The 57,045-nt window shown below is 59.3% G+C and carries 55 protein-coding genes (2 of these 55 running past the window's edge); 27 read left to right on the top strand and 28 right to left on the bottom strand.

Annotation, left to right across the window (positions count from 1 at the left end; translation table 11 throughout):
• Together FHT97_RS23335 and FHT97_RS23330 are read left to right on the top strand one after the other, a co-directional pair.
• Positions 1-608, top strand: partial view of an ActS/PrrB/RegB family redox-sensitive histidine kinase gene (locus FHT97_RS23335; protein ID WP_114714263.1) — the final stretch only. 703 nt of this gene lie to the left of the window's left edge; 608 of the gene's 1,311 nt are visible here — the last part of the coding sequence; its start codon lies off the left edge, out of view; its stop codon occupies positions 606-608.
• Positions 609-677: 69 nt separating this feature from the next.
• Positions 678-1,253, top strand: a complete 576-nt coding sequence (locus tag FHT97_RS23330) for an ActR/PrrA/RegA family redox response regulator transcription factor (RefSeq protein ID WP_183864428.1) — start codon at positions 678-680, stop codon at positions 1,251-1,253.
• Positions 1,254-1,255: 2 nt separating this feature from the next.
• On the opposite strand, the gene FHT97_RS23325 is transcribed toward FHT97_RS23330, so the two are convergent.
• Positions 1,256-1,750: an MmcB family DNA repair protein gene (locus FHT97_RS23325; protein WP_183864427.1), complete on the bottom strand. Its 495-nt coding sequence runs from the start codon at positions 1,748-1,750 to the stop codon at positions 1,256-1,258.
• A gap of 181 nt (positions 1,751-1,931) precedes the next feature.
• Here FHT97_RS23325 and FHT97_RS23320 point away from each other — a divergent pair, with 181 nt between their 5' ends.
• Positions 1,932-2,618, top strand: coding sequence for a L,D-transpeptidase (locus tag FHT97_RS23320; protein ID WP_016556901.1), 687 nt, complete (start codon positions 1,932-1,934; stop codon positions 2,616-2,618).
• A gap of 75 nt (positions 2,619-2,693) precedes the next feature.
• Here the strand turns inward: FHT97_RS23320 and FHT97_RS23315 are convergent, their stop codons facing one another.
• The 5 genes from FHT97_RS23315 to hslV form a co-directional block, all read right to left on the bottom strand.
• Entirely contained in the window at positions 2,694-4,865 is a 2,172-nt protein-coding gene (locus tag FHT97_RS23315; protein WP_183864426.1) for a malate synthase G, read from the bottom strand.
• 92 nt (positions 4,866-4,957) lie between these two features.
• Positions 4,958-6,370 (bottom strand): cytochrome P450, encoded by a 1,413-nt coding sequence (locus FHT97_RS23310; protein ID WP_183864425.1) that lies wholly within the window; start codon positions 6,368-6,370, stop codon positions 4,958-4,960.
• 51 nt (positions 6,371-6,421) lie between these two features.
• Positions 6,422-7,369 (bottom strand): DUF1402 family protein, encoded by a 948-nt coding sequence (locus FHT97_RS23305; protein WP_183864424.1) that lies wholly within the window; start codon positions 7,367-7,369, stop codon positions 6,422-6,424.
• Positions 7,370-7,557: 188 nt separating this feature from the next.
• A complete protein-coding gene (gene hslU, locus FHT97_RS23300) occupies positions 7,558-8,865 on the bottom strand; it encodes an ATP-dependent protease ATPase subunit HslU (protein ID WP_183754817.1) in 1,308 nt (435 codons plus the stop codon).
• A gap of 39 nt (positions 8,866-8,904) precedes the next feature.
• Positions 8,905-9,432 (bottom strand): ATP-dependent protease subunit HslV, encoded by a 528-nt coding sequence (gene hslV, locus FHT97_RS23295; protein ID WP_183754819.1) that lies wholly within the window; start codon positions 9,430-9,432, stop codon positions 8,905-8,907.
• 179 nt (positions 9,433-9,611) lie between these two features.
• Between hslV and hisB the strand changes: the two genes are divergently transcribed.
• Genes hisB through coaA form a run of 7 tightly spaced genes read left to right on the top strand, consistent with a single transcriptional unit; the run spans position 9,612 to position 14,265 of the window.
• Positions 9,612-10,220: an imidazoleglycerol-phosphate dehydratase HisB gene (gene hisB / locus FHT97_RS23290; RefSeq protein ID WP_183754821.1), complete on the top strand. Its 609-nt coding sequence runs from the start codon at positions 9,612-9,614 to the stop codon at positions 10,218-10,220.
• 22 nt (positions 10,221-10,242) lie between these two features.
• A complete protein-coding gene (locus tag FHT97_RS23285; protein WP_183864423.1) occupies positions 10,243-10,728 on the top strand; it encodes a DUF2628 domain-containing protein in 486 nt (161 codons plus the stop codon).
• Entirely contained in the window at positions 10,729-11,379 is a 651-nt protein-coding gene (gene hisH, locus FHT97_RS23280; protein ID WP_183864422.1) for an imidazole glycerol phosphate synthase subunit HisH, read from the top strand.
• A gap of 26 nt (positions 11,380-11,405) precedes the next feature.
• Entirely contained in the window at positions 11,406-12,155 is a 750-nt protein-coding gene (gene hisA / locus FHT97_RS23275) for a 1-(5-phosphoribosyl)-5-[(5-phosphoribosylamino)methylideneamino]imidazole-4-carboxamide isomerase (protein ID WP_183864421.1), read from the top strand.
• A complete protein-coding gene (hisF, locus tag FHT97_RS23270) occupies positions 12,152-12,934 on the top strand; it encodes an imidazole glycerol phosphate synthase subunit HisF (RefSeq protein WP_183864420.1) in 783 nt (260 codons plus the stop codon). Before hisA ends, hisF begins: the two co-directional genes overlap by 4 nt.
• 15 nt (positions 12,935-12,949) lie before the next feature.
• On the top strand, positions 12,950-13,273 hold the full coding sequence (locus FHT97_RS23265; protein ID WP_183864419.1) for a phosphoribosyl-ATP diphosphatase: 324 nt from the start codon (positions 12,950-12,952) through the stop codon (positions 13,271-13,273).
• The gene (gene coaA / locus FHT97_RS23260) at positions 13,270-14,265 is read left to right on the top strand and encodes a type I pantothenate kinase (protein ID WP_016556888.1); all 996 of its coding nucleotides are present in this window, start codon (positions 13,270-13,272) and stop codon (positions 14,263-14,265) included. Before FHT97_RS23265 ends, coaA begins: the two co-directional genes overlap by 4 nt.
• Here the strand turns inward: coaA and FHT97_RS23255 are convergent.
• The 3 genes from FHT97_RS23255 to FHT97_RS23245 all read right to left on the bottom strand — a co-directional run bounded on the left by FHT97_RS23255 (position 14,262) and on the right by FHT97_RS23245 (position 17,016).
• Positions 14,262-14,873, bottom strand: coding sequence for an alpha-ketoglutarate-dependent dioxygenase AlkB (locus FHT97_RS23255; RefSeq protein WP_183864418.1), 612 nt, complete (start codon positions 14,871-14,873; stop codon positions 14,262-14,264). The genes coaA and FHT97_RS23255 overlap by 4 nt on opposite strands.
• A gap of 1 nt (position 14,874) precedes the next feature.
• A complete protein-coding gene (arfB, locus tag FHT97_RS23250) occupies positions 14,875-15,309 on the bottom strand; it encodes an alternative ribosome rescue aminoacyl-tRNA hydrolase ArfB (RefSeq protein ID WP_183754835.1) in 435 nt (144 codons plus the stop codon).
• 96 nt (positions 15,310-15,405) lie between these two features.
• Positions 15,406-17,016: a phosphoenolpyruvate carboxykinase gene (locus FHT97_RS23245; protein ID WP_183864417.1), complete on the bottom strand. Its 1,611-nt coding sequence runs from the start codon at positions 17,014-17,016 to the stop codon at positions 15,406-15,408.
• 341 nt (positions 17,017-17,357) lie between these two features.
• Here FHT97_RS23245 and FHT97_RS23240 point away from each other — a divergent pair, with 341 nt between their 5' ends.
• From FHT97_RS23240 to trxA, 12 genes are all read left to right on the top strand, one after another.
• The gene (locus FHT97_RS23240; RefSeq protein ID WP_189637167.1) at positions 17,358-18,089 is read left to right on the top strand and encodes a response regulator transcription factor; all 732 of its coding nucleotides are present in this window, start codon (positions 17,358-17,360) and stop codon (positions 18,087-18,089) included.
• A 105-nt stretch (positions 18,090-18,194) separates the two neighbouring features.
• On the top strand, positions 18,195-19,958 hold the full coding sequence (locus tag FHT97_RS23235) for a sensor histidine kinase (protein ID WP_246712743.1): 1,764 nt from the start codon (positions 18,195-18,197) through the stop codon (positions 19,956-19,958).
• A complete protein-coding gene (locus tag FHT97_RS23230; protein ID WP_183864415.1) occupies positions 19,958-20,407 on the top strand; it encodes a serine/threonine protein kinase in 450 nt (149 codons plus the stop codon). The genes FHT97_RS23235 and FHT97_RS23230 overlap by 1 nt, the downstream gene beginning before the upstream one ends.
• 154 nt (positions 20,408-20,561) lie before the next feature.
• Positions 20,562-20,963, top strand: coding sequence for a PTS sugar transporter subunit IIA (locus FHT97_RS23225; RefSeq protein WP_007528763.1), 402 nt, complete (start codon positions 20,562-20,564; stop codon positions 20,961-20,963).
• A 16-nt stretch (positions 20,964-20,979) separates the two neighbouring features.
• Positions 20,980-21,255: an HPr family phosphocarrier protein gene (locus FHT97_RS23220; RefSeq protein ID WP_016556881.1), complete on the top strand. Its 276-nt coding sequence runs from the start codon at positions 20,980-20,982 to the stop codon at positions 21,253-21,255.
• 169 nt (positions 21,256-21,424) lie between these two features.
• A complete protein-coding gene (gene ahcY / locus FHT97_RS23215) occupies positions 21,425-22,825 on the top strand; it encodes an adenosylhomocysteinase (protein ID WP_183864414.1) in 1,401 nt (466 codons plus the stop codon).
• 203 nt (positions 22,826-23,028) lie between these two features.
• Positions 23,029-25,587 carry a PAS domain-containing sensor histidine kinase gene (locus FHT97_RS23210; RefSeq protein WP_183864413.1) on the top strand — a complete coding sequence of 853 codons (2,559 nt, stop codon included), beginning with the start codon at positions 23,029-23,031 and terminating at the stop codon, positions 25,585-25,587.
• On the top strand, positions 25,584-27,095 hold the full coding sequence (gene tsaE / locus FHT97_RS23205) for a tRNA (adenosine(37)-N6)-threonylcarbamoyltransferase complex ATPase subunit type 1 TsaE (protein WP_183864412.1): 1,512 nt from the start codon (positions 25,584-25,586) through the stop codon (positions 27,093-27,095). The genes FHT97_RS23210 and tsaE overlap by 4 nt, the downstream gene beginning before the upstream one ends.
• A 13-nt stretch (positions 27,096-27,108) precedes the next feature.
• Positions 27,109-27,840, top strand: a complete 732-nt coding sequence (locus FHT97_RS23200) for a nucleotidyltransferase family protein (protein ID WP_183754851.1) — start codon at positions 27,109-27,111, stop codon at positions 27,838-27,840.
• 3 nt (positions 27,841-27,843) lie between these two features.
• Positions 27,844-31,032, top strand: coding sequence for a double-strand break repair protein AddB (addB, locus tag FHT97_RS23195; RefSeq protein ID WP_183864411.1), 3,189 nt, complete (start codon positions 27,844-27,846; stop codon positions 31,030-31,032).
• Positions 31,025-34,576, top strand: coding sequence for a double-strand break repair helicase AddA (addA, locus tag FHT97_RS23190; RefSeq protein WP_183864410.1), 3,552 nt, complete (start codon positions 31,025-31,027; stop codon positions 34,574-34,576). The genes addB and addA overlap by 8 nt, the downstream gene beginning before the upstream one ends.
• Before the next feature lie 72 nt (positions 34,577-34,648).
• On the top strand, positions 34,649-34,969 hold the full coding sequence (gene trxA, locus FHT97_RS23185) for a thioredoxin (protein WP_007528746.1): 321 nt from the start codon (positions 34,649-34,651) through the stop codon (positions 34,967-34,969).
• Positions 34,970-35,020: 51 nt separating this feature from the next.
• Here the strand turns inward: trxA and FHT97_RS23180 are convergent, their stop codons facing one another.
• From FHT97_RS23180 to FHT97_RS23140, 9 genes are all read right to left on the bottom strand, one after another.
• The gene (locus FHT97_RS23180) at positions 35,021-36,373 is read right to left on the bottom strand and encodes a folylpolyglutamate synthase/dihydrofolate synthase family protein (RefSeq protein WP_183864409.1); all 1,353 of its coding nucleotides are present in this window, start codon (positions 36,371-36,373) and stop codon (positions 35,021-35,023) included.
• 21 nt (positions 36,374-36,394) lie between these two features.
• Positions 36,395-37,297, bottom strand: coding sequence for an acetyl-CoA carboxylase, carboxyltransferase subunit beta (gene accD / locus FHT97_RS23175; RefSeq protein WP_016556872.1), 903 nt, complete (start codon positions 37,295-37,297; stop codon positions 36,395-36,397).
• A gap of 39 nt (positions 37,298-37,336) precedes the next feature.
• On the bottom strand, positions 37,337-38,176 hold the full coding sequence (gene trpA, locus FHT97_RS23170) for a tryptophan synthase subunit alpha (protein ID WP_183864408.1): 840 nt from the start codon (positions 38,174-38,176) through the stop codon (positions 37,337-37,339).
• Positions 38,177-38,179: 3 nt separating this feature from the next.
• Positions 38,180-39,400 (bottom strand): tryptophan synthase subunit beta, encoded by a 1,221-nt coding sequence (gene trpB / locus FHT97_RS23165; protein WP_183864407.1) that lies wholly within the window; start codon positions 39,398-39,400, stop codon positions 38,180-38,182.
• A 2-nt stretch (positions 39,401-39,402) separates the two neighbouring features.
• Positions 39,403-40,071 (bottom strand): phosphoribosylanthranilate isomerase, encoded by a 669-nt coding sequence (locus FHT97_RS23160; protein WP_183864406.1) that lies wholly within the window; start codon positions 40,069-40,071, stop codon positions 39,403-39,405.
• Positions 40,072-40,144: 73 nt separating this feature from the next.
• Complete coding sequence (locus FHT97_RS23155; RefSeq protein WP_183864405.1) at positions 40,145-40,906, bottom strand: M48 family metallopeptidase; 762 nt, start codon at positions 40,904-40,906, stop codon at positions 40,145-40,147.
• A gap of 93 nt (positions 40,907-40,999) precedes the next feature.
• Positions 41,000-41,434 carry a DUF2852 domain-containing protein gene (locus tag FHT97_RS23150; RefSeq protein WP_114714233.1) on the bottom strand — a complete coding sequence of 145 codons (435 nt, stop codon included), beginning with the start codon at positions 41,432-41,434 and terminating at the stop codon, positions 41,000-41,002.
• A 145-nt stretch (positions 41,435-41,579) separates the two neighbouring features.
• A complete protein-coding gene (locus tag FHT97_RS23145; protein WP_183864404.1) occupies positions 41,580-42,857 on the bottom strand; it encodes a polyhydroxyalkanoate depolymerase in 1,278 nt (425 codons plus the stop codon).
• 206 nt (positions 42,858-43,063) lie between these two features.
• Positions 43,064-43,906, bottom strand: a complete 843-nt coding sequence (locus FHT97_RS23140) for a fumarylacetoacetate hydrolase family protein (protein ID WP_183864403.1) — start codon at positions 43,904-43,906, stop codon at positions 43,064-43,066.
• Between the two features lie 392 nt (positions 43,907-44,298).
• On the opposite strand from FHT97_RS23140, the gene FHT97_RS23135 reads away from it, so the two are divergent.
• Positions 44,299-44,892, top strand: coding sequence for a nitroreductase family protein (locus tag FHT97_RS23135; protein ID WP_183864402.1), 594 nt, complete (start codon positions 44,299-44,301; stop codon positions 44,890-44,892).
• Between the two features lie 66 nt (positions 44,893-44,958).
• Here the strand turns inward: FHT97_RS23135 and gyrB are convergent, their stop codons facing one another.
• The 5 genes from gyrB to FHT97_RS23110 form a co-directional block, all read right to left on the bottom strand.
• Positions 44,959-47,394, bottom strand: coding sequence for a DNA topoisomerase (ATP-hydrolyzing) subunit B (gyrB, locus tag FHT97_RS23130; RefSeq protein ID WP_183864401.1), 2,436 nt, complete (start codon positions 47,392-47,394; stop codon positions 44,959-44,961).
• 134 nt (positions 47,395-47,528) lie between these two features.
• Positions 47,529-47,906, bottom strand: coding sequence for a helix-turn-helix transcriptional regulator (locus FHT97_RS23125; RefSeq protein ID WP_183864400.1), 378 nt, complete (start codon positions 47,904-47,906; stop codon positions 47,529-47,531).
• Positions 47,903-48,463 carry a Smr/MutS family protein gene (locus tag FHT97_RS23120; protein ID WP_183864399.1) on the bottom strand — a complete coding sequence of 187 codons (561 nt, stop codon included), beginning with the start codon at positions 48,461-48,463 and terminating at the stop codon, positions 47,903-47,905. Before FHT97_RS23120 ends, FHT97_RS23125 begins: the two co-directional genes overlap by 4 nt.
• Positions 48,463-49,581 (bottom strand): murein transglycosylase A, encoded by a 1,119-nt coding sequence (locus tag FHT97_RS23115; protein WP_183864398.1) that lies wholly within the window; start codon positions 49,579-49,581, stop codon positions 48,463-48,465. Before FHT97_RS23115 ends, FHT97_RS23120 begins: the two co-directional genes overlap by 1 nt.
• Positions 49,578-50,279 (bottom strand): Tim44/TimA family putative adaptor protein, encoded by a 702-nt coding sequence (locus tag FHT97_RS23110; protein ID WP_183864397.1) that lies wholly within the window; start codon positions 50,277-50,279, stop codon positions 49,578-49,580. The genes FHT97_RS23115 and FHT97_RS23110 overlap by 4 nt, the downstream gene beginning before the upstream one ends.
• A 125-nt stretch (positions 50,280-50,404) precedes the next feature.
• Here FHT97_RS23110 and FHT97_RS23105 point away from each other — a divergent pair, with 125 nt between their 5' ends.
• Entirely contained in the window at positions 50,405-50,893 is a 489-nt protein-coding gene (locus FHT97_RS23105; protein WP_183864396.1) for an FxsA family protein, read from the top strand.
• 91 nt (positions 50,894-50,984) lie between these two features.
• Complete coding sequence (secB, locus tag FHT97_RS23100) at positions 50,985-51,467, top strand: protein-export chaperone SecB (RefSeq protein WP_016556856.1); 483 nt, start codon at positions 50,985-50,987, stop codon at positions 51,465-51,467.
• A 57-nt stretch (positions 51,468-51,524) separates the two neighbouring features.
• On the opposite strand, the gene dnaQ is transcribed toward secB, so the two are convergent.
• Genes dnaQ through FHT97_RS23075 form a run of 5 tightly spaced genes read right to left on the bottom strand, consistent with a single transcriptional unit; the run spans position 51,525 to position 55,141 of the window.
• On the bottom strand, positions 51,525-52,235 hold the full coding sequence (dnaQ, locus tag FHT97_RS23095) for a DNA polymerase III subunit epsilon (RefSeq protein WP_183864395.1): 711 nt from the start codon (positions 52,233-52,235) through the stop codon (positions 51,525-51,527).
• Entirely contained in the window at positions 52,228-52,839 is a 612-nt protein-coding gene (coaE, locus tag FHT97_RS23090) for a dephospho-CoA kinase (RefSeq protein WP_183864394.1), read from the bottom strand. Before coaE ends, dnaQ begins: the two co-directional genes overlap by 8 nt.
• Entirely contained in the window at positions 52,839-53,696 is an 858-nt protein-coding gene (locus FHT97_RS23085) for a shikimate dehydrogenase (RefSeq protein WP_183864393.1), read from the bottom strand. The genes coaE and FHT97_RS23085 overlap by 1 nt, the downstream gene beginning before the upstream one ends.
• Entirely contained in the window at positions 53,689-54,288 is a 600-nt protein-coding gene (locus FHT97_RS23080) for a Maf-like protein (RefSeq protein ID WP_183864392.1), read from the bottom strand. Before FHT97_RS23080 ends, FHT97_RS23085 begins: the two co-directional genes overlap by 8 nt.
• A 31-nt stretch (positions 54,289-54,319) precedes the next feature.
• Positions 54,320-55,141: a pyruvate, water dikinase regulatory protein gene (locus tag FHT97_RS23075; protein WP_183864391.1), complete on the bottom strand. Its 822-nt coding sequence runs from the start codon at positions 55,139-55,141 to the stop codon at positions 54,320-54,322.
• A gap of 401 nt (positions 55,142-55,542) precedes the next feature.
• Between FHT97_RS23075 and hemE the strand changes: the two genes are divergently transcribed.
• Both hemE and hemJ read left to right on the top strand, forming a co-directional pair.
• On the top strand, positions 55,543-56,577 hold the full coding sequence (hemE, locus tag FHT97_RS23070) for a uroporphyrinogen decarboxylase (protein WP_183864390.1): 1,035 nt from the start codon (positions 55,543-55,545) through the stop codon (positions 56,575-56,577).
• Between the two features lie 3 nt (positions 56,578-56,580).
• A protein-coding gene (hemJ, locus tag FHT97_RS23065; protein WP_183864389.1) for a protoporphyrinogen oxidase HemJ crosses the window boundary here: on the top strand, positions 56,581-57,045 show its 5' portion. 72 nt of this gene lie beyond the right edge of the window; only the first 465 of its 537 coding nucleotides appear in the window; its start codon is at positions 56,581-56,583; its stop codon lies off the right edge, out of view.

Below are 57,045 nucleotides of genomic sequence, written 5' to 3'. Positions count from 1 at the left end.
CCAAGGAAATGGAGCGCGAACTGAAGAATGACGACCGCTTTCGCGAGGATGTGCAACTGTTGCGCAGCCAGAGCGAGCGGTGCCGCGACATCCTGCGGCGGCTGGCAACGCTTTCTGCGGAAGGCGAAGCTCATCTCCGGCGGCTGCCTTTGTCGTCAATGATGGAAGAGATCGTGGCGCCTCACAGAGAATTCGGGATCAAACTCGAACTGATCGAGAAGAGCCCGCGCAAGGGCGAGCCAGTGACTGACCGCAACGCCGGCATTATGTACGGGCTCGGCAATTTGATCGAAAACGCTGTCGATTACGCGCGCGACAAGGTGATTGTGACCGTCGAGCATGATGTCAGAAAAGTTCGCATCACGGTGGAGGACGACGGCGACGGTTATTCCCCTGATATCCTGACCCGGATTGGCGAGCCCTATGTCACCAAGAGGCAGAGGGAAGACCGGGCCGGCGGGCTGGGGCTCGGCCTCTTCATCGCCAAGACTCTCCTCGAACGATCGGGCGCGTCGCTGGTGTTCGAGAACCGCATGCCCGAGACGGCTGGAGCGCGGGTGCGTGTCGAATGGCCGCGCATGCTGATCGATGCAAATTCGACAAAATGACGCTATCGGCTTAATGAACAGCGGGACACTTGACTTTTATCAGGCAGGCAGCTGCCGGGATTGACGAACATGAACGAGCTTGACCACGACTCCTCCCTCGCAGATGCGGATCATATTGGTCCGGATGCCAGCCTTCTGATCGTCGATGACGATGGCCCGTTTCTGCGCCGACTGGCGCGCGCGATGGAGACACGTGGCTTCAAGGTTGAGACTGCGGAATCGGTCGCGGAGGGCGTTGCCAAATCGAAGAGCCATCCGCCCAAATACGCAGTGGTCGATCTGCGACTTGGCGACGGCAACGGGTTGGATGTGATCGAAGCCATCCGCCAGCGCCGTGATGACACCCGGATCATCGTCCTCACGGGGTACGGAAATATTGCGACCGCTGTTACGGCCGTGAAACTTGGCGCCGTCGACTACCTGGCGAAGCCCACCGATGCCGACGACGTTTACGCCGCCCTCACCCAGCGCGCCGGCGAGAAGGCGGAACTGCCGGAGAACCCGATGTCGGCCGACCGTGTGCGCTGGGAGCATATCCAGCGGGTTTATGAGATGTGCGAGCGCAATGTTTCGGAGACTGCACGGCGGCTCAACATGCATCGCCGCACGTTGCAACGGATCCTTGCCAAGCGCGCGCCGAAGTAGCGTCAGATATCGTCGACCTCAAACGGCTTCCCGTTTGCCCATTCGGCCATCAGCAGGCGCTGGGCGGCTGCGCGAGAGAAATTAAGCGTCACGGATTTTCGCGTCGCTGGCGCAAGGCGATGCTCTGGTGCCTCGCGGATCATATGCGCCCCGTAGCCATCCGATAGAAACAAGCCGCAATCCTCGGGGAAGATATCGAGCGGAACATCCTTGTGGGTGGCGAAGAATAGTCGGTCGCAATGGAGGCGATAGTCCGGCCATTTGCGGTCAACCCGGAAGTCCTCCACCGAGGTCTTGATCTCGATGATCCAGATTTCGCCCTTCTCCGAAATCGTGATCAAGTCAGCCCGTCGTCCGCTGGCAAGCGACAGCTCCGGCAATACGGCGTGACGCATCTCATGAAGTAAAATCTGAGTCCCGCGGCGGACCAGCATAGCTCTGTCCGACTGTCGCCCGTCTATTAACGGATTGTTATTGTAAACACTCAAAATCGTCATGGATAACCGTAGGTCTGGCGCGCGCGTTGTTGCAAAAAAACCATGCGCTTCTAATTTGCCGCTGCGTATTGGTTTTGCCGCACTGCAACAGCTTGCAAAGGCAAAGTTAATCGAAAATAAACCATAATCAAAGATGGTTCAAAAGACCGTTCTCCCCTTGCCCATTTCCTAAGAGACATCCATGCGCATCCGCAATGCATTTCCTGTATTCGGCCTGATGGCGACGCTCGCTCTGGCCGGTTGCTCCTCGACTATCGAGAGCGCCTCCGTCGAAGACAAGGTCGCGCCGGGGCCGACCGTTCAGACCGCGCAGATCTTCGACGACGCCTATGGCGTGACGACGGATGCCGGATATTCGCTGCCGGCGATCCCGATCCAGAGGGTCAAGCCGCAGTTCCGCCGCCAGATCGTCTCCTACGAAACCACCGAGCGCCCGGGCACGATCATCGTCAACACCCGCGAACGCTTCCTCTATTACATCCTGCCCGGCGGCAAGGCGATGCGTTACGGCATCGGCGTCGGCAAGCAGGGCTTCGCATGGGCGGGTACGGCCTATGTCGCATGGAAGCAGGAATGGCCGACCTGGCATCCCCCGAAGGAAATGGCCGAGCGCAAGCCCGAGGTCGCCAAATATGTCGAGGAGGGCATGGGCCCCGGCCTCAGCAACCCGCTCGGCGCGCGCGCCATGTATCTCTTCAACGAAAAGGGTCAGGACACCCTGTTCCGCCTGCACGGTACGCCGGAATGGGCTTCGATCGGCACCGCTGCCTCGTCTGGCTGTATTCGTCTGATGAACCAGGACGTCATCGATCTCTACAGCCGCGTACGTCCGGGCAAGACGACCTCGAAGGTCATCGTTATCCAGTAAGCGGCGCTGAAAAATGGGTATTAAAAAGGCCGCCGGAACATCGTTCCGGCGGCCTTTTCCATTGGTTCGTCCTTGTCAGATTGTCTGCTTGGCCTTCAGCTCGAGGCGGCGACGATGGAGGACCGGCTCGGTATAACCGTTCGGCTGCCCCCTACCCTTCAGGACAAGATCGAGTGCCGCCTGGAAGGCGATCGAACCGTCGAAATCGGCAGCCATCGGCGCGTAGGCTGGATCGGATGCATTCTGCTGGTCGACGATCGCGGCCATACGCTTCATTGTCTCGACGATCTGCTCTTCGCTTGTCACCTTGTGATGCAGCCAGTTGGCCATATGCTGGGCGGAGATGCGCAGCGTCGCACGGTCTTCCATGAGGCCGACATTGTTGATGTCAGGCACCTTGGAGCAGCCGACGCCCTGATCGACCCAACGGACAACGTAACCCAGAATGCCCTGGGCATTGTTGTCGAGTTCGCGCTGGATTTCCTCCGGCGTCCAATTCGGCCTGATAGCAACAGGCACCGAGAGGATGTCGGAAAGCTTGGCGCGGGCGCGATCCTTCAAGCCCTGCTGGACGCGGGCGACATTGACGCGGTGATAATGGGTGGCGTGCAGCGTCGCGGCGGTCGGCGACGGAACCCAGGCGGTATTGGCGCCGGCCTTCGGGTGCGCGATCTTCTGCTCCAGCATCGCCGCCATCAGATCCGGCATGGCCCACATGCCCTTGCCGATCTGAGCATGGCCGGAAAGGCCGCATTCGAGACCGATATCCACGTTCCAGTTCTCGTAGGCCGCGATCCAGGCGGCCTGCTTCATGTCGCCCTTGCGAATCATCGGCCCTGCTTCCATCGACGTGTGGATCTCGTCGCCGGTGCGGTCGAGGAAGCCGGTGTTGATAAAGACGACACGTTCGCGGGCGGCGCGGATGCATTCCTTGAGGTTGACGGTGGTGCGCCGTTCCTCGTCCATTATGCCCATCTTGATGGCGTTGCGCGCCATGCCGAGGGCATCTTCGACGCGCGAGAAGATCTCGGCGGCGAAGGCAACTTCCTCGGGGCCGTGCATCTTCGGCTTGACCACATAAACCGAACCGGCGCGGGAATTCTTGCGGCGGCCGTTCGGGCCGACGTCGTAGAGCGCAATCATGCCCGTAATCATTGCGTCCATGATCCCTTCGGGCACTTCATTGCCTTCGCGATCAAGGATTGCCGGATTCGTCATCAGGTGGCCGACGTTGCGAACCAGCATTAATGAGCGGCGATGCACTTCGAACGGCGTGCCTGACGGATCGCTGTACTGCAGATCAGGATTGAGTTTGCGAATGAAACTCGAGCCGCCCTTCGACACTTCCTCCTGAAGGTCGCCCTTCATGAGGCCAAGCCAGTTGCGATAGACGACGACCTTGTCTTCGGCATCGACGGCTGCAACCGAGTCCTCGCAGTCCATAATCGTCGTGATTGCCGATTCTAGCCAGACGTCGGAAATATGGGCCGGGTCGCTCTTGCCAATGGCGGTCGAGGCATCGATGACAATGTCGACGTGGATGCCGTTGTTCTTGAGCAGGATGTGAGACGGCGTCGCGGCATCTCCCTGATAGCCGGCAAAATGCGCTGGATCGGTCAGCGAAACATGCTCGCCGTCGGTCGAGGTGATCGCGAGAGCCCCGTCCTTGACAGCAAACGTCGCAACATCCTTCCAACTCCAGCCATCGAGCGGCGCGGCTGTGTCCAGGAAATCGCGAGCCCAGGCAATGACCTTTTCGCCGCGCTTCGGATTGTAGCCTTTGCCCTTCTCGGCGCCATCGGTCTCGGGAATCGCGTCCGTGCCGTAGAGCGCGTCATAGAGCGATCCCCAACGAGCATTGGCAGCGTTCAGCGCGTAGCGAGCATTCATCACGGGAACGACGAGCTGAGGACCGGCAATCGAAGCGATCTCAGGGTCGACGTTCGTCGTGGTAACCTGGAAATCCGAGCCTTCCGGCAGCATATAGCCGATGTCGCGCAGAAACACCTGATAGGCTTCGATATCGGTCGGCGCACCATGCTGGCGGTACCAGTCATCGATGCGGAGCTGGAGTGCATCACGCTTTGCGAGCAGTTCGCGATTGCGCGGCGCCAGATCGTGAACGATCGCCGAGAAATCGGTAAAGAACTTTTCGGCATCGATCTTCAAGCCGGGCAGCGCTTCCTTGACCAAGAAATCATGAAGGACGGCCTCAACAGCAAGACCGTTTTTATCGATGCGGCTCATTCAATATCTCCTTAGACCCACAAACGGGGTTTTGCATGCTGCTACTTTGCCCGGCTTTCATTCATAGTCAATTATGCAATAGTTCTAAAGATTTATGTCCGTTCGGGAACATATCTCGACGTGACGAGCATCGGCAGACCGTTTTGCGGCTGCGTCGTCAGTTTCTGCACCGGCCAGGGATTGGTCTGGTTTGTCACATCGAAGCGGAAACGGTGCATCAGCACGGCGAGAGCGATGACAGCCTCCTGTAGCGCAAAGGTTGCGCCGATACAGACACGCGGCCCGGCACCGAACGGCAGGAACTGGAAGCGCCCGATGCTACCGCGGTTCTCCGGCAGGAACCGCTCCGGGATATAGGCGCGCGGCTTGTCCCAATAGAGTTCGTGGCGATGCAGCGTCCACGGCATGATGAGGACGGTGACACCTGCCTCGATCTCCACCGTTTCGCCTTTCGCGTCGGTCCAGCGATCGGCGGTGATGGCGGCACGATTGATCGACGGCGCCGGCGGATAGAGCCGCAGCGCCTCCTCAAAGGCGGCGCGCGTATACGGCATCAGGTCGAGCCACTTCACCGGTTCGACATCCTGGGCCAGAACGCGATCGATCTCCTCCTCCATCGCCCCGCGGATGTGCGGCGTGTTGGCCACGCAATAAAGCGTCCAGGCAAGTGCGCGTGCCGTCGTCTCATGGCCGGCGCCGATAAAGGTGAGGATATTGTCCTCTATTTCGTCATTCGTCAGTCCGCCGGTCTCAGCCTGATCAAGGAGCAAGGTCAGAAAGTCGTCCGGTGTGGAGGCTCGATCGGCCTGCATGCGAGCCAGCCGGGCATCCATGGTCTGGCGCACGATGTTGCGGAATTTGTCGAGCACTTTCTGCCCGCCGATGCGCGTGACGCGCGGAACCCAAGACGGGGCGCGCAGCAAATCCATCGGATCGACGCGCCCCATGCGATGCAGCAGGGCGTTTACGTCGTCGGCAAAGCTGTCGGAGGAGGTGACGATCTCGCCCGAAAACAGCGTATCGGCAAGAATGGCGAAGGTCAGCTCCGTCATGTCGGCGGCAATCTCGAAGACCTTGCCGTCACTGCCGGCTGCTTCGTATTTCCTCGCATAATCTTCGGACTGGCACAGCATCTGCCCGGCAAAACCGTTGGCATGACGAGGCGTGAAAACCGGCGCCACCGCCTTTCGAGAGCGCTTCCAGACATCCCCCTCCGCCGTCAGCAGCCCGTCGCGCAGGATCGGACGCAAAATAAGCTGGCGAATATCCGACATGCGGTAGTTCGCGGCGTTATCGACGAGAACATGACGGATTAGGCCCGGATCGTTGACGATCAGGGTCCTTTCGCGAAAGAACCGTGTCTGAATCCACGGCAGCGTGTAGGAGGGCTCGCCCCAGAGCTCCAGCGGGTTGCGCAGAATGGTTCGAATTATCTGAAGACGGCTCGGCGGCACCGTACGAGGTAACGGCGCGGGCGGTACGAAGGGATCCGGACGCATGTCCATCAGAATTCAGCCTTTTCGCCGGAGATCTAGGCTCTCCCGGCAAGGCGAAAGCTAGAGCAGACGCTCCAGCTCGTCCAGCTTGTCGTTGACCAGCCAGCCGTAATAGTTTTCTTCCGGCCAGACGGTTTCACCGGAAGCACGGTTCTTGGCAGCGAGAGCCGCCGCGCGCTGGCGCGAATTGCCGACATTGTAGAGCGTCGCGGTCAGTCCCGGGTTCCTCGAGATATCCATGTCGGCGATCTGCTTATAGTCGTCGACCGACCGCCGGATGGACGCTGCGACAAAGGCGAGCGAGATATCTGGCTGCATGATCGCCTTGTAGACGGAACCGGCGTCCTTCTCGTTCAGCTTCTCGTAACCCGAGACCTTGGAGACCAGATCGGTCAACATCAGGGCCGTCAGCGGGTTGATCTGCCCAAGACCGAAGGTCTGGCCGGCGTAGAAAGGCTGGAAGAAGACTGCGCTGAAGCGGTTGTTCGGGTAGCTCTTGCCATCGACGGTCTTGCCGCGGAACTCGCTTTCCCAGATGTCCTCGCGGCAGCTCCACAGCGTGTAGGAATCGCCCTTGCCGTTACATTCGGCAAACTGCGACCGCCTGACGAAGTCATCCACATCCTCGCCGTTGTAGGCGAAGCGGAAGCTCTCACCCGCATAGGACGCGGCCTTCACGTAGTAGGATTGCAGGCGGTCATAGGCATCGACATTGTACGTATGCTCGCCGACGATCGCGCCGATCACATGGATCGGATCGATGCCGTAAGCGGCCGACACCTTTTTGATCTTGGCCATCAACTCGTGATCCGACGCCAGGAGGTCATGGACCTTGTCATACTTGCGATCGAACGAGCTCTTCGTGCCCTTGGTGCGGCGAACCGAGGCGCCCGGAATATCCGGCTGCTCGGCGTGACGATTGCCCGGCGGCACCACCTGCATGGCGAAGGCAGGTGCCGACGTCAGCACGGCAGCGGCAATCAGGAGGCTTGTCAGAAGGCGTCGCACGATCAGCGTTCCCGTCGGTTCATGGCAATGTCGCGAAGCGCGCTGACTGGACCACAATCTTGGCCGAATAATGCTGGCGCGGACAACAAAACGGGCCTTTCACTAAAAAGTAAAAGGCCCGCTGTCGAGAGTTGAAGCTATCAAAATCGTGGCATCACATCAGTAAGGCGCGCGCCGATGCTTGTTCATCACAGGATGAAGCGTGACAGATCGGTGTTTTGCGCCAGATCGCCGACATGCTTGCGGACATAGTCGGCGTCGATCGTCACGCTTGAGCCGCCGCGATCCGGGGCATTGAAGGAGATTTCGTCCAGAACACGCTCCATCACCGTCTGCAGGCGGCGCGCACCTATGTTTTCAACGGACGAATTCAAATGAACAGCAACGTCCGCCAGGGAATCGATGCCATCGTCAGTAAATTCGAGGCCGAGGCCTTCGGTTTCCATGAGAGCCTTGTACTGCCTGATGAGGCTCGCCTCGGTCTCCGTCAGGATACGGCGGAAATCTTCCTTGGTGAGCGGGCGCAGCTCGACGCGGATCGGCAGACGGCCCTGAAGTTCCGGCAGCAGATCGGACGGCTTGGAGACGTGAAAAGCACCGGAGGCGATGAAAAGGACGTGGTCCGTTTTCACCGGGCCGTACTTCGTCGACACCGTCGTGCCTTCGACCAGCGGAAGCAAGTCGCGTTGAACGCCTTCGCGCGAAACGCCGGCGCCCATGCCGCCGTCGCGAGCCGCGATCTTGTCGATCTCGTCGAGGAAGACGATGCCGTCATTCTCGACGGCCCGGATCGCCTCGCGCTGAATGACTTCGTTGTCGATCAGCTTGTCGGATTCGTCGCGGATCAGATCCGTATAGGATGCCTTGACCGTCGTGCGGACCTTCTTGGTACGACCCCCCATCGCCTTGCCGAACATTTCGGAAAGGTTGAGCACGCCGATATTGCCGCCCTGCATGCCGGGAATATCGAAACCGCCCATGCCTGTGCCCGTATCGGCGATCTCGATATCGATTTCCTTGTCATCAAGCTCGCCACTGCGCAGCTTCTTGCGGAAGCTGTCGCGGGTCGCCGGCGACGAGGTGGCGCCGACGAGCGCGTCGAGAACACGCTCTTCAGCGCTCATGTGCGCCTTGGCCTGCACTTCGCTCCGCTTCTTTTCGCGAGCGAGGCCGATGCCGACCTCGACGAGGTCGCGGATGATCTGCTCGACATCGCGGCCGACATAGCCGACTTCGGTAAACTTCGTGGCTTCGACCTTGATGAACGGCGCGCCGGCGAGCTTGGCGAGGCGACGGGAGATTTCCGTCTTGCCGACGCCGGTCGGCCCGATCATCAGGATGTTCTTGGGCATGACTTCGTCGCGCAGATCCGGATCGAGCTGCTGGCGCCGCCAGCGGTTGCGCAGCGCAATCGCCACTGCGCGCTTGGCCTCATGCTGGCCGATGATATAGCGGTCGAGTTCGGAAACGATCTCGCGGGGGGAAAATGTGGTCATATCGAATATCCCATCAGGGCGTGGATCTTTGAAACCGGATCAAGCTTCGGCATCGAGCGTCTCTACGACCACGTTGTGGTTGGTGTAGACGCAGATATCAGCGGCAATATCGAGTGCTCGACGCGCGATCTCCTCGGCCGACTTATCGGTATCCATCAAGGCGCGGGCCGCAGCGAGCGCAAAATTACCGCCGGAGCCGATTGCCATGGCGCCGTGTTCGGGCTCGAGAACATCGCCATTGCCCGTTATTGCAAGCGTCACCTGCTTGTCGGCGACGAGCATCATGGCTTCGAGATTGCGGAGATACTTGTCCGTGCGCCAATCCTTAGCAAGCTCGACGGCAGCGCGCATCAGCTGGCCCGGATATTGTTCGAGCTTCTTTTCGAGACGTTCGAGAAGCGTGAAGGCATCGGCCGTGGCGCCTGCGAAACCGGCAATGACCTCACCCTTGCCGATGCGCCGCACCTTGCGGGCATTGCCCTTCATCACGGTCTGGCCGAGGCTTACCTGGCCATCGCCGGCCATGATGACCTTGCCGCCCTTTCGAACTGTAACAATCGTTGTCATCTACTATACCTTTGCCCGTCTGCCGGGCTTGTTGCGTCGGGCCGAACGCCGGCCCTGTCGAGCCCTATGTAAGTGCGTGAAAGCCGATTGCAAATGGCGGCGTTTTCTGCCGCAGCGGTTCTGGATATTTCACGGCTCGCCTGATAAGGAACCCCCGTATTTCCTGATGGAGCAGCCATATGGCCGAGACCGCAGCAAGCCGCACGGGTACCGTGTCCCGCAAGACGAACGAGACTTCGGTTTCCGTTTCCGTCAATCTCGACGGCACCGGAAAGTCGAAAATCTCGACCGGCGTCGGCTTCTTCGATCATATGCTCGATCAGCTTTCGCGACATTCGCTGATCGACATGGAGATCGAGACCAAGGGCGACCTGCACATTGACGATCACCATACGGTGGAAGACACCGGCATCGCGATCGGCCAGGCGATTGCCAAGGCGCTCGGCGATCGCCGCGGCATTGCCCGCTATGCCTCGATCGACCTCGCGATGGACGAGACAATGACGAAGGCTGCAGTCGACCTCTCCGGTCGCCCCTTCCTCGTCTGGAACGTCGCCTTCACCGCGCCGAAGATCGGCACGTTCGACACCGAGCTCGTTCGCGAATTCTTCCAGGCGCTTGCCCAGAACGCCGGCATCACCTTGCATATTCTCAACCATTATGGTGCCAACAACCACCATATTGCAGAGACGTGCTTCAAGGCCGTTGCCCGCGCGCTGCGTACGGCGACAGAGATCGATCCGAGACAGGCGGGCCGTGTCCCCTCAACGAAGGGCACGCTCGTCTGAGCCCCCTAGGGAGCTTGACGATATGACTTCCAGCTATCTGGTTCTGACTGCGCCTGGCGGAACGGACACCAACCGCGAGAAGACGCGTTTCATTCGCGACGGCTTTACCGTGCTCGGTTTTCTCTTCCCCTGGATATGGCTCGCCTTCCACAGACTGTGGCTCTACGCCATCGCAGCGTTTCTCCTGCAAAGCCTCGGCGGTGCGCTAGCGGACCGGGCCGATCTCTGGCCAGTCGGCGTCGCAATCACCTTCGGCACCAGTTTGCTGGTCGCGCTTGAGGGTCAGAATCTTCGCGCCCGTAATCTGGTTGCGAAAGGCTGGGGCGAAGCCGATCTCGTTTCGGCCGATTCGCTTGCGACCGCGGAAGAAATCTACTTTTCGAATGTCCAGACCGATGCCGGCGAGAGCCGACCCGCGCCCTCGCCGCAATGGGATCAAGCAGCCCATGCACCGCGACACGGCAACGCCACTTCGCTCGGTCTCTTTGGTTTTGATGGAGGACGCTGAATGCGCGTCGCAATTATAGACTACGGATCCGGCAATCTGCGTTCGGCGACGAAGGCCTTCGAACGGGCAGCGCGGGAAGCCGGCATCGACGCCGTGATCGAACTGACAGACAAGGCAGGGGCTGTGGCGGCCGCCGATCGCGTCGTGCTGCCGGGTGTTGGCGCCTATGCCGATTGCCGGCGCGGGCTCGATGCCGTTCCCGGCATGTCGGAAGCGTTGATCGATGTGGTCCAGAAGAAGGCCCGGCCGTTCCTCGGCATTTGCGTCGGTATGCAGCTGATGTCGTCGCGCGGACTCGAGAAGACCGTCACCGATGGCTTCGGCTGGATTCCCGGCGATGTCGTTGAAATGACGCCTAATGATGCCAACCTGAAGATCCCGCAGATCGGCTGGAATACGCTGGACCTGAAATCCCCTCACCCGCTGTTCGACGGAATTCCGACCGGACCGAACGGGTTGCATGCCTATTTCGTGCATTCCTACCATCTGGCGGCGAAGAACCCCGGCGACGTGATTGCGACGGCCGAGTACGGCGGCCCGATCACCGCTTTCGTCGGGCGCGACAACATGGCCGGAGCCCAGTTCCATCCTGAAAAGAGCCAGAAGCTCGGCCTCGCCCTGATTGCCAATTTCCTGCGCTGGAAGCCTTGAGCTCGCGCACTGCAAGGACTGACAGAATGATCCTATTTCCAGCAATCGACCTCAAGGATGGCCAGTGCGTTCGCCTCAAGCTCGGCGATATGGAACAGGCGACCGTCTACAATCCCGACCCCGGTGCGCAGGCGAAGGCATTCGAAGATCAAGGCTTTGAATGGCTGCACGTCGTTGATCTCAATGGCGCTTTCGCGGGCGAAAGCGTCAATGGCGCCGCGGTCGATGCGATCCTGAAGGCAACGAAGAACCCGGTTCAGCTTGGTGGCGGCATTCGCACGCTCGACCATATCGAAAACTGGCTATCTCGCGGTCTTGCCCGCGTCATTCTCGGGACCATCGCGGTGCGCGATCCGGCGCTCGTGATCGAAGCCTGCAAGAAGTTTCCCGGCCGCGTTGCGGTCGGAATCGATGCCAAGGGCGGGAAGGTCGCGGTCGAAGGCTGGGCCGAGGCATCCGAGCTCGGCGTTATCGAACTCGCGCAGAAGTTCGAAGGCGCCGGCGTAGCCGCGATCATCTACACCGATATCGACCGCGACGGCATCCTCGCCGGCATCAACTGGGCATCGACGCTCGAGCTTGCCGAAGCGGTATCGATCCCGGTCATCGCATCCGGCGGCCTTGCTTCGATCGAGGATGTGAAACGGATGCTGCAACCCGATGCACGGAAGCTCGAGGGTGCGATTTCCGGTCGCGCGCTCTATGATGGACGGATCGACCCGGCAGAGGCGCTGGCGCTGATTTCGGCCGCACGCGCGAAGGAGACTGCACAATGACCCTGAAGGCTCGTGTCATTCCCTGCCTCGACGTTAAGGACGGCCGCGTCGTCAAGGGCGTCAATTTCGTCAACCTGGTCGATGCCGGAGACCCAGTCGAGGCTGCCAAGGCTTATGACGCCGCCGGTGCCGACGAATTGTGTTTCCTCGACATCACCGCGTCCTCGGACAATCGCGAAACGATCTTCGATGTCGTCGCACGTACGGCCGAGCAATGCTTCATGCCCGTCACCGTCGGCGGTGGTGTCCGCACCATTGCTGATATCCGCAAGCTGCTGCTCTGTGGCGCTGACAAGGTCTCAATCAATTCAGCGGCGGTCAACAACCCCGATTTCGTTGCCGAAGCCGCCGACAAGTTCGGCGACCAGTGCATCGTTGTGTCGATCGACGCCAAGCGCCGGACCACGCCCGCGCAGGGCAACGTCAGCGCCTGGGAGATCTACACACATGGCGGCCGCAACGCGACCGGCATCGACGCGGTGGATTTTGCTCGAAAGATGGTCGAGCGTGGGGCGGGTGAACTGCTTGTGACCTCGATGGATCGGGACGGAACCAAGGTCGGCTACGATCTCGAACTGACACGCGCCATCGCGGATTCGGTTCGGGTGCCCGTTATTGCCTCCGGTGGCGTCGGCGACCTCGACGATCTCGTGGCGGGCGTCAAACAGGGACATGCCAACGCTGTGCTGGCCGCTTCGATCTTCCACTTCGGGACCTATTCCGTCGGGGAAGCGAAGCGCTATATGTCTTCTTGCGGCATCGACATGCGTCTGGACTGAGTGGGAAGCAGAATCATGAGCGAATTCACCCTCGCCGACCTCGAAAAGATCGTCGATGCCCGGTCGAAAGCCTCGCCGGATGAGTCCTGGACGGCAAAACTCGTTGTTGCAGGCCAGCCAAAGGCGGCCAAAAAGCTCGGCGAAGAGGCGATCGAGGCCGTGATGGCCGCGATCACCGATGACCACGAGAACCTCACCTATGAAGCCGCCGATCTTCTCTATCACCTATTGGTCGTATTGAAGGTGGCGGGCATTCCGTTGCAAAGTGTGATGGCGGAGCTTGAGCGGCGCACCGCTCAATCCGGCCTGACAGAAAAGGCGAGCCGGCAAAGTTCATGAGTATCGCAAGACAACTCATCGGAGCGCCCGAGACGCTCGATCATTTTCAGGCGAATGCGTATTCGCCCTACCACTTCTTTTCCTCCGAGGAATGGGCACGCTTCCGTGCCGATACACCGCTCACGCTGAAAGGCGACGAGGTCAAGCGGCTACGCTCCATGGGTGATCCGATCGATCTCGATGAAGTGCGGCGGATCTATCTCTCGCTTTCGCGGCTCCTCTCGGCGCATGTGGAATCGTCACAGCTGCTTTTCGAGCAACGCAATCGCTTCCTCAGCCTCTCTGACGTAGCAAAGACGCCGTTTGTGATCGGCATCGCGGGGTCGGTGGCTGTCGGCAAATCCACCACGGCCCGTATCCTGAAGGAACTTTTGACGCGGTGGCCGTCGAGCCCGAAGGTGGACCTTGTGACCACCGACGGCTTCCTGCATCCGAACGCCGTGCTGCAGCGCGAAAACCTGATGCAGCGCAAGGGCTTTCCCGAGAGCTACGATACCGGCGCGATCCTGCGTTTCCTGGCGGCGATCAAGGCGGGCCAGCCGAACGTCAAGGCGCCGTCCTATTCGCATCTGGTCTACGACGTGCTGCCGAACGAATACAAGATCGTCGACCGGCCCGACATTCTGATCTTCGAGGGCATCAACGTCCTGCAGTCACGCGACCTGCCGGCCGGTGGCAAGATCGTACCGATGGTTTCCGACTTCTTCGACTTCTCGATTTACATCGATGCGGATGAAAGCCGGATTCATGACTGGTATGTGGCGCGCTTCATGCGATTGCGTGAAACAGCGTTTCGCGATCCCCACTCCTTCTTCCACCGCTATGCCTCGATCAGCGAGGAGGAAGCGCTGACGATCGCCGAAGGCCTTTGGGAAAACATCAACCTGAAGAACCTGCGGGAAAACATCCTGCCGACACGCCCGCGGGCCGATCTGATCCTGCGCAAGGGCAATAATCACCTGATCGAACAGGTAGCTCTGAGAAAGCTCTAGGGCGTTACCCGGCGAAGCGTCAGGTTGATGCGACCACCGTTCTTCAGCAGCGTCGATGTTGATGGATATATCTTGTCGACGCCGTGGAAGCAAAGGCGCCCTTCCGCTCCCAAGACCACGACGTCACCGCTTGAGAGCTTGAAGGAAAGCGTCCGGTCGTTGCGCCCGAGACCACCAACTCGAAACAGGCAGCTATTGCCGAGCGAGATCGACACGACGGGGGCTGCGAGATCCTGTTCGTCCTTGTCCTGATGCAGTCCCATACGCGCCTCGTCGGAGTAGTAGTTGACAAGGCAGGCCTGCGGCGGCTTGTCGTAGCCGGAGACATCGTTCCAGATTTCCAACAGTTCCGCATGGATACCCGGCCAAGGTTTGCCGGTCACAGGATGGGTCGGCTGATAGCGATAGCCACGCTCCTTGTCGGTGACCCAGCCGAGCGGGCCACAATTCGTCATGCGAACCGACATCGGCTTGCCCGTGCCGGGCATGATGGGCACAAACAGCGGCGCGTCCGCGACGATCGACCTGATGATATCGACCAATGCCTGCTGCCGTGGCCGGTCCAGATAGTCAGGGTGGTGACTGACGCCATTCGGCAGCTTCAGCATATCAATCACCGAGCGGTCGTCCGCGCATCTTCTTCACCTCCGACCTACCCGACTTCTCCTTCAGCCGACGTTCGACCGATCCTTTAGTCGGCTTGGTCTTCTTGCGCGGCGGCGGCGGCGGTTTTGCCGCCTCGAGGATAAGCTCTTTCAGCCGCTCTCGCGCGTCTTCCCGGTTACGATCCTGGCTGCGGAAGCGGCTCGCCTCTATCATCAGCACGCCTTCCTTCGAAAGGCGCTTGCCGGCGAGCTTCACGGCATTCCCCTTCACGCGCTCGTTCAAGGAAGGGGAGTTCGGAATATTGAAGAACAGCTGGACGGCTGTCGAAACCTTGTTGACGTTCTGCCCGCCAGGGCCGCCTGCGAGGACAAATTGCTCGGTCAGCTCCCACCCGGCGACGGTGATTCGATCGTTGATGTAAAGGGGTTCGCTGGCCATGCGCTTTCTATCTCATATCGGCCGGCCCTTGGAAACAGCCAAAGAAACCCGACGGAGGCCGCCGGGTTTCACGTGAATCATCAATGTTTTGGCGTGTCACTCAGCGGCGGCGCGAAATCCCGGGGCCGCATCGCGCACCCCACCATCGACATGGCCTTCGAACTTCGCGAAGTTCTCGATGAACATCGTCACCAGCTTGCTGGCCTGCGCGTCATAGGCGATCGCATCCTGCCACGTGGAACGCGGATCGAGGATAGCCGTGTCGACACCCGGCACCGTGACAGGAACGGCGAAGCCGAAGTTCGGATCGACACGGAAATCGGCCTTGCCGAGGTCGCCCGAGAGGGCTGCAGCGAGCAGCGTGCGGGTCGCCTTGATCGGCATGCGCTTGCCGGTGCCGTAAGCGCCGCCAGTCCAGCCGGTGTTAACAAGCCAGCATTCAACGCCGTGACGACCGATGAGATCCTTCAAAAGATTGCCGTACTCCGACGGATGCCGCGGCATGAACGGAGCACCGAAGCAGGTCGAGAAGGTTGCTTCCGGCTCGGTTACACCCCGCTCGGTACCTGCCACCTTGGCCGTGTAACCGGACAGGAAGTGGTACATCGCCTGATCCGGCGTCAGCTTGGCGATCGGCGGCATGACGCCAAAGGCATCTGCCGTCAGCATGATGATCGTCTTAGGATGGCCCGCAAGGCCTGTCTTCGACGCGTTCGGAATGAAATCCAGCGGATAGGCGCAACGCGTGTTTTCGGTCAGCGACCCATCGTTGAAGTCGGGCTCGCGCCGGTCGTTGAGGACAACGTTTTCGAGGACGGTGCCGAAGCGCTGCGTCGTTGCGTAGATTTCCGGCTCCGCTTCGGCCGACAGGCGGATGGTCTTGGCGTAGCAGCCGCCTTCGAAGTTGAAGATGCCGTCCTCGCCCCAGCCGTGTTCGTCGTCGCCGATCAGCGTGCGGGCCGGATCTGCGGAAAGCGTCGTCTTGCCGGTGCCCGAGAGACCGAAGAAGACCGCGGCATCGCCGTCAGGACCGACGTTGGCCGAGCAGTGCATCGGCATGACGCCCTTTGCCGGGAGCAGGTAGTTCAGAACGGTGAAGACCGACTTCTTCATCTCGCCGGCGTAGAACGTACCGGCGATCAGCACTTCGCCGTTCGTCAGGTCGCAAGCGATGACGGTCTCGGTGCGGCAGCCATATAGTTCCGGATCCGCCTTGAACGTCGGTAGGTTGATGATCGTCAGCTTCGGGGCGAAGGTCGCAAGTGCCGAGGCCTCCGGACGGATCAGCAGGTTGCGAATGAAGAGCGAATGCCAAGCAAGCTCGGTGACGACACGCGTCGGCAAGGCATTGTTTTCGTCGGCACCGCCGATGAGATCCTGAACGAACAGGTCCTTGCCGGCAGCGTGCGCGAGCATGTCCTGCTTCAGCAACGCGAAGTGCTGCGGCGACATCGGCTTGTTGTTTTCCCACCAGATCTCATCATCGGTGTTCCCGTCACGAACGACAAACTTATCGCGCGGCGAGCGGCCGGTATGCTGGCCGGTCAGGGCGCGCAAGGCACCATGGGCGGTCAGCTGAGCCTCGCCCCGGCGAATCGATTCTTCATAGAGGGAGGCGGCCGTAAAGTTATAACGAGCACTGTTTGCGCCCCCCAAACCGATCGTCGCCAGCTCTATCGCCGGGTTGTGGACTCCGAACAGCTCCATGGTCTTTCCCTTCCCTTGAGGCTCGTGCCGTTAAGAACTGAGGGTGACCGTACGGGCGGTTTTTTTAAAACGCAATAGAGGAAAATGGATAAAATGTAGTAATATCAAACTATTAATCGATTTAAATTTTCCTGCCTTATTTTAAATCGTTTGAATCAGAAGTGGCCGCGCGGATTTTCGACACATCTCTCGGTTGCGCTCAAAACTTTAGAACAATCCAACCCTTTATCTTTGCCACAATTTGTTCCACCTTTATCCCGATAAGCGCATCCGGTTCAGAGAGGCCGCCTGGGGACCTTCTAAAATCCTGGAGACGCGCATAGATGACGGAGACGAATACCATGCCGACAATCGCGCTCGTTGATGACGACCGCAACATCCTTACCTCGGTATCGATTGCACTCGAGGCAGAAGGATACAAGGTCGAGACGTATACGGACGGCGCCTCAGCCCTCGACGGTCTTCTTGCTCGCCCGCCACAGCTTGCCATCTTCGATATCAAGATGCCGCGCATGGATGGTATGGAGCTCCTGCGCCGCTTGCGGCAGAAATCCGACATGCCGGTCATCTTCCTCACCTCCAAGGACGAGGAAATCGATGAGTTGTTCGGCCTGAAGATGGGCGCCGACGACTTCATTACCAAGCCGTTCTCGCAGCGTCTGCTGGTCGAGCGCGTCCGCGCCGTCTTGCGCCGGGCATCGAGCCGCGAGGCTGCTGCTGCCGCCGGTGGTGCTGCACCAAAGCCGGGCACGGCACAACAGCTCGCTCGCTCGCTGGAGCGCGGCCAGCTGGTCATGGACCAGGAACGCCACACCTGCACCTGGAAGGGTGAGCCGGTGACGCTGACGGTGACCGAATTCCTTATCCTGCATTCTCTGGCCCAGCGTCCGGGCGTCGTCAAAAGCCGTGACGCATTGATGGATGCGGCCTATGACGAGCAGGTCTATGTCGACGATCGCACCATCGATAGCCACATCAAGCGGCTCCGCAAGAAATTCAAGATGGTCGATACCGACTTTGATATGATTGAAACGCTCTACGGAGTGGGCTACCGCTTCCGCGAAGCAGCCTGACGCCGAAGCGGCGCGGCATCTGAGAATTGTCGAGAGTGACGATCGCGAAAGCGGTCCGCTCTCCGAAAGGGCCTGTGGTTGGCACAGTTGGTGCAGGAAAGAGATCTGGATGAGGCGGAAGGCGTGAGCAGCCGCCGCGTCAGGGGACGACGTTGGTCGCACCCCTTCACGATCATCCGCCGCATCTTCGGCAACGCCGTCTTTTCGAGCCTGACGCGTCGCATCCTTTTCTTCAATCTGGCCGCGCTGGTCGTTCTCGTCGGCGGCATTCTCTACCTCAATCAGTTCCGCGAAGGGCTGATCGACGCTCGCGTCGAAAGCCTTCTGACGCAGGGCGAAATCATCGCCGGCGCGGTTTCCGCGTCCGCGTCGGTGGACACCAACTCGATTACCATCGACCCCGAGAAGCTGCTCGAACTGCAGGCTGGCCAGAGCATTACCCCGGTTCCGAACGACGAGGATCTCGAATTCCCGATCGATCCGGAAAAGGTCGCGCCTGTGCTGCGTCGGCTGATTTCTCCGACCAGAACCCGCGCACGCATTTTTGACGCTGACGCCAACCTGCTTCTCGACTCTCGCCATCTCTATTCACGCGGCCAGGTCCTACGTTTTGATTTGCCGCCCGTCGATGACGAGGAGCAGAGCTGGAGCCAGTGGTTCACGACGATCTTCAACAAGGTCCTGCAACCAGGAAACCTCCCGCTCTACAAGGAAGCTCCGGGTGGCGACGGCTCGATTTATCCCGAGGTCATGAACGCGCTGACTGGTGTTCGCGGCGCTGTGGTTCGCACCACAGAAAAGGGCGAGTTGATCGTTTCGGTTGCCGTTCCGATCCAGCGGTTCCGTGCTGTTCTGGGCGTGCTGCTCCTGTCGACCCAGGCCGGCGATATCGACAACATCGTTCACGCCGAGCGCCTCGGCATCATGCGCGTCTTTGGTGTCGCGACACTCGTCAACGTTCTGCTGTCTCTCGTTTTGTCCTCAACAATCGCCAACCCGCTGCGGCGCCTGTCGGCTGCCGCCATCCGCGTCCGCCGCGGCGCGAAGGAACGCGAAGAAATTCCCGACTTTTCCGCCCGGCAAGACGAGATCGGCAACCTCTCCATTGCGCTGCGCGAAATGACGACCGCGCTCTACGACCGCATCGACGCGATTGAAAGCTTTGCGGCCGACGTCAGCCACGAACTGAAGAATCCGCTGACGTCGCTCCGCAGCGCCGTCGAAACGCTGCCTCTGGCAAAAACAGACGAGTCCAAGAAGCGGCTTCTTGATGTCATCCAGCACGACGTTCGCCGGCTCGACCGTCTGATCAGCGACATTTCCGACGCCTCTCGTCTCGATGCTGAATTGGCGCGCGTTGACGCCGGTTCGGTCGATCTGGAGATTCTGCTTCGCGATCTCATCGACGTATCGCGGCAAATTCGCAATCGCAGAAAAGAAGTACAAATCGAATTCGCGATCGAGCGCAAGCCGGGCGTGAAGACACGTTTTGTTGTGAACGGCCATGACCTGCGCATCGGGCAGGTCATCACCAACCTCATTGAAAACGCCCGCTCCTTCGTCCCGGAGCACGACGGCAGAATCACCGTGAGACTGGTGCGAACGCGCTCTCGCTGCATCGTATACGTCGAGGACAACGGGCCGGGCATCCAGGCAGAAGACATCGATCGGATCTTCGAGCGCTTCTATACCGACAGACCGGAATCCGAAGGCTTTGGACAGAATTCGGGCCTCGGCCTGTCGATCAGCCGTCAGATCGCCGAAGCACATGGTGGCTCGCTGCGTGCGGAAAATATCATCGATCCCGAGACCGAAAAACTTCTCGGAGCGCGCTTCATTCTCGCCCTTCCCGCCGACACTACCCTGTGATGGACAAGCCTTCAAACATCCACGCAACCGCCATCGTCGTCGGCAAGACCGGCCTTCTCTTCCTGGGGCCGTCGGGCTGGGGGAAATCGATGCTGGCGTTCACCTGCATCAACGAAGCGCAACGCATGGGCATCTTTTCCTCGCTCGTCGCCGACGATCAGGCGCTAGTTAGCGAAGTGGACGGAGCGGTGATTGCAACATGTCCTGCCTCGATTGCCGGTTTGCTCGAATTGCGCGGCACTGGCCTTGTTCGCGTGCCGTACATTGTCAACGCAACAATGCACTATGCCATTCTTCCCGGAAGCCCGTCTGGCGAGAAACGGTTGCCGCCAGACGGTGAGCGAACAACTATTGCTGGTAGCATAGAACTACCGGTCATTCGATTGCTGGCTAATACTCCGTTGCCGCTGGCGATATTGATGGCAAAAGCACCGGACATCGGACAGTAATGCCCGCTAAATCGGCAAAACGGGCCCATAAAGTCGTATTTTTGTCTTGCACTTCGGCTTTTGATCGCCAAGATGTGCCCCCACGGTGGACGCGATTGCTGCGTTGCGATATTGGGGCCACCGTTTGGAATATGCCATTAGGAGCAGTAATATCATGATCGGACTTGTGCTTGTCACTCATGGCAAGCTGGCTGAAGAGTTTCGTCATGCGGTCGAACACGTTGTCGGTCCTCAGAAATTCATCGAAACGGTCTGTATCGGTCCCGAAGACGACATGGATCAGAGGCGTCAAGATATTTTGGAAGCAGTATCCCGTGCCGATGACGGCCATGGAGTTGTCATCCTGACAGACATGTTCGGTGGTACCCCCTCCAACCTGGCAATCTCAGTCATGAGCAGCGGCCACACGGAAGTCATTGCTGGCATGAACCTACCGATGCTCATCAAGCTCGCGGGTGTCCGCGGCGAGAACAACATGGAGAAGGCGCTCGTCGAAGCCTCCGAGGCCGGGCGGAAATACATCAACGTCGCGAGCCGCGTTCTCAGTGGCAAATAGTGAGCACATCGCGCCCATGACGGCACTCTCCCGTGAAATTCTGATCATCAACAAGCGCGGATTGCACGCACGCGCTTCGGCAAAATTCGTACAGCTGGTCGAGAATTTCGATGCCGCCATCACTGTATCGAAAGATGGAATGACGGTCGGCGGGACATCGATCATGGGATTGATGATGTTGGCGGCAAGCCCGGGCTCCAGCGTCTTGATCTCGGCCAGTGGCAACCAGGCTGCACAAGCGCTCGATGCACTCGACGAGCTGATCCAGAACCGGTTCGGCGAGGAAATGTGAGCCGCTCCCGGCTCATATAAACATATAAAGACTTCTTTATATCATTATTGCCTTCGTCATAGAAGCCTGCTAAACGGCCTTTCATCGCCGCGCAGACTGCGTGGACGCGTTTGGTGCCCTTTGTGCGCCTTTGAATTTTTGAGCCGCTTTTCAGCCTGGAGAAAACCCAATGAGCACTGAAAAAGATTATATCGTCGCCGATATCGGCCTCGCAGACTTCGGTCGCAAGGAAATCACGATCGCTGAAACCGAAATGCCGGGCCTGATGGCCTGCCGCGCTGAGTTCGGCGAGGCGAAGCCCCTGAAGGGCGCGCGCATCACGGGCTCGCTGCACATGACGATCCAGACGGCCGTTCTCATCGAGACTCTCGTTGCACTCGGTGCTGAAGTCCGTTGGGCATCGTGCAACATCTTCTCGACGCAGGACCATGCTGCCGCAGCGATCGCCGCTTCCGGCGTTCCGGTTTTCGCCATCAAGGGCGAGTCGCTGCATGATTACTGGGTCTACACCGACAAGATCTTCCAGTGGACCGATGGTGGCTTCTCCAACATGATCCTCGACGATGGCGGCGATGCCACCATGTACATCCTGCTCGGCGCCCGCGCCGAAGCTGGCGAAGACGTACTGTCGAACCCGCATTCGGAAGAGGAAGAAATCCTCTTCGCACAGATCAAGAAGCGCCTCGCCGCTTCGCCGGGCTGGTTCACCAAGCAGCGCGACGCGATCAAGGGCGTAACCGAAGAAACAACCACTGGTGTTAACCGCCTGTACCAGCTCTCCCAGAAGGGCCTGCTGCCCTTCCCTGCCATCAACGTCAACGACTCGGTGACGAAGTCGAAGTTCGACAACAAGTACGGCTGCAAGGAATCGCTGGTAGACGGTATCCGCCGCGGCACCGACGTGATGATGGCCGGCAAGGTTGCCGTCGTCTGCGGTTACGGCGACGTCGGCAAGGGTTCGGCCGCTTCACTTCAGGGCGCCGGCGCCCGCGTCAAGGTTACCGAAGTCGACCCGATCTGCGCGCTGCAGGCAGCCATGGATGGCTTCGAAGTCGTCACGCTCGAAGACGTTGTGTCTTCTGCCGACATCTTCATCACCACGACCGGTAACAAGGACGTCATCCGCATCGACCACATGCGCGCGATGAAGGACATGGCGATCGTCGGCAACATCGGCCACTTCGACAACGAGATCGAAGTCGCTGCCCTGCGTAACCTGAAGTGGACCAACATCAAGCCGCAGGTCGACCTGATCGAGTTCCCGAAGGGCAACCGCATCATCCTGCTGTCGGAAGGCCGCCTGCTGAACCTCGGCAACGCGACCGGCCATCCGTCCTTCGTGATGTCGGCTTCGTTCACGAACCAGACGCTGGCGCAGATCGAGCTCTTCACCAAGCCGGGCCAGTACCAGAACCAGGTCTATATCCTGCCGAAGCACCTCGACGAGAAGGTCGCGCGCCTCCACCTCGATAAGCTCGGCGTAAAGCTGACGCAGCTTTCTGAGGAGCAGGCTTCCTATATCGGCGTAAAGCCGCAAGGCCCGTTCAAGGCTGACCACTACAGATATTGATCGCAGGATTGATATCCACAACATCTAGAGGGTGCCGCATTGACAAATGCGGCGCCCTTATTTTTTGGCACACACCTTCCCGCCGATTCCCTTCCGAAGTATTGTTTTAACACTCGATTCGTAGCCACGGACGTGTCCGTTTGCTTCGAAAATGGGATGTCTTGTCGTGATGCGGCACATTAAAGGACGGAGACATACCGCGCATGTCGGAAATGATGCACAGCCTGGTCGAACAGGCAGAGGTTGGCGCCTACGCTGACCACTGCCCGGTCCATTCGGGCGAACGGAAACCTGTCAGCACCGGCATCGTGTCTCGCGTGGCACGGATTTTTGCCGCTGGCACGGCCATCGCATCGACTGCGCGGCCGGTTTTCGCACAGGTCGAGGCCGAGACTGTTGCAGCGGCGCATCTTTTCACCTCATCGCAGGTTGTTGGTCTCTCCGTGGTGATCGGCGTGATTTCGGCCGCGCTGCTTTCGACCCTTTGGGTTGTGCGCCAGCGCGGAAACCTCGAAAGCGAAAGCCGTGAAATCCGCTCGGCCCTCTCTGACGCGCAACAGCGTATTTCGCAGTATCAGGCCCTGATTGCGGACAAGAACCGTCGGATCGTCATCTGGGATGGCGGCGAGCGTCCTGAACTGATCGGTCAGCTGCCGGCCGAAACCGGCGCGCCGCAGGACAGCGAATTCCTGGCCTTCGGATTGTGGTTGAAGCCGCGGTCGGCGTCTGAGCTTGAGCGTGCGATCGATCGCCTGCGCGGATCGGCCCACAGCTTCGACATGGTTGTCGAAACCCATCGCGAAGAAATCCTCGAGGCGCAGGGCCGAGTTTCGGGCGGACGTGCATTCGTCCGCTTTGTCGCGCTGAACAATCTACGGGCCGAGCTTGCCGAACTGAAGATCGAACGGGACAGACTATTGTCCTCGATCTCGGCATTCCAGAGCATGCTCGATGCAATCGACCTTCCAGCCTGGCAGCGTGATACCGAAGGCCGACTGACCTGGGTTAATCAGGCCTACGGCGAGGCCGTCGAGGCAACCACGCCGGAGCAGGCCGTCAATGAGGGTCGTGAGTTTCTAACAACCGTTGCCCGTGAGCGGATCCGCGCGACGGCGACAACTGAGTCGCCATTCCACGACAAGATCTCCACCGTGGTGTCCGGCAACCGAACGTTCTTCGACGTCGTCGATGTAAAGGTCCCTAACGGCTCCGCCGGGATCGCTGTCGACGTTTCCGGCATCGAAGCTGTTCGCGCCGAGCTCGAGCGCACGCTAAAGAGCCACGCCGAAACACTCGACCACCTCGCAACGCCTGTCGCGATCTTCGACGGTGACCGTCGGCTGCAATTCTATAATCAGGCTTTCGTCTCCCTCTGGGAATTCGATATCGCGTTCCTCGAGAGCCGCCCAGACAACGCAGAACTGCTGGAGCGCCTGAGGGCTGCCAAGAAGCTGCCTGATCAACTCAACTGGAAATCCTGGAAGGAAGCCGCGCTTTCGGTCTACCGTGCGCTCGATACCCAACCTGACCTCTGGCACCTGCCGAACGGCCAGACGTTGCGGGTCTTTGCAACAGCACATCCTCAGGGTGGTGCGACCTGGGTATTCGAGAACCTCACAGAACAGGTCGACCTCGAAACACGCTACAATACGCTTCTCAAGGTACAGGGCGAGACGATCGACCATCTATCAGAAGGTGTGGCGGTCTTTGGGCCCGACGGGCGCATTCGCCTCTCGAATCCCGCTTTCCGTGCACTCTGGGGAGTTACCGAGGCCGAGGCGAAGGCGGGCACGCACATCCGTGCCCTTGGCGAGTCGTGCTCTCAGTCCTATGACCGTCCGGACGGATGGAAGACCTTTGGCGAGTTGATCACCAGCTTCGACGACGAGCGCCGTTCCAGCCAGGGGACACTCGAACTATTTTCAGGCCTCGTGCTCGACTATGCAGTCATTCCGTTGCCGAACGCGCAGACGATGCTGACCTTCGTCAACATGACCGACAGCGTCCGTGCCGAGCGCGCCCTGACGGAAAAGAACGAGGCGCTGCGCAAGGCGGACGAGCTTAAGAACGACTTCGTCCAGCATGTTTCCTACGAGCTACGCTCGCCGCTTACCAACATCATCGGCTTCACCGATCTGCTGCGCACGCCGGGGCTCGGACCGCTGAACGACCGGCAGGCCGAATATATCGATCATATTTCGACGTCCTCTTCGGTATTGCTGACGCTGGTCAACGATATCCTCGATCTAGCCACCGTCGACGCCGGAATCATGCGGCTCAACTATTCGGCGATTGATCTTGGCGACCTGCTTGACGACGTGTCGATGCAGATTGCCGACAGGCTGCAGGAAAGCGGCGTAACACTGGAGATTACGGCTCCCGCACATCTGGGCTCGATCGTTGCTGACCCGCAAAGGCTGAAGCAGATCCTCGTGAAGCTGCTTTCCAATGCCGCCAACTTCTCGCCGGAAGGGTCGTCAATCTCGCTTGAATGCAAGCGTGAGGGCATGGATTTCGTCTTTGCCGTCAGTGATCGTGGCCCTGGCATTTCGCAGGATATGATCGCCAATGTGTTCGACCGATTCGCCACCGGCGCAACAAATGGCAAGAGGGGCGGCGCCGGCCTTGGGCTTTCGATCGTCGACAGTTTCGTCAGTCTTCACCACGGGACGGTCACCATCGACAGCCAACCGGGCAAGGGCACGATCGTGACCTGCCGGATTCCTTCGGTCGATCTTCCGACGTCCGTCGCAGCCGAATGATGGCTCCCGTCATTTCCCTCTTCCTCAAGGATGAGGCGGAAACGATCCGCTTTGGCGAAGATTTGGCGCTGGCCTTGAAGCCAGGCGATTGCCTTGCGCTGTCCGGCGATCTTGGCGCGGGGAAATCGTCGCTTGCCCGCGCATTTCTGCGGGCCATGGCGGATGACGACGAGCTCGAGGTGCCGAGCCCCACCTTCACGCTTGTGCAAACGTATGACCTGCGCATTCCGGTCGCGCATTTCGATCTGTACCGTCTTGGCGATCCGGCCGAGCTGACCGAACTTGGCTTCGATGAGGCGCTCCAGGACGGCATCTGCCTCGTGGAATGGCCCGAGATGGCCGCCGGCGAGCTGCCGGCAGACCGGATTATGCTGACGCTGGAGCACGAGGGTGCAGGTCGACGGGCAACCATCGTTGCGCCGGAAAAGCAGGCCGCACGAATCCACCGCGTCCTTGCAATACGCGATTTCCTTGATAACGCAGGATACTCCGGCGCAAAGCGTCGTTTCCTGACAGGAGATGCGTCACTCCGTGCCTACGAGGCCATCTATGCCGATGACGCGAAGCGACGCGTGCTGATGGACTGGCCGCCGCTGCCGGAGGGGCCCCCGGTCCTGGATGGCAAGCCATATCCAAAGGTCGCGCATATCGCGGAAAATGCCTATCCTTTCGTTGCCATTGCCAATGTGCTCAGGCGGGAGGGTTTTGCAGCACCCGAAGTCTACAATGTCGATTACGATCAGGGCATTCTGCTTCTGGAAGACCTTGGCGCGGACGGCGTTCTCGACGCGAAGGGCCAACCTAACGTCGATCGTTACCGGGCAAGCGTCGCCTGCCTTGCACACCTCCATTCGCTGACAATCCCGCAGGACATCCGCGTCGCGGTCAACCATGTCCATCACATCCCGGATTTCGACCGAACGGCGATGAAGATGGAGGTGCGCCTCGTTCTCGATTGGTACCTGCCCTGGAAGCGTGGGGGCATCGCAGCCAGTGATGCCGAGCGGGACGAATATCTTGCCATCTGGGATAGGCTGATCGACGAATTGGACACGGCGGAAAAGAGCCTTCTCCTGCGCGATTTTCACTCACCCAACATCATCTGGCGAGAGAACGAGACAGGCATTGAGCGAGTTGGACTGATTGATTTCCAGGACGCAATGATCGGCCCGACGGCCTATGACCTTGCTTCTATAGTGCAGGATGCACGTGTCACGATCTCTCCGGATCTTTTCCAGCAATTGATGGACGACTATCTATCACTGCGCAGAGTAGAGGGCAGCTTCGATGAAGTCCGCTTCCTGAGGAGCTGGTCGATCATGTCGGCGCAGCGCAACTGCAAGCTTGTCGGCCTGTGGGTTCGCTTGATGCAACGAGACGGAAAGCCTGGCTATATGAAACATATGCCGCGCACCCTGTCCTATCTTTCCGTTGCGCTGAAGCATGAAGCGCTTGCCCCCTTGCGCGACTGGTGCGTAAGGGCTGGAATAGTACCAAGCGAATCATAATTTCTCGGATCAGATGAGTATCAAGCAAGCCATGGTTCTCGCTGCAGGTCTTGGGACCCGCATGCGGCCAATTACTGACACTATCCCGAAGCCGCTCGTGAAGATCGACGGCAAGGCGATGATCGACTACGCGCTGGACTCACTTGCCGAAGCCGGAGTCGAAAAGGTCGTGGTCAATGTTCATCACCACGCAGACCAGATGCTGGCTCATCTGGCTTCATACCGAAACCTCGAGATCATTATCTCCGACGAGCGCGAGAAGCTGATGAACAACGGCGGTGGGCTTGCAAAGGGCCTAAAGCTGCTCGTTCCCGGCGAGGTTTTCGTCACGAATGCCGACCTCTTCTGGATCGGGGAACGCCCAAACGTTCCGAGCAACCTAACACGCTTAGCCGGATTCTTCCGACCGGAAAGCATGGATATGGCGATGCTCTGCGTGAAGCTGGAAGATACAACCGGCCACAACGGCAAGAACGATTTCAACATGGCCCGGGATGGCCGGTTGACGCGTTTTGCTGAGTCCGGGCCGGGTCCGGTCGTTTACGCCGGCGCTATTGCCATGAACACGTCGTTCCTGGACGACGCTCCAGCCGATGCCTTCAACCTCAATCTATATTTCGACAAGGCGATCTCCCAAGGCCGGCTCTATGGTACGGTGCTCGAAGGACACTGGCTCACAGTCGGGACACCCGAAGCGATCGGCGAGGCGGAGGAAACGATCCGGCGATACCGGACGTTTGCATGACGGATGGCCGAGCATCACCGGCCGAGGGTCTTAACCATCCCCGCGGGGCTTCCTTTTCTGAGGACCCTTGCCGAAAGCCTTTGTGACGGCCGGCTGACACCGCAATTCCGGTATGATCCCGACGATCCTCTATCGCTTTCTAAAACCACGATCTATCTGCCGACGAGGCGTGCGGCACGTGTGCTTCGCTCGGAATTCGTCGACCTGCTAGGCGGTCGATCTGCGATCCTACCGGTCATCCGCCCACTCGGCGAAACCGATGACGACAGCGGCTATTTCGACGAGGCCTTACCGGCGACCTTGGATCTTGCCCAGCCGCTCTCGAATACCGCCCGGCTGCTGGAACTCGCCCGCCTCATCCTCGCCTGGCGAAACAAACTCCCGGAAATTGTCCGCAGCATCCATTCCGATTCGCCACTCGTTGCGCCGGCAAGTCCCGCCGACGCCATCTGGCTTGCGCGGAACCTTGCGGAACTCATCGATGCGATCGAAACCGAGGATCGGGATTGGAGCGAGCTGTCCCGATTGAATGCCAAGGATTATTCGCTTTGGTGGCAACTGACGGCCGAATTTCTGCAGATCGCCAGCACCTTCTGGCCGGAGAGGCTGAACGAGCTTGGCAAGTCGTCGCCGGCGCGGCATCGAAACGCCATCCTTCGGGCGGAGGCGAATCGTCTTGCGACAACCCGACCGATGGGACCCATCATCATTGCGGGATCCACCGGTTCGGTGCCGGCGACGGCCGACCTTATCGCGGCGGTCGCCGCCCTTCGGGAAGGCGTGATCGTACTACCGGGCCTCGACCTCGGGATGCCGGATGAGCACTGGCGAATGGCGGCACCGGACGATCGGAAGCCAGCGGATCCCGCGAGCCGCAGTCACTCACAATACGGCCTAGCCCAGTTGCTGAAGCGACTGAAACTGATGCGCGAGGACGTTGTGCCGCTTGCAGAGCCACCAGAGGAACTGCAGCGCCGCGCTGAAATCCTGTCGCATGCGCTCGCCCCTGCCGAGGCCACCAGTGACTGGGGAAGCTGGAAGGCGAAGCTACCCGCCACGGCCATCTCGATAGCGTTTGCCGATGTCTCGTTGATCGAGGCAGGCAACGAGCGAGAGGAAGCGACCGCGATCGCGATCGCCCTGCGTTTGGCACTCGAACGGCCCGGCAAAGACGGCGAGAGCCGGGCGGCATTGATCACGCCCGATCGAAACCTCGCCCGACGCGTTAGCACCGAACTCGCGCGTTTTGGCATCGTTGCGGATGATTCTGCCGGCACGCCGCTTTCCGCAACACCACAGGGAACATTGCTGCAGTTGCTGCTCGAAGCAACGCTTCGCCCCGGTGATCCGGTCGCCATCGTCGGGCTGCTCAAGCATCCATTGGCCCGCTTTGGGCTGGAGCGTAGCGCGCTTGTCGAAGCCGTCGCGGCACTGGAGCTTCTTGCGCTCCGGGGTGGCGTAGCCGAGGTCGACATCTCTGCGCTCGAACCGCTTTTCGAGCAGCAGCTGTCCAAGCAGTCCCAGGATCGTCACGCGCCGCAATGGCGAAAGGCGCTCCCCGCCGGTGCAGTCGATCACGCCCGTGCCCTTGCCCGTCGCATTGCCGAAGCCACCGAACCGCTCGCCTCGGCGCTCGTTCGAAGCCTACCCGAAGAGCGAGGACTGACCACCAGCTTTGCCCTTTCCGAATGGGCGAAGCGCACCGGGCGCGCCCTGGAGGCCGTGGCCGGCGACGATCGCGGTGACCTTGCCGGGCTCTGGTCGGGGGAAGCGGGCGACACGCTGGCGTCAATGCTTGGCGAGGTTATTGAAACCGAAGGACGGATCAACGCCGACGGGCCGCAATGGATCGATATTGCCGCAGCGCTTCTCGCAGGCCAGGCAGCAAAGCCGCGGGCGCTAAGTCATCCAAGGCTGTTCATCTTCGGCACGCTGGAGGCTCGCCTGCAGAGCGTAGACACGCTCATCCTCGGAGGGCTGAACGAAGGGTCGTGGCCGGGGCAAACGTCCAACAATCCCTTTGTTTCCCGCACCATGAAGACCGAGATCGGGCTCGAACCGCCGGAGCGACGGATTGGCCAACTGGCGCACGACTTCGAAATGGCCAACGGCACGCGTCATCTCATCTATTCGCGGGCGCTCAGGCAAGGTTCGACGCCAACTGTTGCGTCGCGGTGGCTGCAGCGACTGCTCGCGTTTGGCGGGAAGGAGTTCGAGGCAGAGCTGAAGGGTCGTGGAGACCATTTTGTGCATTGGGCGAATCTGATCGATCAGGGCGATCGCCAGGCACCGGCACAACGCCCAAGCCCAACGCCACCACAGGAAATGCAGCCGAAGTCCTATTCGTTCAGTGAGGTGGGGCGGCTTCGTCGTGACCCCTATGCGATATACGCACGCCGGATTCTGCGGCTCGACCCTGTTGCACCCTTCAACCGGGATCCGGGTGCCGCCGAACGAGGAACGCTCTATCACAAGATCATCGATCGCTTCATCCGCGAAGGTCACATCGCCGGAACACCCGCGGCGGAAACGGCGATGGAGGTCATTCTGGCGGAGTTGTTCGACACCGAACAACTGCCCGCACACATCGACATTGTCTGGCGCCCGCGCTTTCGCGAGGTTGCCCGCGCCTTTCTTGATTGGGAGGCACGACGACGGCCGGATATCCGAAAGACGCTGACGGAAGTGCGCGGCGGCGTCGAGTTGGAGCAAATCAATCTCAGGCTCAGCGGTATCGCCGACCGGATAGACATCACGGGGACGGGAGCTGCCGATATCATCGACTACAAGACCGGATACAATCCTTCTGCGTCTCAAGCTCGCGCCCTTCTCGATCCCCAGTTGGCGCTGGAGGCCGCTGCGCTTCACGCCGGCGCCTTCCGGGACGCCGGCAGTCTCGTTCCGCAGAATCTTCTCTATGTGCGACTTCGCCCGGGCGATCGTTTCCAGGTCGATGCCGTCAACAACGAGACGTCGACGAGGAACGACAAGACAAAGTCGGCTATGGATCTGGCGGTCGAGTCGATCGATCAGCTCATAAAGTTTGTCTCGCTTCTGCAGTCGGGTGAAAAGGGCTTTACGTCCCGGCTTCTGCCGGCACAGCAATTCGACTTTGGTGGCGACTACGATCATCTGGCCCGCGTCTCGGAGTGGTCAGCGGCGGAGAGCGACGAGGCAACCGGCGATGAATGATGAAACAACATTGCCCGAGGGCGACGATCCCGTTGCCTGGACGAGTTGGACGACCATCCAACAGTCCATCGCATCCGACCCTCAACGCTCTGCCTGGGTTTCGGCCAATGCGGGTTCCGGGAAGACACATGTCCTGACGCAGCGCGTCATCCGACTACTATTGGCCGGGGCGCGCCCGTCGGCGATTCTCTGCCTGACCTATACGAAGGCGGCAGCATCCGAAATGTCGAACCGAGTGTTCGAAAGGCTCGCCGAATGGGCCGTTTTGACCGATGTGGAGCTTGAAGAGCGCATTGCGCGGATCGAAGGCAGGACACCCGAGCCTGCAAAGCTTGCGGAGGCGAGGCGGCTCTTTGCCAAAGCGCTCGAGACCCCGGGTGGACTGAAGATCCAGACCATCCATGCATTCTGCGAGGCGCTGTTGCATCAGTTTCCCCTGGAAGCGAACGTGGCCGGGCATTTTTCCGTGCTCGACGATCGAGCGGCCGCGACGCTTCTTTCGGACGCGCGTCGATCACTGCTCACGGCAACGACACCAGAGGATGACCCAGCGCTCGCGGAAGCCTTCGCCTATGTGCTCAATCTCGGCGATGAGTCAGGCCTCGAAAACCTTCTCGGGGAGATCATCGCCAACCGCAATGCGATCCGAGCGTTTACCCAGGATGCCGAGCGTCGGGGCGGCATCGAAGCCGTGCTGCGCACGAAGCTCTCCCTCTCCGAAAATGACACTACGGTTGGCATTGCCGAGGCCTATTGGCCACTCGCCGGGCTGCGTGGCGGCGTGCTTGACCAGTATCTAAACCTTGCGGACCAGAAGGGCGGGGCCAAAGCACATGTCATTGCAGCCGCCTTGCGGTCAGCCTCACGCGAACGCGACTATGCGCGGCGTGCTTTGCTGCTGGAGAAAGTCTTCCTTACGGGAAAGGGAGAGCCAAAGGCGGATTCACAGTTTTTCGTGAAGGCGATGTTGAACGAGGCGCCAGAACTCGTTGATGCCGTCGCAACGGCACGAGCGCACGTCGTATCGTGCCGGGATCGATTGAAAACCGTGCGCATGTACGAGGCCACCCGCGCCGCGCTGGTCCTCGCCGACCGTCTCAACAAGGATTACGACGACCTCAAGAGACATCGTAGCCAACTCGACTTCGAGGATCTGATAACGCGGACTGCAGAGCTGTTGAACAAGAGCGACGTTGGCCCGTGGATCCACTACAAGCTCGACCAGGGCATCGACCATATTCTCGTCGACGAAGCACAGGATACCAGCCCGATCCAATGGAGCGTCATCCAGTCGCTAGCCGAGGATTTCTTTTCGGGCGAAAGCGCCCGCACCGCCGTGCGGACCCTGTTTGCCGTTGGTGACGAAAAGCAGTCTATCTACTCGTTCCAGGGTGCCCGCCCCGAGCGCTTTTCCGAAGAAAGCCAACAGACGCGCCGGCGCGTTTCCCAGAGCGGACTTGCTTTCTCGACGGTGCGGTTACCGCTGTCCTTCCGCTCAACCTCGGACGTCCTTGCCGCTGTTGATCACATTTTCACGCCAGCTGAGAATGCCCGTGGGCTGAGTGCGACAGGCGAACCAGTGGTTCACCGTTCCAACCGTATCGGCAACCCCGGCGCGGTCGACCTCTGGGAGATGGTGGCGCCGGAGGCGACGATAAAGGAGGAAGACTGGACCGCACCCTTTGACGCTACACCGGAGAGCGCGCCAGCGTCCATTCTTGCGCGTCGCATCGCCAACACGATTGGCAATCTGGTTGGCAAGGAAACGATCGTCGAGAAGGGTAAAGAGCGACTGATCGACGCCGGCGATATCCTCGTGCTCGTACGCAAGCGCGATGCCTTCGTCAACGCGCTGACACGCGCCCTAAAGCGCCGCGGCGACATACCGGTCGCCGGTGCTGACCGCCTGCGCCTGACGAGCCACATCGCGGTGCAGGACTTGGTGGCTCTCGGCCGCTTTCTGCTGTTGCCGGAAGATGATCTCTCGTTGGCCGCGCTGATGAAGAGCCCGCTTCTCGACCTGAGCGAGGACGACGTCTTTGCAGTTGCCGCCCTTCGTGCGGAGGGCGAGAGCGCCTGGTCTCACGCGCAGAAGTTCGCCGCCGATGGCAATTCGCGCTTCGAAGCGGCGGTTTTACGTCTCAAACTCTTCCTCGATGAATCGAAAGCGCTGTCGGTTCACGATTTCTACGCGCGCGTGTTGGGATGCCACGATGGCCGGCGACAGTTCCTTGCCCGCCTCGGAACCGAGGTAAGCGACATTCTCGACGAGTTCCTGACATTCGCGCTCGATCACGAGAACTCGGGCCTGCCCGGCCTGCAGTCCTTCATTTCGACGCTCGAAATTGAGGCGCCGGAGGTTAAGCGCGAGCAGGACAAGGGGCGGAACGAAGTCCGGATCATGACCGTCCACGCTTCAAAAGGTCTGGAGGCGCCGATCGTGTTCCTCGTTGACGGCGGATCAAAGGCCTTCATACACTCGCACATGCCCAAGCTTCGGCTTCTTGAACAGGAGCATGGCGAACCGCCGATGCCAGCCTGGGTTCCGCTCGGCGATCTCAGCAACTCGCTCACCCAAATTGACGCGGCGCGCCTCCAATCGCTCGCGGAACAGGAATATCGCCGGCTACTCTATGTGGCGATGACGCGAGCTGCGGATCGCCTAATCGTTTGCGGTTACCGGGGCATTCGTCCGAACACCGATACCTGGCATGCAATGATCTCGACAGCGATGACGGACAGTCATCCGCATGTCTCCGCTGCGACATTCTCCGGACCGGACGGCACCTGGGCCGGTATCGAATGGCGCGTGCCCCGAATTGAGCGCAGGTTCGAACGGTTGGTACGCACCGAACAGGCCGCAAGGCCGGAGAATATCCCCCCGAGCCTGGCAAAGCCGCTGCCGCCGCGAAGACAGTTGCCCCGACCGCTCAGCCCTTCCGGCGTCGGGACCATCGTGGACGATGGTGCTGATGATCTTCTGGTCGCCTCCCCGCTCTTTGACGAAAAGGGCAAACCGGATCGCTCCCTGCAAAAAGGGCGGCTCCTACACCGCCTGTTGCAGACGCTGCCGGATCTGCCGCGCGGCGAGCAGGCCGATGCAGCAGCGCGCTACGTCGAGCGCGCTGCGCGCTTCTGGCCGGAGAGCGAGCGTCGGCGACTCGTAGATTCGGTCCTGAAACTATTAGGGGATCCCGATCTGAAGGCCGTGTTCTCAACTCACGCGCAGGCGGAAGTCGCGGTCATGGGCACCCTGACGATCGCCGGACTCGACCACGCCGTTTCCGGCCGCGTTGACCGAATGGCAGTCTTCGAGGATCGGGTGGTGGTGCTCGACTACAAGACCAATCGCGTTCCGCCACAGACGGCAGAGACGATTCCCTTTTCCCACAAAGCTCAGCTTGCAATTTATCGTGAAATCCTGGCGCCGCTCTATCCCGGCAAACGCATCGATTGCGTGCTGGTTTACACCGAGAATGGTTCCGTTCACACCCTGACGCCCGATGCATTGGCGTCGGCGCTTGCGCAGCTCGAAACAAAGTGAAATACCGGGCATTGAAATTCCCGCACCGCACGCTCACATGTGTTTCAACAGGAATCCGTAAAGGAGCAGCCTATGGCTACCGTAAAAGTCGATATCAACAACTTCCAGTCGGAAGTTCTGGAATCCGCAGAACCCGTCGTCGTCGATTTCTGGGCTGAATGGTGCGGCCCGTGCAAGATGATCGCCCCCAGCCTCGAAGAACTCGCTGTGGAGTTTCAGGGCAAGGTGAAGGTCGCCAAGCTCAACATCGATGAGAACCCGGAACTGGCCGCTCAGTTCGGCGTCCGCTCCATTCCGACGCTCGCCATGTTCAAGGCCGGCGAAGTTGCTGACATCAAGGTTGGCGCTGCCCCGAAGACCGCTCTTTCGAGCTGGATCTCAAGCGCCGCTTAAGCATTTCCTATCAGCAGATAAGAAGAAGCCCGGCATTTGACCGGGCTTTTTTCATTTCGGGGGTGTGCCGTTGTCGGCAAGCACATCGCCGACGAGATAAAGAGAACCGCCGATCAGGATGCGTGGCGGGTGGGCCTGTTCGAAGGCGCCTTCCTTGACTGCTTCCAACGCGTCGCTGACAGTCGACATCGGCTCCGCGACGAGGCCCGCATCATATGCGGCGTTTGCCAGGATAACCGGGTCAATCATCGAGTCGCTGCCACGGATCGGCACGCAATAGACCTTTTCGGCAAGTCCCTTGAAAGCCTTGAAGTAGCCGACCGGATCCTTGGTGTTGATCATCCCAATGATCAGGAACAGCGGCCGTGACTGCTTTTCCTCGAAATTCGCCATGGCTTCGGCGATGACTTCCCCAGCGCCAGGATTGTGGCCGCCATCGACCCAGATTTCCGCCTTGGCCGGGGCACTGGCCATCAAATGCCCGTCGTTCAGTCGCTGAAGGCGACCCGGCCACTCGACCGACAGCAGCGCCTTTTCCATCATGGTCTCGGTAACCGTGAAGCCGGCAGCCTTGACGGCGCGGATCGCTGCCGCAGCATTGGCATACTGGTGGCGACCCGGAAGACGCGGCAACGGCAGGTCGGCGAGGCCAAACTCGTCCTGATAGACGAGGCGTCCATATTCCTCATGTGCCATATAGTCCTGGCCGAAGACGGCCGTCGGGCAATTCAGTCGCTCCGCAGTCGACATCAGGACGTCGAGCGCGGCATCATACTCCTGCTTGCCGATAACGACCGGGCAACGGCGCTTCATGATGCCTGCCTTTTCGGCCGCAATCAGTTCGACGCGATCGCCGAGATAAGGCTGATGGTCCAGCGAAATCGGCATGATGACGGAGACGGCGGGGTCGGAAATCACGTTGGTCGCATCGAAACGGCCCCCGAGGCCGACCTCGATGATAGCCGCGTCCGCCGGATGCTCGGAAAAAAGGATGAAGGTGACGGCGGTCAGGATCTCAAAAACAGTGATCTTCTGACCATCATTGGCTGCTGCGACGCGTCGCACAGCCTCGGCGAAAACCGCATCATCGACCAGCTGGCCGCGGCTGCCTTTGACACCGATCCTATAGCGCTCGTGCCAGTTGACCAAATGCGGAGAGGTATGGACGTGGGCGCTGTAGCCGCCGGCTTCCAGCAAAGCCCGGCAAAAGGCAGTTACCGAGCCCTTGCCGTTCGTGCCCGCCACGTGAATGACGGGCGGCAGCTTTTTCTGCGGATCACCGAGAACGGAAAGAAGCCGGGTAATGCGGTCAAGGGATAGATCGAAGCCCTTGGGATGCAATCCCATCAGCTTATCGATTTCCTGTGCTGCTTCGCTCACTGCGGCTTGGCCCCTTGGTATCATCGCGCGACCCGCCTAGTCGGCTCAGGCGCTCGCGGCGATCGCGAGCGTCCCGCTTTCCTTGTTGAGGTTTGCTGCAGGCTTCTTGGTCAGGATCTTCAAGACGCGAGCCAGCGTATCCGGAATATCGTGGCGCTTGACCACCATGTCGACCATGCCGTGTTCCAGCAGGTATTCCGACGTCTGGAAGCCTTCCGGCAGCTTTTCGCGGATCGTCTGCTCGATGACGCGCTTGCCGGCAAAGCAAATTTCCGCGCCGGGCTCTGCCAGGTGCAGATCTCCGAGCATCGCGTAAGACGCCGTAACGCCACCCGTGGTCGGGTTCGTCAAAACGACGATGTAGGGCAGCCCCGCTTCCTTCAGCATGTCGACGGCAACGGTCGTGCGTGGCAGCTGCATGAGCGACAGGATGCCCTCCTGCATGCGAGCACCGCCCGAGGCCGGGAACATAACCAGCGGGCACTTCTCCGCAATGGCGCGTTCGAAGGCCTTCACGATTGCCTCGCCGGCGGCAATGCCGAGCGAACCGCCCATGAAGTTGAACTCGTGAACGACGGCGACGAGCTTCAGGCCACGAACCTTGCCGACGCCGGCAACGATCGTGTCTTCCTGCTCGGTCTTAACGCGGCTGTCCTTCAGGCGGTCCGTGTATTTCTTGGAATCGCGAAACTTCAGCGGATCCTGTGCGACCTTCGGCTGGACGAGCGCTTCGTAGGCGCCGTCATCGAAAAGATCGGCAAGACGAGCCTTTGCCGGCATCTTCATGTGATAGCCGGACGCCGGAATGACCCACTTGTTGCTCTCCAGATCTTTATGGAAGACCATTTCACCCGTTTCCGGGCACTTGATCCAGAGGTTCTCCGGCACTTCGCGGCGGCCCAGCATGGAATTGATGCGGGGGCGGACGTAGTTGGTGATCCAGTTCAAGTCGAAAACTCCTGATTGACTATTGCCAATGTGGGGAAACTATTCGGCAGCAACAAGGCGCGCCGAACGTGTCCCCGTTGACAGTCCACGAACAAGCGTGGCGACGGCCTGGACGGTATCGGCGGTTGCCTTCCCATCCTTAGTGAGGCTTGCTGCCACCTGATTGACGATTGCGGTGCCGACGACGACGCCATCGGCCGAGCTGCCGATGACCTTCGCATGGTCGGCGGTCTTGACGCCGAAGCCAACGCAAACCGGCAGGTCGGTATGCTGCTTGATGCGCTTGACGGCGCCGGAGACGAGAGATGTATCCGGTAGCGCCGAGCCGGTGATACCGGTCATCGACACGTAATAGACGAAGCCCGATGTGTTCTTGAGAACGGTCGGCAGGCGCTTTTCATCCGTCGTCGGCGTTGCCAGGCGAATGAAATTAATCCCCTTCTTGAGGGCGGGGATGCAGAGTTCGTCATCCATCTCCGGCGGAAGATCAACGATGATGAGGCCATCGATGCCGGCAGCCAGCGCATCATCGACGAACTTGTCCACGCCATAGATATAAATCGGGTTATAGTACCCCATCAATACGATCGGCGTTGCGTCATCGGCTTTGCGGAAATCGGCTGCAAGCTGCAGTGTCTTCTTTAGGGTCTGACCGCCCTTCAGAGCGCGCTGGCCAGCCATCTGGATCACCGGGCCATCGGCCATCGGATCGGAGAAGGGCATGCCGAGCTCGATGACATCGGAGCCCGCCTCCGGCAAGGCCTTCATGATGCCGAGCGAGGTTTCGTAGTCGGGATCGCCGCCCATAAAATAGGTGACGAGTGCCGGCCGGCCTTCCGCCTTCAAATCGGCGAAGCGTTTGTCCATACGTGCGGTCATGACTTACTCACCCATTCCCAGAATCTTGCCGACAGTGAAGATGTCCTTATCGCCGCGGCCGGAGAGATTCATCAGGATGACCTCGTCCTTGCCCATCTTCGGGGCGCGCTTGATGACTTCCGCCAGCGCGTGCGACGGCTCGAGCGCCGGAATAATGCCTTCGAGGCGGGTGAGCGTCTGGAAGGCTTCGAGCGCCTCATGGTCCATGATCGGAACGTATTCAACACGGCCGATGTCATTCAAGTAGGAATGCTCCGGGCCAATGCCTGGATAGTCGAGGCCAGCCGAAATCGAATGGCCTTCCTTGATCTGGCCGTCGCTATCCTGCAGTAGGTAGGTGCGGTTGCCATGCAAGACGCCGGGCGAGCCTGCGGTGATCGAGGCGCAGTGCTCATCGCCATTGAGGCCCTTGCCGCCCGCTTCGACGCCGACGATCTTGACGCTCTCATCGTCGAGGAACGGATGAAAGATGCCGATCGCATTGGAGCCCCCGCCGACGGCGGCGATAACGAGATCCGGCAAGCGCCCTTCGGCCTCCAAAATCTGCTCACGAGCTTCGGTGCCGATGACTGCCTGGAAGTCACGGACCATTTCCGGATAGGGATGCGGGCCGGCAGCCGTGCCGATCAGGTAATAGGTATCATCGACGTTGGTGACCCAGTCACGCAGCGCCTCGTTCATGGCGTCCTTGAGCGTGCCATGGCCGGCCGTGACTGGCTTCACCTCGGCGCCAAGCAGCTTCATGCGAAACACGTTCGGCGCCTGACGCTCAACGTCGGTTGCGCCCATGTAAACGACGCAAGGGAACCCGAAGCGGGCGGCAACCGTTGCGGAGGCAACGCCGTGCTGACCGGCACCGGTTTCCGCGATGATGCGGGTCTTGCCCATACGCTTGGCGAGCAGGATCTGGCCGATGCAGTTGTTGATCTTGTGCGAACCGGTGTGGTTCAGCTCTTCGCGCTTGAAGTAGATCTTCGCGCCGCCGAGTTCGGCCGTGAGGCGCTCAGCGAAATAGAGCGGGCTTGGGCGGCCGATGTAGTGGGTACCAAGCTGTTTCAGCTCCGCCTGGAATTCCGGATCGTCCTTTGCCTTGTTCCACTCGTCCTGAAGGTCGAGGATCAAAGGCATCAGCGTCTCGGCGACGAAGCGGCCGCCGTAAATACCGAAACGGCCGTCTTCATCAGGGCCGGAACGGAAGGAATTCGGTTTTGGCGTCTGGTTCACTCTCAACTCCCTGAGGCCGCTTCGGGCTGGCAGGCCCACGCGACCGCATCGAAAAACTCATCGATCATTGCCACATCCTTGACGCCCGGCGCGCTTTCGACGCCGGAAGACGCATCGATCCCGGGCGCCTTGGTCATGGCGAGCGCCTCGGCAATGTTGGCTTTGTTCAAGCCACCGGAAAGCATGTAATCCACATTGTCGTCAAGCCAAGAGAGCAAGCTCCAATCGAAGGAAACCCCGTTGCCACCGGGCAAATCGGATCCCTTCGGGGGCTTGGCGTCGAACAGGAAACGATCGGCAATGCCAATGTAAGCCTCGACCCGCTTTAAGTCGTCGGCCGTCCGCACGGAGAAAGCCTTCATGACCGGCAGTCCATACACCGCCTTTATGGTCAATACGCGCTCAGGGCTCTCGTCGCCGTGCAGCTGGAGAATATCCGGCTTCAACAGCGCCACGATCTCATCGAGATCGTCGTTGCTCGGATTTACGGTGACGGCAACGATCTTGGCCTTGCCGCGAGCCGGCTCTGCAAGCCTGCCGGCGATATCCGGCTCGATGTAGCGTGGGCTCTTCTCGAAGAAAATGAAGCCGATATGCGTGGCGCCCCTTGCCAAGGCGCGATCGATCGCTTCAGCTGTCTTCAACCCGCAGATTTTGATATCTGGTTTCATGGCAGCGAAGTGACACGAAATACGCTTGGAGTCGAGCCAAATCGCGACAAAAGCTGAATTTTCGAGGCTTCGATCAATCAAAATCGATGGCGTGAAGCTGGCTGCCGTGACGCTTCAACCAGGCTTTTGCCTCTTCCATGTGAGGGCAGAGCTTTTTGCAGAGCGCCCAGAAGCGCGGTCCGTGATTCATCTCCCTGAGATGGGCCACTTCGTGCGCCGCCAGATAGTCAACGACCGACGGTGGCGCCATGACGATGCGCCAGGAAAAGCTTAGATTGCCTTCGGACGAGCAGGATCCCCATCGACTGCGAGTGTCCTTCATGGCGATCGACTTGATCGGTGCATTGATTGATCGGGCGTGCAGCGTTGCCAACCTCTCAAGATCGGCTCGCGCCTCCTTCTTCAGGAAAGCCGCAATGCGTCGCCCGACATGCTCGGGCATCCCGCTGACCTTGAGCACGGGTTTGCCATCGACGACGACGCCCTCCGTCAGCCCGCGAAGGCTGCCCGTATGGTAAATGCGATGAGACACGCCGCGGAAAGGAACAGTGCCGCCGTCACGAAGAGAGCCATCAGTGGAGAATTTGGCAAGCTTCGTCAGCAGCCAGCCCTGATGACGGTCAAGGAACGCATTCACCTCCTGCGGTGCTAACCCACTCGGGATCGTCATCTTCAGTGCCCGGCCACCCGGCTCGATACGCAGGGTAATACGGGTCGCCCGCTCGTGTTGCTTGATCGTCAGCGGCATCAGGCGGCCAGCCACGTCAAGCGTTCGGGTCTCCGGCGGAGCCGGCTTCCGAACGCTGCGGCGTGGCTTTGCGAGAAGCGGGAACATGGGTTCTTTCTATATGATTCGCCTGTCCTGCAGACAAAGAAAAGCCGGCATCAACGATGCCGGTTCAAGTTTCAGTGCTGAACAGTCCTGGAATTACGGCGTCTGGTATTCTGCTACCGGGCCATTATCGTCACGCTTGGCGTTCTTGCGATCGCGCATGAAGCGGTCGAACTCTTCCTGGTCCTTGGCGCGGCGCAGTTCGCGTACGTAGGAATCGAACTCTTCGCGCATCTCATCCAACTTGCGACGTTCTTCTTCGAGCCGGTCGAGCTCGGCCTTCCGCCAGTCGTCGAAGGCGACGTTGCCCGTCGAGAAATGCGGGCGATAGCGGCCATGCGAACGTCGGCAGCCGGCAAAGAATCCATCCGCGGCATTGTTGGCGTCGCGCTTGAAACCGCGCAGACGCTCCCCGAAGATGATGTAGGCGAGCATGGCCAGACCCAGAGGCCAGAAGACCACGAAGCCGAGGATCATCAGGGCAATGGTAGCCGGAGTCCAATCCGGGCGAAGCAATGCTGACTGGTTCATCGTGCGGTGTCCTCGCATTTTCCGCGCCCGGCAAGATGCCGAGCGCTAGAATCGATGTGGTTACACGGCCAGGAAGCTTCAAGACGGGGCACGTCTAAATCGCACAACACCTTGAAATACAATTACTAATTCAGAATCCACTAATTCAGCTGGACTTACCGCCTTTGATCACCCGCTTTACAGCAGGCTTTCCTGTACGCGCATGTTCCCTGACGAAATTGACGATGCGTGGAGCGATTTCGCGGCGGAAGCGCGAGCCGTTAAAGACTCCATAGTGGCCGACATCGGGCTGCAGGTAGTGCATGCGCATACTGTCGGGGATGTTGATGCAGATGGTCTGGGCAGCCTGAGTTTGGCCAACGCCCGAGATATCGTCATTCTCGCCTTCTACGGTCAGAAGGGCAACGTTGCGGATCGCGGCGGGATCGACAAGCTTGCCGCGGTGGACCAATTCGCCCTTCGGCAGCGCGTGCTTGATGAACACCTGGTCGACCGTCTGAAGGTAGAACTCGGCCGTCAAATCCATGACCGCCAGATATTCGTCGTAGAAATCACGGTGCTTCTCGGCCGGCTCGCCGTCATTCTTCACGAGATGCATGAAGAATTCCTTGTGCGCGATCACGTGCCGATCGAGGTTCATCGACATGAAGCCGGACAGCTGCAGGAATCCTGGATAGACCGGGCGCATGAAGCCCGGCTGAGGCCACGGCACGTTCATGATCACGTTGTCGGCAAACCACTCCAGCGACCGCTCCTTGGCTAGCTGGTTTACCGCCGTCGGGTTGATGCGCGTATCAATCGGTCCGCCCATCAATGTCATCGAAGACGGCGAAAACGGATCGTTTTCCGCCTCCATCACCGCGGCCGCGGCCAGTACAGGTACGGACGGCTGACAGACGGCGATGACGTGGGTGTCTGGACCGAGGAAGCGCAGCATTTCGATGACGTAGTCGACGTAATCATCGAAATCGAAGGTGCCCTCCGTCATCGGCACCATGCGAGCATCCATCCAGTCCGTGATGTAGATGTCGGCATTTGGCAATAGCGCCTCAACCGTACCGCGCAGCAGCGTCGCATAGTGCCCGGACATCGGCGCAACAACGAGAATGCGCGGGTCTGACACATGACCACTCGGAACATTGCGGGCGAAATGGAGTAGGCTGCAGAAGGGGCGTGACCAGACAATCTCTTCTCGGACAGCAACCTTTCGGTCGCCGATGACGGTCTCTTTCAGATCGAATGAGGGTTTGCCGTAGCGGCGCGTTGTGCGCTCGAACATTTCGAGACTTGCCGCCATAGTGCGGCCCCAGGGCGTCTGCGAAATGGGATTGAACGGATTGGCATAGACCATGCGCATGATATCGGCGAAAGCACGATAAGGCGCCAATGCAGCATGGTTCAATTCATAAAGCTGATAGAACATGAGATGCGCCACCTTTCTCTAATCTGGAAGACGACGCCGATTGAAAAGGCATCGGATTCTTTCCAACGACGTGCTGGCACCTCAACGCAGATTAACAGGTTTTTGTTGCGCAGCAACATTGGCATCCGCACCGCAAAAAGAAATGCCGGGAAAATTATCCCGGCATGATGGTGCGCTCGAATGCTTAATGATCTCGGAATGGGGTCTCAGCGGTCAGCCGCGAAGGTCTGCTTCTGTGAGCCCAGACCCTCGATACCGAGCTCAACGACGTCACCGGACTTAAGAAACCGCGGTGGCTTCATGCCCATGCCGACGCCAGGAGGCGTCCCAGTCGAGATGACATCGCCCGGATGCAGGGACATGAACTGGCTGAGATAGGACACCACGTAGGCAACGCCATAAACCATCGTCTTCGACGAGCCGTTTTGCATGGTTTCGCCATTGACCTTCAGCCACATCCCGAGGTTTTGCGGATCCGCGATTTCGTCCTTGGTGACGAGCCAGGGCCCGATCGGACCAAACGTGTCGCACGACTTGCCCTTGGTCCATTGGCCGGCACGCTCCGTCTGGAAGGCCCGCTCGGAGACGTCGTGGGACACACAATAGCCGGCGACGTAATCAAGCGCATCGGCTTCACTGACATACTTCGCCGTTTTGCCGATGACGACGCCGAGTTCCACTTCCCAGTCGGTCTTCTCGGAGCCGCGCGGAATGAGGACATTGTCGTTCGGCCCCACGATTGCCGACGTTGCCTTCATGAAGATGACGGGCTCCGGCGGGACGGTCGCGCCAGTTTCCGCGGCATGATCGGAAAAATTCAGGCCGATGCAAATGAACTTTCCGGTTCCGGCAACGCAGGCGCCGATGCGGCCGGGTGCCAATTCCGGCAGGCTCTTCGGGTCAATAGCCTGAAGCTTCGATAAGCCTTCGGGCGAGATCGCTTCGCCGCCAATATCCGCGACATGCGCGGAAAGATCACGGATCTTGCCATCGGAATCGAGCATGGCGGGCTTCTCATGGCCAGTCTCTCCAACACGCATAAGCTTCATGAAATTCCTCCTCAGAAAAAGCGACGTCGTGATCACCTATGAACGACATATTCACCGGTGTCATTACGGCTTTTTGGCGAAGCGGTACGCAGCTCCAGAAAATTTCCGTAGATCCAGCCTTCCGACGATCAATCTTTGACCAGGCCCCGCCTGCAAGAAGATCAGTTTCCTTTCATCACTTTGCGACGCGTGCGCAGCTAGTGACAAGAGAGACTTGCGCTCTCCCAGTAAGCGACCATCGCTTGCCAAGCGCCTCTGATGAAGCCTAAGACAAGCGGGAAGGAGCTTGATATGCAAGGTCGACTATCGCCAGCGCCCATGCCAGCAAGTATCTTCTCTGCCAAAAACTCAACATCCACTAGGATATGTGAGAAACCGCACTCGGAAGCGCAATGACAAAGAGCAATAGCCGTGAATCCCAGTATGCGATCGACCCGTTGTTCCTCGATCGCTGGTCGCCTCGCGCGTTTACCGGAGAAGTGATTGATGAATCGGTTCTTTTGACAATTCTCGACGCAGCGCATTGGGCACCATCGTCCGCCAATCAGCAACCCTGGCGTTTTGTCTATGCACTCAATGGCTCGGAGGACTGGAGCAAGTTCGTCGACCTCTTGGTCGAGTCGAACCAGGAGTGGGCGAAAAACGCTTCGGCGCTCATCTACGTTGTTTCAAGGAGTTTCAACGGCGACTTTTCCGAAGGAAGGAAGAGCTACACGCACTCGTTCGACGCCGGCACCGCCTGGGGCTATCTCGCGCTGCAGGCCCGGCTTTCAGGCTTCTATGCCCACGGCATGGGCGGCATCAAGCACGAGGAAATCCACAAGGCGTTCTCGATTCCCGAGAGCTACCGGGTCGAGGCAGGCGTAGCGGTTGGTCGCCTTGCCGACAAGAGCGTGCTTTCAGAGCGCAACCAGGAGCGGGAAGTTCCGAGCCAGCGCAAGTCTCTTTCCGAGGTCGCCTTCCGCGGCAAGTTCATCGCGAACTAGGATTTATAAAGCAAAACCCCACGTTGAAGCGCGGGGCCTTGGATACAAATCTGAGGTTTCGATATCTTAGATATCGAGGTTTGCGACGCTGAGTGCGTTGTCCTGGATGAACTCCCTGCGCGGCTCGACTTCGTCACCCATCAAGCGAGCGAAGAGGCCATCGGCATCCGTAGCGTCGGCAACTTTGACCTGGAGCAGTGAACGAACGTTCGGATCCAACGTCGTTTCCCAGAGCTGTTCGGCATTCATTTCGCCGAGACCCTTGTAACGCTGCATCGTCAACCCCTTGCGACCGCTTGCGAAAATCGCGTCCAGAAGTGCTCGGGGGCCGGAAATTTCCATGTTGCCGTCGCGCCGGGAGAGCGATGGAGGTGTCTGATAGATTTCCTTCAGCCGAGCCGACAGCTGATCGATAAGCCTTGCGTCCTGCGAGCCGATCAAGGCCATGTCAAGGACGACGACTTCCTTTACGCCACGCACCATGCGCTCGAGCTTGAGGCCACCTTCGCTGGTCACGCCCCCTTCCCAACCCCGCTCGGTGTCTTCCGCAATCAGATCGAGCCTGCTGGCAACTTCGCCAGCCAGCTGTTCTGCTCTCCCGCGGTCGCTGACCGCTTCGGCGTTCAGAGCGCCGGCGATCGCCGCCTGTTCGACGACAGCGCGATTGTAGCGCGAATGCAAGTTGTCGAGCAGCGCGCGAAGACGCAACGCGTCGCTGATCACCTCGCCAACGTCCTGCCCTGTGCGCACTTCACCGCTGCCGAGCCTCAAGGCGGCATCTTCCAGGCCCTGGGCAATAAGATAATCCTCAAGGGCCTTCTCGTTCTTCAGGTACTGGATCGACTTGCCGCGCGATACCTTATAGAGCGGCGGCTGAGCGATATAGAGGTGACCACGCTCGATCAGCTCAGGCATCTGACGGAAGAAGAAAGTCAGAAGCAGAGTACGAATGTGGGCGCCGTCGACGTCAGCATCCGTCATGATAATGATCTTGTGGTAGCGCAGCTTTTCCGCGTTGAACTCGTCCTTGCCAATGCCGGTGCCAAGCGCGGTAATCAGCGTACCGATTTCCTGGCTGGACAGCATCTTGTCGAAGCGAGCACGCTCGACGTTGAGGATCTTTCCGCGCAGCGGCAGGATAGCCTGGTTTTCGCGCGAACGCCCCTGCTTGGCCGAACCACCTGCCGAGTCGCCCTCGACGAGGAAGACTTCGGACTTGGCGGGATCACGCTCGGAACAATCGGCGAGCTTGCCGGGCAGAGAGGCAATGTCGAGGGCACCCTTGCGGCGGGTGAGTTCGCGCGCCTTACGGGCAGCTTCGCGCGCCGCGGCGGCTTCGACCACCTTGCCGACCAGCACCTTGGCTTCCGACGGATGCTCTTCGAGCCACGTGCTCAGCGCTTCGCTGACGAGGTTTTCGACAACGGGGCGAACTTCCGAGGAAACCAGCTTGTCTTTGGTTTGCGACGAAAACTTCGGATCCGGCACCTTTACGGAAAGAACGGCCGTCAGGCCTTCGCGGCAATCGTCGCCAGTCAGGGTCACCTTTTCCTTCTTTGTGATCCCCGACGTATCGGCGTAGGAGGTGATCTGGCGGGTCAGCGCGGCGCGGAAGCCGGCCATGTGCGTGCCACCGTCGCGCTGCGGGATGTTGTTGGTGAAGCACAAGACGTTCTCGTGGTAGCTGTCGTTCCACCACATCGCGACCTCGACGGTAATCCCATCTTTCTCCCCGCGGATCGCCACCGGCTTGTCGACTAGCGGCTTCTTGGCGCGGTCGAGATAGGAAACGAAGGCCTCCAGGCCGCCGTCGTAGATCATCTCTTCCTGCTTGATATCCGAATGGCGCTTATCGCTGAGCAGGATGCGTACACCGGAGTTCAGGAATGCGAGCTCGCGTAGGCGATGCTCCAGCGTGCCGTAATCGAATTCGGTCATCGTAAAGGTTTCGGTACTCGGCATGAAGCTGACTTCCGTACCCGTTTCATCGCCGGCGTCTCCGATCACCTTCAATGGTGCGTCGGCCACGCCATGCGTGAAGCTCATTTCATGGATCTTGCCCTGACGGCGGATCTTCAGCCTCAGCCAGACGGAAAGCGCGTTGACGACGGAAACGCCGACGCCGTGCAGACCGCCGGAGACCTTGTAGGAATTCTGGTCGAACTTACCGCCGGCGTGCAGCTGCGTCATGATGACCTCAGCGGCCGACACGCCTTCGCCGCTATGAATGTCCGTCGGGATACCGCGACCGTTGTCGGTGACGGTGACCGACCCGTCGGGATTGAGCGTCACGGTCACGATATCGGCGTGGCCGGCGAGAGCTTCGTCGATCGCGTTGTCGACGACCTCATAAACCATGTGATGAAGGCCGGAGCCGTCATCGGTATCACCGATATACATACCCGGGCGCTTGCGCACCGCATCAAGGCCCTTCAGAACCTTGATCGAGTCTGCGCCATATTCGGTGCTAACGCCGTTTTCCGTCGTGGGTATATCGGTCATACTTTTCGAGAATTTCCCTGTTGTCGGGGCAGAGAAGAGACTTGCGAATCACCTGCCTTTTACATGCCAGAATATAGGGTTTTTGATCGAAGTTCCCAATGCCAGCGGGCTCAAACTGGCCATAAATCAGGGGATTATGACCGTTTTCCGTCCGCTTTTCCGCCGTTTTCGAGAATGCTTGTCAGTTCGCCCAGCGTCGTTTGATCGAGATCGCGAATACAGCCGGCCAGAAGGTTCGCAAATGCGGTATGTTCGGCCGACAAACCGGACGTATCCACCACCACGCGGGGGTCGGAAGAACGCGCCAAAAGGAAAAGTTCCTCTGCTTCATCCCAAATGATGTTGAAGTAACCGGCGATCCGCTGGAGCAGATCGAAGCTGGGCAAGCCGCGCTTGCCATGCTCGAGTGCGGAGAGATAGGCCGGAGAGACATTGAGGGCAGCTGCCATCTGCTTCTGCGAGACACCCTTGCGCTCGCGCAGCTTGCGGATCGCCTCGCCGAACGGCGTCACAACCTTTCTCCATGTCGGCGTGACAGCCTGATATAGAGCGCGCCCTCACCCCCGTGATGTTGGGCTGCCGTTTCATAGGATGAGATGAAATAGCGAAACTCGGGCTTCGAAAACCACATCGGGACAGCACGCTTCAGTGCGCCGTCACTGCCAAGCGAACTGCCCTTGCCGGTAATGACGAGAACATGTCTCATCCCCCGCTCGTGGGCCCTTATCAGAAATTCGAGAAGCAAGATGTGGGCTTCGCTTTGAACCAGCCCATGTAGGTCGATACGGGCTTCGAGCGGCAGCCGCCCCTTGGCGATCTTACGTTTGACCGGTCTTTCGAGTGGGTGATGGAGACCGGATCGCGATTTCGGAGCCGGAGGCATAGCTGCGACCAAGCTTTCAGACGATGATTTCGGGCTCGCTGCCCTCCCGCTTTCAGCCTCCGCCTCTGTCAGAAAAGCGTCGAGCTCAGTCAAGTCGTCCTGCTTGCCGGGCATAGGCCGCGTACTACGTGCCACCTTGCCCCAGAGTATCCTTTCATCCGTACTGAGCTTTCGGTCGCGTGCCATCAGGCGAATCTCTCCGCTGCGGCGTTCGGAAGCAGGATAAAGAAGTCGGCATCGTGACGCACTGTTCCTGCAAGCTCCCCCGCTTGGTCCCCGGATCCGGTAAAGATATCACCTCGCGCCGGGCCGACGATGGCCGACCCGGTATCGAGCGCCAGCATCAGCCGCGCGAACGGTCGTCCCCCGTCCAGGTGGACCAGGTTTTCGGAGCGAATGAAGAATGTGAAGCCAAATGTGTGAATGAGCCGGTCAACGGCCAGCGAACGACCGGCAATCAACGGCACTTTTGCCGCCGCAATGGGGCCGGCGTTCAAATCCGCCGACGGAACTTCCCGGAAGAAAATATAGGAACGATTATGCCAGAGAATTTCATCAACCTGACCGGGGTGTGAAGCCAGCCATCGCCGAATGGCCTGCATCGAAATTTCCGAGCGTTCGATTTCTCCGCGCTCGATCAACAACTTGCCAATCGCCGAGAACGGATGTCCGGCCTTCGCTGCATAGGTAATCCGGCCGATGGCGCCGTCCGGATATCGCAGGCGTGCTGCACCTTGCACATGAACAAAGAAGACGTCGACCTTCGACTTTGCCCAGGCAATCTCCAATCCTCGGCCAGCCAGGAAACCCTCGTCAATCTCACGACGATCCGGATAGGCGTCAATTGCGCCATCTGTCAGCCTGCCGAACGCATAGCCACCAGGTAAAGTGGCCGGACGATTACCCTCATCAAGATCGATCAGGTCGTCGGGGCGCCGATAGAAGGGAAAGCGATAGTCTTCGTCCGGTACCGCCGAAACCAAAACCTCAGGCTCATAGAAGGCAGTAACGAAACCCGGACTGCCATCCATCCGGCAAATTCGGAAGGGTCGACAGTGGGATTGGAGGAAAGCCCGGGCATCGGTAGCCGATGAAATCCTCGCACTCCGCGCCGCTTCGAGCAGCGGCAAAAGATCCTGTGCCGTCAACCCGAGCGAGCCCGTCCGGTATGCCTTAACCTCGCTGATCTGCCGGCGACATGCCTCCATTGCTTCAAAAAGGCCGGAGGGATCATCATCCTTCCAGCCTTCCAGATCATCGAAGCTTATTGCTTGCAGGGCAAAGCCCGGGGTTTCCTCACTCATGCTTCCGATTCGGTGGCCACGAGTTTCCAGTTGGGATCCCGCGAACGGGTGTCGCGTGCAAAAGTCCAGAGATCGTTGACCTCCGCGACATTCTCCGCATCGCCATCAATGAGCTTGTCAGCGTTGTCATAGGTGGCTGAGATCAACTGGCTGACGAGGCGAAGCGTAATCTGCACCTCCGTGCCTTTGATTTCGGCGCTGGTGATCTCGGCCTTATCGATACCGACGAAGGTCGACTTCACCTTCTCGCCCCTGGATTCACGGTCTGAAATGGCGGCATCGAAGCCGTCATAAACTTCGCGCGATAGGAGGTTCTTCAGAGCCTTGCGATCGCCATCCGCAAACGCCATCACAATCATTTCATAGGCCATTCGGGCGCCGTTCACGAATTCCTTCGGATTGAACGAAGCATCAGCCTTGTTGATTTCCCGGAGCGATTCGTTCAGCGATGTGCCGGCTGGAGCAAAGGCGTCGATTGCGGCAAAACGATCGTCTTCTTCGGCCGACGCATCGCGACGCGGCAGTGTTACTACCTTTCCAGCATCCGGCGAGTCAGGCGCAACGGCGTCGCGCGGCGTGTAAAGATCGCGCGGGGGCTTCTCATTTCCCGTACGGCGACCGAGAACGCTGCGCAGTTGCAGAAAAATCAGCACCGCCGCCACGAGAAAAAACAATGTGATGAAGTCGTTTGAACCCATATCCCGCCGCAGCCGCTGTTAACATCCCTGATTTGTACTCCCATATAGTCCGCCTATACAGATGATTCAAATGGGGTCTGCAACGCGACCCTCCAACGGAGTCCGGCTTAGGCCGGAATTAGACGATGCCCTTGAAGATCCTGCCTGGTTTTCTGCTGCTGTTGCCGCTCGCTGAGATTGCCGGTTTCGTGCTCGTCGGAAGAGTGATCGGACTTTGGCCGACGCTGGCGCTGGTCATTCTAAGCTTCATGGTCGGCATGGCCCTGCTCAGGCGTCAGGGCGTCGGAATCCTGCGCCGCATGTCCGCTGAAGGGCGAAACGGAATGGTGCCGGGGCGAGAACTGCTTCGTCCGGCCATGTTCGTGATTGCCGCATTGTTGCTGATGGTCCCTGGCTTCATCACCGACATCGTGGCGTTGCTGATCTTCATTCCAGCTGTGCGCGATCTGGCCTGGCGGTATGTCAGCCGCCGTTTCGTCGTCGTAGGCCCAACGGGCGGCTTCAGCTCCTCTGGCCGCTCCAAGGACTCGAAGATCGTGGACCTGGACGACGATGACTTTCGGCGCGAGCCGAACGGCAACTCTCCCTGGTCGGGAAAGCATCTGGGCAAGTAGGAGGCGGTCGAGGCGGCAAGCTGGCTCAGGGTTGTAAGGCCATGCCCGAAATGATAGAGCGGCACCATCCAATGCCCTCGAGGAAAAGCCAATGGCCGACGAAAACAGCAATAACGGTGCAACGAGCCCGAGCCTTACCATCCTTGCCCAGTATACCAAGGATCTCTCCTTCGAAAATCCGGGTGCTCCGCGTTCGCTGCAGGCGCGTGACAAGGCTCCGGCCATCAACATTAATGTCAACGTCAACGCCAATCCGCTCTCCGATACGGATTTCGACGTCGTTCTCTCTCTGAACGCCGAAGCCAAGGATGGTGACAAGACGGTGTTCCACACTGAGCTCGTCTATGGCGGCGTTTTCCGGATTGCGGGTTTCCCGCAGGAGCACATGCTGCCGGTCCTCTTTATCGAGTGCCCCCGCATGCTCTTCCCGTTCGCACGTCAGATCATTGCCGACGTCACGCGTAATGGCGGCTTCCCGCCGCTGATGATCGATCCGATTGATTTCTCTCAGATGTTTGCGCAGCGGGTTGCCGAAGAGCAGGCCCGTGCCAAGGTCCAGGCAACCACGAACTAACAGTTCGCGCATAGCACGCTGGAACAAAATCGAATGCCCGGGTCGCCCCGGGCATTTTTAGTTTGCGAGATCGTATTTTCCCCAGACACCCTTGGCGCCGAGTTTGGCAATGAGCGCGTCATGGGCTTGCTGCTCGGCTTCGCTGAGACGCGGCGCAAGGGGCCGCGGCCGTTCGAGCGTCCCGACGATGATTTCCTCGACCACGATTTCCTGGCCTGCCGAATTGCTCGCGGCGGTTCCGAGGCCAAGGGCGGCCTGACGGCCACCGATCATCTCGATGTAGACATCGGCCAGCAGTTCGGAGTCGAGAAGCGCGCCGTGCTTCGTTCGATGTGCATTATCGATGCCATAGCGGCGACAAAGCGCATCGAGCGAGTTGGGTCCCATCGGATGCTTGCGGCGCGCCATCGACAGTGTGTCGAGCACGCGGTCAGGCAGAATCGGCGGCAAATCGAGCCTTGCGAGCTCAGCGTTTATGAAGCCCATATCGAACGTGGCATTATGCGCGATCCATTTCGCGTCGCCAAAGAAATCGATAATTTGCTGCGCAACATCTGCGAACGAGGGCTTGTCCTTGAGGAACTCATCGGTGATGCCGTGAACGGCAAGCGCGTCCGGGTGTACTTTCTGATCGCCCGGATTGATGTAAATATGGATCGTATTGCCGGTCGGAAAATGATTGAAAAGCTCGATGCCGCCGATCTCGATAATGCGGTCCACACGGTTATCGAGGCCCGTGGTTTCCGTATCGAAGATGATTTCACGCATTCAGGAAGTCCCCGCTGGCGAGCCGCCGCTTCAGGTCCGAGATAATCTCGGCGACCCGTGTTCTGGCCGTTTCGATGCTATGCCCGGTATCGATCACATAATCGGCTCTTGCTCGCTTTTCCGCATCCGGCGTCTGGCGCGCAAGAATCATATTGAATTTTTCCACTGTCATTCCCGGCCGCGCAAGTACGCGGTCTCGCTGTATCTGTGGATCACAGCTGACGACCACGATGACATCGACCCTGTTCTCAGCCCCTGTTTCGAACAACAGCGGGATATCGATCAACACCATTGGCGAGCCGCGTTGCCGCTCACGTTCGATGAATTCTAACTCGCGCTTTCTCACAAGCGGATGGACGATGGCTTCGAGGCGCCTGAAACCGTCCGGGCTTCCGGCCAACTGACGACCGAGCTCCTGCCGATCGACGGCACCGTCCTTCATCGTGCCGGGAAAGGCCGCATCGACAAGCGGTGCTGCCTCGCCGGCGTAAAGGTCATGGACGACGGCATCGGAATCATTCACGGGCACTCCTGCTTCAGCGAAGAGCTTTGCCATGGTTGATTTGCCCATTCCAATCGAGCCGGTCAGTCCAATCCGCAACATCAATGCCTGTCCATATCCTCAATGATGATCGCACGCAGCTTCTCGTCGACCGCCGGGCGATGCCCGAACCATTTCTCAAATCCGGGCACGGCTTGGTGCAGCAGCATGCCGAGCCCGTCGACAACAGCGAAGCCTTGCTGTTGGGCCTGCACCAGGAACGGCGTCATCAGGGGGACGTAGACGATATCCGTCACAACGGCATCGGAGAGTAACGGCGAAAAATCGATCCGAGGCGCGCCTTCGCCATCCATACCCAGCGACGTCGTGTTGACGAAAAGACCCACGCCACTCATGACTTCAGGTAGCGCAGCCATCGAATGAGCATGTATCTTGGGTCCAAACCGATCCGCCAATTCCTTGGCGCGCTCGACCGTTCTGTTGACCAGATGAATTTCCTTGACGCCTCGGTCGCGCAGGGCCTGGATGATGGCTCGGCTTGCCCCTCCCGCGCCGAGGACCACCGCCTTTTCCGCCTCGTCCCAACCGGAATGTCGTTCATCGAGATTGGCCGTAAAGCCGCGTCCATCCGTATTTGTCGCCTTCAGCCGGCCGTTGTCCATCCAAAGCGTATTGGATGCGCCCAATTCTTCGGAAAGTTCATCGGGATCGTCGGCAAGTTTGAACGCCATTTCCTTATGCGGGATGGTGACATTGCCGCCTACGAAGCCGGATTCGCCGTTCTTCAGAGAATCTACAAAGGCTGCAAAATCGTTAGGCGCAACCTCGTGGGCGCAGTACGAACCTGGCAATCCAAGGGTCTTCAGCCAGTAGCCATGGATGAGAGGGGACCTGGAATGCTTGACGGGAAAGCCTGTGACGAAGGCCTTTGGCTCGAATGTTTCACGTGAATCATGCATCGATGGCACCCAATTCTCTGAGCTTCTCCAACAGCGGCAACATCGGTAACCCCAAGATTGTAAAATAGTCTCCATCGATCTTCGAAAACAATTGAAGCCCCTCTCCCTCGAGTTGATAGGCACCGACGCTGCCGAGTGCCCTCTCCCCCACCCGGTTCAAATGCCGAGCGATGAAATCGGTGGTTAGCGGTCGCATCGTTAGGTCCGCGTGCGAGACATGCTCCCAGACGATGTCGCCGCCGTAAGCAATCGCGATCGCGCTGTTCAGCCGATGTGTCTTGCCCGAGAGCGCGCGAAGGTGGTTCGCAGCATCCGCCATGTCCTTTGGCTTGTGGAAGGTCTGCGGCCCAAGCGACATCGTCTGATCAGAGCCGATGACGAAGCACGCCGGAAACCGGTCGCTGACTTCCTTCGCCTTCGCCTTGGCGAGGACGAGCGCCACAGTATCCGGCGTAGCGCCTTCTCGTTCGAGAGGCGCTTCAACCGCGCGCTCGTCAATCTGGGCTGCATGTGCGTCGAAGGCGAGCCCGGCATTTTGCATCAGCATGCGGCGGAACGGGCTGGAGGATGCGAGAATGAGCTTGGGTACCATGGAGCCTCGAACAGGTCTGATGTGACAGCGCTTAACGGAGCTTCGGACGGAGCGCAACAATCGCTGCTGCAGTCTCTTCGATGGAGCGGCGCGTCACGTCGATAAGGGGCCAGTTGTGCCGGGCACAGAGCGACCGCGCGTATTTCAGTTCCTCCGAGATGGCAGCCCGGTCGGTGTATTGCCCGCGGTCAAAGCCAGGAGTTGCTCCCAAAATACGGTTCTCGCGAACCTGCGATATCCGATCGGTCGTAGCAATCAGGCAGACAATCAGAGGTTTGGTCGCGGTGAGTAGTCCGTCCGGAAGCGGCACGCCGTGGACAATCGGGATGTTCGCCGTCTTGATGCCGCGATTGGCGAGGTAGATGCTCGTCGGAGTTTTCGACGTTCGACTGATGCCAATGATGACAACATCGGCGTCATTGTAGTCGTCGGGCATCTGTCCGTCATCGTGATCCATCGTAAAGTTAAGCGCTTCAATGCGGGCAAAGTAGCCGGCATTCATTACGTGTTGCGCACCGACGCGACGGCGTGACGGTGCACCGAGATAGATCTGGAAAGCGTTCATGACCGGTTCAAGCACGTTGACGGACGCAACGCCCATCTCCGCACAGCGCTGATCGATGAAGGTCGCGAGCTCGCGGTCGACAATCGTATAAAGAACGATCCCAGGCTGACTATCGATCGACTGCAGCACCTGCAGAAGCTGCTTGCGATTGCGGACCAACGGGTAGACGTGCTCGATCGGCTGTGCGGCTTTGAATTGTGCCGAAGCCGCGCGGCCGGCAGAAATCAGTGTTTCGCCGGTCGAGTCAGAAATCAGATGTAGATGGAAGAAGTTTGGGCGGTTCTCCACGTTATTATTGGCCACCTGTTGAAAAGACTGGACAGCCGAGAGCTAAGAGACACGGCGGGGATAAGGCAAGGGAAAACATGCCACCTTTTCCACAAATCGAATTTCGCGGAAGCTCAAAAAAGTCGCTTGTTGGTTCTGTGGATAGTTGGTGACCGTTCCACGAAAGTCGATACTTTTTCCACAGTTCCGCCCGAACTTGCGTTCTCTATCCGATTGTAAATATTCTCATATTTCCGTCTATCCCCGATTTTCGTGTAGCGGTTCTCCGTCTCCTCCCCTTGGCGCGGCGGCAGCGCGACAAAACGCTCCGGTAGTGGATCGATTTTAATCCTTGATAGAAACAGACTCTAAGAAATAGAAACCTTTTAAATTATCTTTGATTTTTTATAGGGAAGAGAAGCGTGGGAGACAGCCGCCGGAAAATCATGAGGGTCTTGGACGGCGAGACACTCAGCCCCCCTCCAATCTGGCTGATGAGGCAGGCCGGACGATACCTTCCCGAGTATAGAGAAACGCGCGCGAAGGCAGGAAGTTTCCTGGACCTTTGCTATACGCCTGACCATGCCGTTGAGGTAACGCTCCAACCCATTCGTCGCTATGGTTTTGATGCAGCCATCCTCTTTTCCGATATTCTCGTGATTCCGGATGCGATGAAACGCAACGTTCGCTTCACGGAAGGGCATGGACCGGAGATGGATCCGATCGATGAAACCGGAATCGGCCGACTGGAGTTCGACCACGTCGTCGACTACCTCAAACCGGTTCTCGAAACAGTTGAGCGTCTTCGAAATGAGCTGCCTGCCGAGACGACTTTGCTCGGCTTCTGTGGCGCTCCGTGGACGGTGGCGACTTATATGATAGCCGGTCACGGAACGCCCGATCAGGCCCCTGCCCGGCTCTTCGCCTACAAACATCCGAAAGCTTTCGAACACCTGCTTGCTGTTTTGGCGGAAGTGTCAGCCGACTATCTCGTCGCGCAGATCGATGCCGGGGCCGACGCTGTGCAGATTTTCGATTCCTGGGCCGGTGTTCTCGGTGAGCGGGAATTCGAGGCATTCGCGGTGAAGCCGGTCGCGCGGATGATCGCCTCCATAAAAGCACGACGGCCGAATGCCCGGATCATCGCCTTTGCAAAGGGCGCCGGCTTCCTGCTGAAGAGCTATCGTCAGCGGACGAAGGCGGATGCGATCGGTCTCGACTGGTCGGTGCCACTGAATTTCGCTGTAGAGCTGCAGAAAGACGGTGCGGTTCAGGGTAACCTCGATCCGATGCGCGTGGTGGCCGGTGGCGGAGCTCTGATGGATGGTATCAACGATGTCCTCGACAAGCTCGGTAACGGCCCGCTGATCTTCAATCTCGGTCATGGGATTACCCCCCAGGCGAACCCTCAAAATGTCCAGCTGCTCGTGGACCATGTCCGCGGTTGGAGGCGATAGCCCATGGAGAAGCAGACCGATGAGAAACCTGGCGCCTACGCACGTCGCCGGGCGCATTTCGCGATCCTGTTCTTTGCACTTCTGGCTGTGGGGTTATTTCTCTGGAATCCGGATGATCTCTACCTTTGGATCAAGGCGCTTCATATCATAGCGGTGATTTCGTGGATGGCTGGCCTCTTCTACATGCCGCGCCTCTTCATCTATCATACCGATGCCGAGCCGGGTTCAACCCAGTCGGAAACCTTCAAGGTCATGGAGCGCCGTCTTCTGAAGGTGATCATGAACCCGGCAATGATGCTGACCTGGATTCTTGGCCTCTATCTTGCCTGGTCGGTCTACGACTTCCAGGGAGGATGGTTGCATGCAAAGATCGGTCTCGTCGTGCTTCTGACAGCCGTGCACGTCTTCTTCTCAAGCGCCGTCAAGGCGTTTGAGCGTGATGAAAACCGCCGGTCTGCACGCTATTGG

The sequence above is a fragment of the Rhizobium sp. BK399 genome (genome assembly GCF_014194695.1).
GTDB lineage: Bacteria > Pseudomonadota > Alphaproteobacteria > Rhizobiales > Rhizobiaceae > Rhizobium.
Note: the sequence above shows the minus strand (reverse complement) of the source record. Positions and strands in the feature narration are given on the sequence as shown.

Bases quoted from the DNA above. Each gene is read 5' to 3' on its own strand.
- FHT97_RS23330 (WP_183864428.1), top strand. From the start codon at position 678: ATGAACGAGCTTGACCACGACTCCTCCCTCGCAGATGCGGATCATATT.
- FHT97_RS23325 (WP_183864427.1), bottom strand. From the start codon at position 1,750: ATGACGATTTTGAGTGTTTACAATAACAATCCGTTAATAGACGGGCGA.
- FHT97_RS23320 (WP_016556901.1), top strand. From the start codon at position 1,932: ATGCGCATCCGCAATGCATTTCCTGTATTCGGCCTGATGGCGACGCTC.
- FHT97_RS23315 (WP_183864426.1), bottom strand. From the start codon at position 4,865: ATGAGCCGCATCGATAAAAACGGTCTTGCTGTTGAGGCCGTCCTTCAT.
- FHT97_RS23310 (WP_183864425.1), bottom strand. From the start codon at position 6,370: ATGGACATGCGTCCGGATCCCTTCGTACCGCCCGCGCCGTTACCTCGT.
- hslU (WP_183754817.1), bottom strand. From the start codon at position 8,865: ATGACCACATTTTCCCCCCGCGAGATCGTTTCCGAACTCGACCGCTAT.
- hslV (WP_183754819.1), bottom strand. From the start codon at position 9,432: ATGACAACGATTGTTACAGTTCGAAAGGGCGGCAAGGTCATCATGGCC.
- hisB (WP_183754821.1), top strand. From the start codon at position 9,612: ATGGCCGAGACCGCAGCAAGCCGCACGGGTACCGTGTCCCGCAAGACG.
- FHT97_RS23285 (WP_183864423.1), top strand. From the start codon at position 10,243: ATGACTTCCAGCTATCTGGTTCTGACTGCGCCTGGCGGAACGGACACC.
- hisH (WP_183864422.1), top strand. From the start codon at position 10,729: ATGCGCGTCGCAATTATAGACTACGGATCCGGCAATCTGCGTTCGGCG.
- hisA (WP_183864421.1), top strand. From the start codon at position 11,406: ATGATCCTATTTCCAGCAATCGACCTCAAGGATGGCCAGTGCGTTCGC.
- hisF (WP_183864420.1), top strand. From the start codon at position 12,152: ATGACCCTGAAGGCTCGTGTCATTCCCTGCCTCGACGTTAAGGACGGC.
- FHT97_RS23265 (WP_183864419.1), top strand. From the start codon at position 12,950: ATGAGCGAATTCACCCTCGCCGACCTCGAAAAGATCGTCGATGCCCGG.
- coaA (WP_016556888.1), top strand. From the start codon at position 13,270: ATGAGTATCGCAAGACAACTCATCGGAGCGCCCGAGACGCTCGATCAT.
- FHT97_RS23255 (WP_183864418.1), bottom strand. From the start codon at position 14,873: ATGCTGAAGCTGCCGAATGGCGTCAGTCACCACCCTGACTATCTGGAC.
- arfB (WP_183754835.1), bottom strand. From the start codon at position 15,309: ATGGCCAGCGAACCCCTTTACATCAACGATCGAATCACCGTCGCCGGG.
- FHT97_RS23245 (WP_183864417.1), bottom strand. From the start codon at position 17,016: ATGGAGCTGTTCGGAGTCCACAACCCGGCGATAGAGCTGGCGACGATC.
- FHT97_RS23240 (WP_189637167.1), top strand. From the start codon at position 17,358: ATGCCGACAATCGCGCTCGTTGATGACGACCGCAACATCCTTACCTCG.
- FHT97_RS23230 (WP_183864415.1), top strand. From the start codon at position 19,958: ATGGACAAGCCTTCAAACATCCACGCAACCGCCATCGTCGTCGGCAAG.
- FHT97_RS23225 (WP_007528763.1), top strand. From the start codon at position 20,562: ATGATCGGACTTGTGCTTGTCACTCATGGCAAGCTGGCTGAAGAGTTT.
- FHT97_RS23220 (WP_016556881.1), top strand. From the start codon at position 20,980: ATGACGGCACTCTCCCGTGAAATTCTGATCATCAACAAGCGCGGATTG.
- ahcY (WP_183864414.1), top strand. From the start codon at position 21,425: ATGAGCACTGAAAAAGATTATATCGTCGCCGATATCGGCCTCGCAGAC.
- FHT97_RS23210 (WP_183864413.1), top strand. From the start codon at position 23,029: ATGTCGGAAATGATGCACAGCCTGGTCGAACAGGCAGAGGTTGGCGCC.
- tsaE (WP_183864412.1), top strand. From the start codon at position 25,584: ATGATGGCTCCCGTCATTTCCCTCTTCCTCAAGGATGAGGCGGAAACG.
- FHT97_RS23200 (WP_183754851.1), top strand. From the start codon at position 27,109: ATGAGTATCAAGCAAGCCATGGTTCTCGCTGCAGGTCTTGGGACCCGC.
- addB (WP_183864411.1), top strand. From the start codon at position 27,844: ATGGCCGAGCATCACCGGCCGAGGGTCTTAACCATCCCCGCGGGGCTT.
- addA (WP_183864410.1), top strand. From the start codon at position 31,025: ATGAATGATGAAACAACATTGCCCGAGGGCGACGATCCCGTTGCCTGG.
- trxA (WP_007528746.1), top strand. From the start codon at position 34,649: ATGGCTACCGTAAAAGTCGATATCAACAACTTCCAGTCGGAAGTTCTG.
- FHT97_RS23180 (WP_183864409.1), bottom strand. From the start codon at position 36,373: ATGATACCAAGGGGCCAAGCCGCAGTGAGCGAAGCAGCACAGGAAATC.
- trpA (WP_183864408.1), bottom strand. From the start codon at position 38,176: ATGACCGCACGTATGGACAAACGCTTCGCCGATTTGAAGGCGGAAGGC.
- FHT97_RS23160 (WP_183864406.1), bottom strand. From the start codon at position 40,071: ATGAAACCAGATATCAAAATCTGCGGGTTGAAGACAGCTGAAGCGATC.
- FHT97_RS23155 (WP_183864405.1), bottom strand. From the start codon at position 40,906: ATGTTCCCGCTTCTCGCAAAGCCACGCCGCAGCGTTCGGAAGCCGGCT.
- FHT97_RS23150 (WP_114714233.1), bottom strand. From the start codon at position 41,434: ATGAACCAGTCAGCATTGCTTCGCCCGGATTGGACTCCGGCTACCATT.
- FHT97_RS23145 (WP_183864404.1), bottom strand. From the start codon at position 42,857: ATGTTCTATCAGCTTTATGAATTGAACCATGCTGCATTGGCGCCTTAT.
- FHT97_RS23140 (WP_183864403.1), bottom strand. From the start codon at position 43,906: ATGAAGCTTATGCGTGTTGGAGAGACTGGCCATGAGAAGCCCGCCATG.
- FHT97_RS23135 (WP_183864402.1), top strand. From the start codon at position 44,299: ATGACAAAGAGCAATAGCCGTGAATCCCAGTATGCGATCGACCCGTTG.
- gyrB (WP_183864401.1), bottom strand. From the start codon at position 47,394: ATGACCGATATACCCACGACGGAAAACGGCGTTAGCACCGAATATGGC.
- FHT97_RS23120 (WP_183864399.1), bottom strand. From the start codon at position 48,463: ATGGCACGCGACCGAAAGCTCAGTACGGATGAAAGGATACTCTGGGGC.
- FHT97_RS23115 (WP_183864398.1), bottom strand. From the start codon at position 49,581: ATGAGTGAGGAAACCCCGGGCTTTGCCCTGCAAGCAATAAGCTTCGAT.
- FHT97_RS23110 (WP_183864397.1), bottom strand. From the start codon at position 50,279: ATGGGTTCAAACGACTTCATCACATTGTTTTTTCTCGTGGCGGCGGTG.
- FHT97_RS23105 (WP_183864396.1), top strand. From the start codon at position 50,405: ATGCCCTTGAAGATCCTGCCTGGTTTTCTGCTGCTGTTGCCGCTCGCT.
- secB (WP_016556856.1), top strand. From the start codon at position 50,985: ATGGCCGACGAAAACAGCAATAACGGTGCAACGAGCCCGAGCCTTACC.
- dnaQ (WP_183864395.1), bottom strand. From the start codon at position 52,235: ATGCGTGAAATCATCTTCGATACGGAAACCACGGGCCTCGATAACCGT.
- coaE (WP_183864394.1), bottom strand. From the start codon at position 52,839: ATGTTGCGGATTGGACTGACCGGCTCGATTGGAATGGGCAAATCAACC.
- FHT97_RS23085 (WP_183864393.1), bottom strand. From the start codon at position 53,696: ATGCATGATTCACGTGAAACATTCGAGCCAAAGGCCTTCGTCACAGGC.
- FHT97_RS23080 (WP_183864392.1), bottom strand. From the start codon at position 54,288: ATGGTACCCAAGCTCATTCTCGCATCCTCCAGCCCGTTCCGCCGCATG.